A 50,400-nucleotide genomic window follows, 5' to 3' on the forward strand; every position below is an offset into this window, starting at 1 on the left:
AAACAGGCCTTCATACAGGGAGGGCACGCACGAATTGTGATGCGCCATTTCAGAATGGGGCCAGCTTCACCGCAAAGCGTTTAATAATGGTTGAGTAAGTGCAAAAGAACGGAACCAACAAAGAGATAAGGCGCTCCGGACAAGCCGAAGCGCCTCGTAAAGATTCGATTAACGTCTGAGAGCGATGGGCGCGCTTACGACGCGGCAATGATGATGGCTTCGCCTTCCAGCTTGAGCGTCACGGTGAGCCCGCAGGCCTGCGCCAACAGCCGCGTGTAATAAGGCTGGATCGCGTGCGCGTCTGCAGCCGGCCCGCGCTCGCCGCTCAGAAGCTCGGAGATGTTCTGCGGCAGGCGTGCGTTGTGTCCGGTCGCAGTGATGCGGAAGCTCATCGTCTCGCCCTCCCCGATCGGATCGATCGTGAGCATGCCGCCGCGCGGGATCGTGTGCTGGGACACGACCAGCATATTGAGCAGCAGCTTGACGCGATTCTTCGGCAGCAGCAGCCGCGGCAGGTTCCACGCAATCGTGCACTTGCCGTCCTCGATGTGGCCGCGCGCCATGGTCTGGGCATCGCCGAGGTCGATCTGTGCGCCGGAGGAGCCGGCCGCGCCGAAGGCGAGGCGGCAGAACTGCAGGCGGGCGGAGGCCGTCTTCGCACTCTTGCGAATCAGGTCGAGCGCGAATTCGCGGTCCTCGGGCTTGGGATCATCATCGAGCACTTCGAGGCCATTGACGATGGCGCCGACCGGGCTGATGAGATCATGGCAGACCCGCGAGCACAGGAGCGCCGCGAGTTCGAGCGCATCGGGAGCAGTAGCGGTAGCGGGTGACGGAGCGTCAGACATAAAGGGTTCCTGGAATTGCACGGCGCGAACGCGGCGAATCAAGCATGCTTGACGGATGGCAGGGGTTCTAACATTCGCAAGCCTGTGGCAGCTAGCTTGCGATCGGATCGAAGCGGCCATAAAGCCGCGGGCGAATCAGTTGAGCGGGAATGGAATTGCCAATGAATGAGGCATGCAGGTGAGGATTATCGACGGCGAGGCCGCATCCCGGCTGATGGAGCCCCTGACCGCGCTGGTGGTTCGGGCCGGCGAGGCGATTCTCGCGGTCAATCGCGCGGCGATGCGGGTCGACGGCAAGCAGGATGGCTCGCCGGTCACCGAGGCCGACCTCGCCGCCGACCGGATCATTGCGGAGGGGCTGGCCCGGCTTGCGAACGACGTGCCGTCGCTCTCGGAGGAACGCTGCCAGCTCGCTTCGCCGCCGTTTCGCGGCAGCTTCTTCCTGATCGACCCGCTTGACGGCACCAAGGAGTTCGTCGCCGGTCGCGACGAGTTCACGGTCAACCTCGCCCTCGTGACCGAGGGCATGCCGCTGCTCGGCATCGTCGCCGCGCCCGCGCTCGGGCTGCTCTGGCGCGGCATCGTCGGCCGCGGCGCCGAGCGCGTGACGTTTCACGGCACCGCAATCGGCGCGGCCGAGCCGATCCGGACCCGCAAACTGCCCGGGCACGGCGAGCCCTGGGTCGCGGCGGTGAGCCGCTCGCACGGCGACCCCAAAAGCGAAGCATTCATCGACAGCCGGCCCAACGCGGTCAGAAAGACGTGCGGCTCGGCGGTCAAATTCGGCCGGATCGCCGAGGGCAGCGCCGACATCTATCCCCGCTTCGGGCCGACCTGCGAATGGGACGTCGGCGCGGGCTGCGCCGTGGTGACGGCAGCCGGCGGCAAGGTGACCGACGGCAAGGGCGGCGAGATCCGGTTCGGCGAACGTGGCGATACCGGCTTCATCATCCCGGCCTTCGTCGCCTGGGGCGATGCCGCGGCGGTCATGCCTACTGACTGAGCTGGTCCTGAAGCGCCGGCCAGCGCTTGCCGACTTCATACAGGAAGCGCTCGGGATTGGCGGCGAAGGCGTCGCGATTGTCTTCGCGGCTGAACAGATAGAGCCGCTGCTCCGAGATCACGAAGAAGCGGGGGTTGCCGGCGACGACGACGCCACGCGCGATATCGGCCGGGTCGTAGCCGCCGAACTGCGGGCCATAGATTTCGGGATGGGCGAGAAAGGAGGCCCGATTGCCCTCGTTCCGGAACCGCCAGACCGCGCCCCAGAGGTTGGCCTCGTACTCCGCCGTCCCCTGCGCGGCGCCACCATCGACGAAATAGGCCACGGGATCGAAGCCTTCGATCGCGACGCCCGAGAAACGATTGACGACGATCCGCTCGGTGGTGGCGGCCTGGGTCGGCACTCCGGAGCAGGCGAGCCAAATGCCCGCCAGCAGGCAGACCAGACGGCCGATCAAGGCAATTCCGGGGCGCAAAGGGCTATCTTCCTGCCGTTGTGCCGTCATAGTTGCTGCGGATAACATTCGAGTCGAGGGGACATCCGGTGCAACCTAGAACCGTGCCTGTTGGCGTCAGGTTAAGGGAAGCGGACCGGGATCGATACCAGGGGTTCTTTTATGACTTTCGCATCACGCCTTGCCGCAGTGGCGCTCCTAGCGCTGGCTGGCTGGATCGTGCCGGCCTCCGCCCAGACGGCGGCGCCGCCGCCGGACCTGCCGCCGCCGCAGCGGACCCCGACGCCCAACACCTATGGGCCGGACGAACTCGTCAACGCCGGCCATCGCTTCTTCGGCAACGTGTCGCGCGGCCTCGCCTCGATCATCGAGAAAGCGGTCAGCCAATGGGGCCTGCCGAACGGCTATATCCTCGGCGAGGAAGGCTCCGGCGCCTTCGTCGCCGGCCTGCGCTATGGCGAAGGCACGCTCTACACCAAGAACGCCGGCGACCTGCGCGTCTACTGGCAGGGTCCGTCGCTCGGCTTCGACTGGGGCGGCGACGGCGCGCGCACCATGACGCTGGTCTATAACCTGCCCGCCACCAACGCGATCTACCAGCGCTTCGCCGGCCTCGACGGCTCGGCTTACATCATCGGCGGCTTCGGCATGACGGCGCTGACCGCCAACAACATCGTGCTGGTGCCGATCCGCTCCGGCCTCGGTCTGCGGCTGGGCGCCAATATCGGCTACCTCAAATACACGCCGCGGGCGACCTGGAACCCATTCTAGGGCTCCCCTCTCCGATCCAGCTCAGGATTCACGTTAACAACAGGGCAGGGCTGGCTTTTTGCCGGCCCGCCATGCATTGTCTTTGGTAAATTTTTCCTTGTTTTTGGAGTTCTGATCCATGGTCGAACCGATCATGTACCTGGCGATCGGTTTCCTGCTGTCGATGCTGTGCGGGCTTGCCATCGTGCCGCTGGTGCATAACCGCGCGGTCCGCCTGACCACGCGCCGGCTCGAGGCCGCCACGCCGCTGTCGATGGCGGAGATCCAGGCCGACAAGGACCAGCTCCGCGCCGAATTCGCGATGTCGGCGCGCCGGCTCGAGATGAGCGTCGACCAGCTCAAGAGCAAGACCACGAGCCAGCTCGCCGAACTCGGCAAGAAGAGCGACGCCATCAACCGCATGAAGATCGAGCTCGGCGAGAAGAACGCCACGATCTTCGCGCTGGAGGCGCGCGAGAAGGCGGTGAAGGAGCAGCTCCGCGCCACCGAGGAGGAATTCAACGCCAAGACCGCAGCCTTGCGCGAGGCCGAGATTGCGCTGAGCAACAAGCAGGGCGAGCTCGCAAAAATCAACTCCGAACTGTCCGACCGCTCGATGATGGCGGAGAGCCGCCAGGTCGAGCTGATCGCGGTGCGCGCCCAGATCGAGGACTTGAAGAACCGCGTCGGCGATGCCGAGAAGGAATTCACCGCCACGCAGGCGCGGCTGACGCAGGAACGCACGGAATCGGAGACCGCCTCGCGCGAGCTCGGCGACGCGCGTGGCCGCGTCGAGAATCTGAGCCAGCGCGTCACCGAACTCGATCGCCAGCTCATCGTGCAGGTGAAGGAAGCCGAGATGCTGTCCGGCCGCGTCGCCGATCTCGAAGGCCGCCTCGCCACGCAAGGCAAGCTGCTTGCCGAGCGCGACTATGAGAACAACCAGCTGCGCCAGACCAACGAAGGCGCCGAGCGCACCATCAAGGAGCTGCGCGTCGAGATCGCCGCGTTGAGCGGTGGCAAGTCGTCGGCTGCGTTCGAGACGATGCGCGCGGAGAAGGCCGCGCTGGAAGAACAGCTCGGCACCGCACGTGACGAGCGCGCCAAGCTCCAGCGCGACATCAATGCGATCCAGCAGCAGGCGGAGAGCTCCTGGGCGACCGAGCGCATGGAGAACGCGCTGCTGCGCGAGCGCATCAACGACATCGCCGCCGAGGTGGCAAAACTCGCGATGCAGCTCGAGGGCCCGAACTCGCCGATCGAGGCACTGCTGGCCGCCGAGGCTGGCCAGCCGCCGAAACCCGCGCCGCGCCCGGCCAATGGCGCCGCGACCAATGGCGCCGCAGCCGCCCTCCCCGAAGGCGGCGGAACGCTCGCCGAGCGCATCCGCGCACTGCAGGCCCACGCCTCCCGCGCCCGCCAGCAGGGCGCGTAAGCAGGCCGAAATCCGGCCTCGCCGCGGATTTAAGACACCGAAGCAAGGTTTTCCGACCTCAAGCCGCCTGAAAACTTGACACTTCTAGCCCGCACTTCTAAATCGCGGGCTCCGATGCGCCGGCCGGCCGATGAGGTCCGGCCGTCTGCATGATGGTCCCGGGCGCATAGCTCAGCGGGAGAGCGTTCCCTTCACACGGGAGAGGTCCAAGGTTCGATCCCTTGTGCGCCCACCATTAGACCAAGAAATTCAACAATTTAGAAGATCGATTCCCCGGAAGTGTGCCCCGAAAAGTGCGGGGCACAACAGGGGCACACCTCCAATTCGGCTCCTCTCAAGAAAAAATGGCTCGGCGTCGTTACAAGGCTCAACGGACGCCTCGGTTAGGGCATGGTGCTGGTCGAGCTGCGCTATGCTTCACGCCGAAGACGCCCAAGCTTGGTGAGGCATAAAGGATGGAAGCGTGCAGGAGAGCGTGAAGGCGCGGATTCAGACCGACGCCAAAATTTACATCCACAACGACCTTTCCCAAGGAGCGACCTATTTTCACGAAGTCATTGAGGAGAAGCTGAAGAAGGGCGACCGCGAGGGTATCGGCTTCGACGGCATGGCCTGCGCGCTCATGATTGCCTTTGCCTTCGAGGCGAACCTCAACTTCATGGGCAACAAACTCTTCCAGAACGGCAAACTCACGTCGTGGGACGAGATGGCCAAACTCTCGAAGAAACGCGACAAGGTCTTCAAAGCGATCGGCATAGCCGTCGAAGAAGACAAGCGCCCGCTCAGTTCCATGATGAGGATGAAGAAGCTGCGTGACACTCTGGCTCATGGGAAGCCTGCAGAGTTCAAGACCGAAGAGGAGAAGGAGGGCACGCGCGAGGAGCTGACGAAAGGCTCCGTATTAGCCGCCGACTGGCAGGGAGAAATAAAGCCGGAAGTCGTTGCCGAGTGTTTGTCCGACCTTGATGACTTATGGAAGCAAATGGTGAAAGCTTCGGGCATCCCGGTGATTGAAACCATCACCCAGGGCGAGAAGACGGTCTCGTTTAAGGAAGTGGTGCAAAAGAGATAAAGGCTCGATAGCCGCACAAGAACGTGCGACGGTCGACTACGAAAAACGTCGCATCAGACTCGCTTTGGTGTCGGCAACGCCTGCATCAGCAAAACGGCGCTCCCACCCAACACGCTGTACGGACCGAAGCTCGTGTAGTTGCGCACCGATTTCATCGCGAGCCGTTCATAGACCGTCTCGTGAAGTTGCGCAGAGTCCGGCACGCCGCGGACCGCTTTCGACCCATGGAGCACGTTCCCGCCCATCCCGACCATGCATTCGTCGTGCATCATTCCATCGGCCGACGGATAGAGCCGCAGCAGGCTCTTGTCGACGATCACGCGACCAGCCTCGGGGATCTTCTCGGCGATGAATTCCACTATCCAGTCGAGCGTGATGTCTGACAGCCGCGACTCGCTCTCAGGATAGCTCCCGCCGATCTCGGCGTGGTTACCCGCGAACCAGATCTGATAGAGGCATGCCGTACCTGGTACGGTCATAGAGGTCCTTCATTTCGTCTTGCCTGCCATTTCGATCGTCGCAAAATTGAGATCGTAGCGGCCTGAAAAAAGAGGCTGATAGCCGGGCAGGCTTTCTATTCGCGCAAGCCAAGGCGGGAGATTTTGAAACGTCTCCAAATCGATCCCGCCCATACTTGCAAGACGCGTGTACGGATAAAGGGCCACATCGGCAATACTCGGATGAGTTTGCGTGGCGATCCAGCCAGAACGGCCCTGCCTTGCAAGTTGCTCATCCAACAAGTGCAAGGCATGCTCTGCTTCGGCCTTAAAACGAACCATATCTTCGTCTCCAGCTCCACGGTCACGACGAAGGCTTAGATGTAGCCGCAATTGCGCCAATGGATGCATGTGCTGTGATTGCTCGAACGACAACCACATCAACACGTATGCCTGATCGAGGGCGGCGACGGGCCACCACGGCGTTCCAAGAGCTAGAAATTGCAGGATGGCAATAGATTCGCCGATGGTGCACCCATCCTTGAGCTCCAAGATCGGAACCATGCCAAGCGGACTACGTTTGAGAAACTCCGGATCGTCGAGGTCACCTCGCTTGATCGACAACGTAACCCTTTCCAGGGGTATATTCAGAAGCCCGGCGAGGAGTCGGATCTTCCAGGCATTCCCCGATCGTTGCGTATCGTAGAGCTTCATCATTCTGCACGCTGTGGGGAAGTTTGCCGATCCATCGTTGATGACCGTCAATTTTTTCTGCCTCTCGTTACGCGCGGTGATCCGCGTGGAGGGCCTCGATCCTGCGTATCGTCCAGCTCCGGTGATGAACGGCGATTCGTTTCCAGCTCATGCTTGAGCTCGGCGATTTTCGTCGTCGAATTGACAACGTCACTCCCCGACAAATCTCAGGTCTCCTTTGTTGCGATCACCACCAGTGCGGACGCGGCCTCCGACGAGAGAGCGGTCAGCTTGTGAGGAATCGTTGAATCGAACTGCACGCAGTCGCCCGAATAAAGGACTTCCTTTCGCCTTCCGATGAGAAGTTCGATCTTGCCGGTCAGAATGAAAAGGATTTCCTCGCCTTCATGATGACTCATGATCCGGCCCCGTTTTGCCGTTTTCGTGGGTCGAACAATGAAGGCGCGCATGATGCGATCCGGTGCCAGCCCGGCAACCAGTGACAAATATGTCGTGGCATCTCCTGGCTTGCCATTCTCTGCTCGCACGATGGCTACCGGATCCTTGTCGTCCTGTTGTCCGTACAGCCGGTCAAGGGACGTACCCAGTGCTTCGGCTATCTTGAGCGCTGAACCAATCGAGGGCGACGAGAGACCGCGCTCCAGCTTGGACAGGTAACTTCTTGTCAGCCCCGAATCGGCCGCAAGTTGCTCGAGGGTCATCCCGCTTTGGACGCGGAGGAATTTCAGATTGAGGGTCATATCAATCGAATCAGCAAAATGGAGCACGCGAGACGCTCGAGCCCAATCTGTGTGATATTCTGCCCCAGATCAACACTGCCCCAGTCTGGCGCAGTCATCGGCATCACCTTGGGAAGGCAAATCAGAGGTCCAACACCAGCTTGGGCCCGGCGCAATCGCCTACGCAGACGATGAGTTCGCTTTGGCGCTCGGCTGGCGAAAGCACGCGATCCCTGTGGATGGGAGGCCCTTCAATCCATCGGGTCCGGCAGGCACCGCAGATGCCGCCTCCGCACGAGACCGGCACATCGATGCCCAACGCCTCGAGCGTTCCGAGCAAGCCGACCTCAGGCACAACCGTTGCCACTTTCTTGCTGACTCGCAGAACGAGCTCATAGGGTGGCACGTCACTCTGGGCGACCCGTTTCGGCGGCATGAACATTTCGACGTGCTTGCGCTCGTCTGGCCAGCCCTCTACGGCATCCTCGAAATCCCTGAGCATAGGCTCCGGCCCGCAGCAGGCCGCAAAGGCACCGCCGGCGAACTCCTCAACTAGCTCGGTAATCACTGGCTTCGGCTGCACGGCCGTGTCGTACAGCCGAACGCGACCGGCCTCGATCGCGGGAGCGATCATGTCGGAGAGGACGGGCTGCCCCCGACTTGTCCAATGCAGTCTATAGTTGGTGCGTCTGTGTCGCTCGAGGTGCCGGATCGCAGAGATGAATGGCGTCACGCCGATCCCACCCGCCACGAATACGTTCATTTCGTTCGGATCAAGCGCGATGCCGCCACGCGGCAGAGAGACGCCGATACGGTCTCCCACCCGCACCCGATCATGCAGGAAATTCGAGCCGCCGCGGCCGTCGCGCTCCCGCTTCACAGAGATGACGTAGCTGGTGTCGTCTTCGGGCTCGTTGCAAAGCGAATAGGTACGGACCAGACCAGGTTGCAGGTGCACATCAAGATGCGCGCCGGGCTTGAAAGGCGGCAGCTCCCAACCGTCCTGATCCACCAGCGTGAAACGCTTGGTCTCATTGCCGAGATCCTCGACCCGCGAAACGACGGTCGAGACGGTCCTGATGGGCTTCGTCATCACAAGGGCCTAGCGACGTCACCCACGCGCAGGGTACCACCTACGACGATCTTGCAGTTCAATCCTGAGCGGTTGATCAGCGGATCGAACACGGCCTTGCCGAGAATCTCCTCGATGTGACGGCAGGGCGTGGACAGGCGCGTCGCCTCCACGATCGCCTCCCCAAGCCTGAAGCGGCGGCCGACGAGATGGTTCAGCGGCACGCCTTCGACCGTCACGTTGCGCCGATGCTCTTCCGGCAGCAGTTCGATGCCGTGGTCGCGCCGCAGAGCTTCGAGGGTCTCCATCTCGAACAGGGTGATTTGCCGCCCCTCCTCCGGCTTGTGCGAGTAGAAGCCGGTCTCGTGCCCGATCAGGTAACGGTCGCCTTCGATGCCACGGTTGGCAATCAGTTGGAGTTCGGAGAACCCGCGCATGGGAAGAAACGCACGTGGCGTCTTGTGAAGAAAGCGCACGACGCCCTGCCATGAGGTCGCGATCTGGGGTTTCTCGGATACGACGCCGTCCATTTGATTACTTTCGATATTCAACCGGTTAGGTTATCCGCGCTGTGCACGAGGCTGCTGCAATCGACTTGTCGGGCGATTGGTGCACGTCGGACCGCACCTCGATCACGACCGGCCCAATCATCGACATTGCCTCCGCCACGATTGCCGGGGCGTCTTTCGCGTCGGAAATGCAGTATCCTGCGGCGCCATAGGCGCGGGCCAAGGCGGCAAAATCAGGATTTGACAAATCTGTGCCGTACGGCCGGTTCGGAAACGCCCTCTCCTGATGCGAACGAATAGTACCATACGAGTTGTTGTTGGAAATCACGATCTTCAGATCGGCCCGTCTTGCAACCGCCGTAGCCAGTTCGTTCCCTGTCATCAGGAAGCCACCGTCTCCGCAAAATGCAATCACCTGTCGATCCGGAAACCGCAGACTTGCTGCGAGCCCGGACGGAACGCCGCTTCCCATCGCACCGCATGCCGAACCGAGCAACCGCGCGGAAGGCTGGAAGCTGAAGATCCGGTGGACCCATCCGGCGAAGTTGCCGGAGTCCGTCGTGACCACCCCATCCGGCCGAAAGTGCGAGGCAATGGCCGTAACGGCATGGCCAAAAACGTCAGTCGAGGGAACGCCCGATCGAGGCCAGCCATGCGTCGCAGTCCGTGCAGCGGCAATCTCCTGGCACCACTCGGGCCTCTCCCTCGGCGCTCCCGTTAGGGCAAGCATTCCGCGCACGAAGGCGTGCGCCCCAGACACGATCGCAAGGTCGGTTTGAAAGCGTGTCCCGATTGAAACGGGGTCCGGATAGACCTGCACAAGCGGCTGACGCGGCGGAGATTGTCGAGGAAACGCAAATCCGAGCGAAGAAAGATCGCTAAGGCGACTTCCGATCGCAACAATGAGATCGGCGCGCTCGAAGAGCTTCACGTGCGCAGGAGCGGTAAAGAAGCCGAGCTGGCCCGCCCAGAGAGAATGATTGTTGGGAAACTCGTCCTGCATCTTGGCGGCGACGACGACCGGAACATTCCACTTTTCGCTCAAGGCGACCAGATCTTTCCGGAACGCAGTTGTCCGACACTCCCCGCCGACTAGCAGAATAGGCCGCTCTGAAGCGGCGAGCATGACGCCGGCCTTCTCGATTGCATCCGCGCCGGCCTCTGGCTGCACCGTTCCGTGGGTTCTAGCAACAAGTCCATCCGCCATATCGGCCAGAAGGTCCTCCGGCAGTTCGACAGCAACCGGACCGGGCGTGCCGGACTGCGCAATTGCAAATGCGCGGGCCATCATCTCTGGGACCAAAGCCGCGACGTTCAATCGAACCGCCCACTTCAGGACGCCATCGAAGGAGCGACTACAGTCGATCTCCTGCACCGCTTCGCGATCGAGGTTTGGACGGTCGACCTGTCCAACCAGCATCACGAGCGGAATCGCCTCCTGCGCCGCCACATGCAGACCGAGCGCCGCGTTGAAGGCACCTGGTCCGCGACTGGCCATCACGACGCCGGCACGCCCGGTCAGCTTGGCATCAGCGACCGCCGCGAGGCTCGCGCTGCCCTCGTGGCGGCACGTCACCAGATCGATTTCGTCTCTGTCATGCAACGCGTCCAGCAGCGGCAGAAAGCTCTCGCCGGGAACGCCGAAGGCACGATCGACACCGTGGGCAATGAGGCTGTCCGCGATCAACTCGGCAATACGATAGGTCATGGAACGACGGTCCCGTCCTGCTTAATGGTGCGGACCTTGCCAGGTGTAAGCAGCGGCGCCTCGGTAAGATTCTGCAAGCCCGCGACCGTCGTACCCTCGAGCAATGCGTCCATCGCCAGGCCATTTTCCGTCACGTTGAGAATAGCGAGATTCGTGAAAATGCGCGTGACCACCTTCCGTGCGGTGAGCGAGTATCCGCAGCGCTCGACGATCCGCGGACGTCCGTCCTTGGTCGTGTGGTCCATCATCACCCAGATTGATTTCGCGCCGACCGCCAAGTCAATCGCGCCGCCGATACCTGGTGGAGATCCGTTGTCGCCGGTCGTCCAGTTCGCCAGATCGCCATCCCTGGAAACCTGGAAAGCTCCGAGTACGGCGACGTCGAGATGGCCACCTCGCATCATCGCAAAGGACAGGCTGGAATCGAAATATGATCCGCCTCGCTTGAGCGAGATCGGCATCTTTCCGGCGTTGATCAGGTCCCAGTCCTCTTTACCCTCCGGAGGTTTAGGCCCCACGTTGAGAACGCCGTTTTCGCTATGAAGCATTACGCCGGAACTAGACGGTAGATAGTCCGCGACATGCGTGGGCGCGCCGATGCCGAGGTTGACGAACCCCTCGTCTGGAAGATGCAGCGCCACCATGCGGGCGAGCGCGTCTCGCGAAAGCGGCCTCATCAACGGCTCCTTGTGAACACGCGGTCAACGAAAATGCAGGGTGTCACGATAGTTTCCGGATCGAGCTCCCCAACGTCCACAATCCGGTCCACCTCCACCGCCACGGTATCGCCGGCGGTGGCCATGACGGCGCAGTGGTTGCGCGCGCTCTTGTTGTAGGTGATGTTGCCGAGACTGTCGGCTAGATGGCCCTTGATGAAGGTGAAGTCCGCTCGCAGCGGCAACTCGAGAATGAACTCCCGGCCCTGCGCGGTGATTTTTTCCTTACCATCCGCGAACACCGTTCCGACGCCGACCGGCGAGAGAAAGCCTCCGAGGCCGGCGCCTCCGGCCCGGATACGCTCGACCAGCGTGCCTTGCGGAACGAGCTCGAGTTCGACCGTGCCCGCCCGATATTGTTCCGCGAATTGTTGCGCGTTTCGCGGATACGAGCAGATGATCTTGCGCACAATTCCAGCGCCGAACCAGAGCGAAAGGTCGTCATCGGACGAGCCGGCATTGTTGGAAATCACAACGAGTTCACGCACGCCTGCGTCAAGCACCGCCGTGATCACTCCTTTCGGCAGGCCAGCGCCTCCGAAACCGCCAACCATCACAGTGTGACCGTCTTTGATGTCTTTAGCGGCCGCCTCGGCGTCCCTAACCACTACGTTGCGCATGTGTCTTGTCCGTCAAAGGCTCGATTTCGATTCAGTCTCGGTAATCCGACGGTAGCCCACGCCCGATGCGATCCAGCAACATCTCGTTCGTGCCATCAGCGTAAGCCGCCATCCGGACCTCGGCGAGATGCATATTCAGACGGTGCGCCGCACTCGCGCCGGTCGCGCCGATGATCCGCACGCACTGATCGATCCCCCAGATGGCGGCATCGACGGCAAACTTCTTGGCCTGCGCCGCGAGACCCACAGGGTTTCCGCCGATCTGGACCTGCTCGGCGGCGCGAAAGACCAGCGCGTTCGCGGCCTCTAGCCGGACGGAGACCTCTGCGAGCTCCCATCGCAGACCCTGATGCGCGACGAGCGGCTTTCCGAACGCGTGGCGGTCTTCGCAATAGGCTACGGCCTCGCAGAGCGCCGCATGAAGCGTCGCAACGCACATGGCGGCCACATGTACGCGGGCGGCATTGACAGAGGCCATCGACGCCTTCAGTGCAGTACCGGGAGACGCGATCAAGCCCCATTCCGGCACGAAGTGATCGGCGAAGGCTATCTCGGCCAAGCGAAAGGACCGGGCGCCCGGAACGACGATCTCTTGTCGGCGGACGGTTGCGGCCTCACCCAGTGGCACATAGAAGCTCGCGATGTCGCCACCTCCGCCCCCAGCGTCTTGCACGCGCGCGAGCACGATGAGGCCGCCAACCATCATGCCGTTGGTGAGCCAGGCCTTGGTCCCGTTCAGCGACCAGCCGCCGGCGATAGGCGTCGCAGTTGTAGTCAGCGCGGCAACATCGCTTCCGCCGCCGGGCTCGCTCATGGCGGTGGTCAGAAGGAGTTCGCCTCGCAGTGCAGGCGTCAGGAGTTGCTCGATCTGCGCCGGCGTACCGGTCTGCGACAGGCGCGTCACGCCGCCCTGGTGATGGTTTAAGCAGAAGGCAGTCGCAAAGCTATGGCGCGCCATTTCCTGGGCGACACGGATCTTGCACAGATAGGACGCTCCGAAGCCGCCATGAGCCGGCTTCGCCTGTAGACCCAGCCAGCCGGTTGCCGCCCATGCAGCGATCCACTTTGCGGGAAACGCCTCGCCGGCGACGTGCGACGCCAGAACGGATTCTGCGAACACACCCGTACAAAATTCGCGTGTCGCCTCGACGTGCCTTCGCTCTTCCTCGGAGAGAAGCTCGTCGTACTGATGATAAAAGTCCAGCATCGGCGTTCCGATCAGGCTCTGCGACTAGCGCGCAAGGGACCCGCCCATCTCCTTGGCCCACTCATTCCAGAACGCGACCTCTTGTCCGATGTCGGTCGTAACGCTCTCCGCTGTCGAGCCATGAATCGGAAGAGCGCCAAGCGTCTCGAGCTGCGCCAGAAATTCCTTGTCGTCGGCGCCCTTGTCGAGTGCAGCGCCAATCTTCTCGACGACGTCCGGAGGCAACTTCGCCGGCCCGGCGATACCAAACCAAGGTGAAACGTCGAGCGGCTTGCCACCACCCTGCTCAACAGTCGGAAGCTCAGGGAAAGCCGGCGAGCGCTCGCTTGAAGCGACCGCAATCGCCTTGAGCGTCCCCGCCTTGATGTGCTGCGCGACCGTCGATTCGGTGAAGAAGCCGACCTGAACGACGTTCGCAATCGTATCGACGACCGGCTGGCCACCGCCAGAGTAATTGATGAACGTCATTTTGGTGCCGTTGGCCTTGTCGAACAGCGTGCCAGCGATGTGCGACGTCGCACCGAAGGTCCCACCGAAGTTCACTTCGCCGGGATGCGCTTTCAAATACGCAATGAGCTCCGAAATGGACGATACGGGCAAACCTGGATTGACCACGACAAGATTGCGCTGCTTTGCGATCTTGCGGATGTAAGTGAAGCTCTTCGCCTGGTCATACGGAACAGACGGATTGAGCGCGAGCGCCCGGGTGTTCGACGATTCGACCGAGACCAGAAGCGCATACCCGTCGGGTTTCGCCTTAGCGACGTTGTTTGCACCGATGAGGCCAGCAGCGCCACCGTTGTTTTCGATCACGACGGGCTGCCCCAGCTCCTTCGATAGTTTTTGTCCGATCACGCGACCGATAATGTCGGTGGGACCACCAGGCGGAAAGCCGACAACGAGCTTGATGGGCTTCGATGGATAGACGTCGGCCGCGATCGACGGGGCAGAGGCCAAACCGAAGCACAGCGAGACAGCAGCAAGCAGCAAAGCTCTTCCGAAGAATCGGATCATGGGGGCGTCCTCTCAAAGGATGGTTTCACCATCGAAGCTAGGACACATTGTGTCAAGTACGAAACCTTAATGGCGTCCATGCACCGCACCTCCGCAGCAAACAGCAGACGCACAATCACGCAGCAACTTGTGCCACTTCGATCAATAAGCTGCACAGAATACGGGTTTTGCTGCGTCGCAAAGACGATTTATGCGATTGCGACGGCTTTTCTGTTGCCTGAAAGAGCTTGGCGTGTTTCTAGACGATCGGTCTAATGGTGACACATGACGCAGAATAAGAACAAACCCCGGATAGTTACGGAGGCTGAACGGCGCGACCTCGGCTTTGCTGCAACGCGCAAAGTCCTCATTCGCTGTGGCATGGAGGTGCTGACGGAACAGGGGTTTGCGGCGACCGGCCTTGACGCTTTGTTGCGCCGCGCGACGGTGCCGAAGGGCTCGTTTTATCATTACTTCGGCAGCAAGGCGGACTTCGTTCGGGAAGTCATGAAGGCCTATGATGCGTTCTTCTGCCGAAAGCTCGATCGGGCTCTGAACAACGAAAGCCTCGCACCTTCCGAACGGATGTGCGCCTTCGTTGAGGATGCCAAGTCGGGCATGGCCAAGTACCAGTACACGCGCGGCTGCCTTGTCGGAAATCTCAGCCAGGATGTCGAGGCGCTCCCTGAGGACTACCGCGTCGCACTCGACAACATTGTGCAGGGCTGGCAGCGCAAGGTGGCACGCTGCCTCGAGCTTGCGCGCGAAGCCGGCGAGATCGAAGCGTCCGCGGACTGCGAGGCGCTGGCCGAGTTCTTCTGGATCGGCTGGGAGGGTGCGGTGATGCGGGCTCGCCTCGTCAGGAATAGCACGCCGCTCGACACCTTCATTGCGGGATTCATGGCTGGGCTACCGCGCCCGCGATCATCGAAATCCGGCCGAAAGCAGACGTCGTAGACAGGAGTTTGGTGATGTTGAAAGCCGTACTGATCGAAAAGGACGAACAGGGTTATCGGGCGAAGGTGACCGAACTGCCTGAAAGCCGACTTCCCGAGGGCGACGTGCTGGTCGATGTCGAATACAGCACGTTGAACTACAAGGATGGCCTCGCGATTACGGGCAAGGGACCGATCGTACGATCATTCCCTATGGTGCCGGGAATTGATTTCGCTGGCGTGGTCAAGTCGAGCTCCGATCCGGCATTCGCCGCAGGCGACCGCGTGGTTTTGAACGGCTGGGGCGTCGGCGAGCAACATTGGGGCGGTCTGGCGCAACAAGCCAGGGTCAAGGGCGACTGGCTTATCAAACTACCGGCCGCAATGCCTTCGCGCCTCGCGATGATCATAGGGACCGCCGGTTACACAGCGATGCTCTGCGTCATGGCGCTCGATAAGCATGGCATCCGTCCTGGCCCGGGCGACGTGCTGGTGACCGGCGCCGGCGGAGGGGTCGGCAGCATCGCGATCATGCTGCTCAGCAAGCTTGGCTTCCGTGTCGTCGCCTCGACCGGACGGCCCGAGGAGCGATCCTATCTGGAGAGTCTCGGAACCGCAGAAATCATCGACCGGGCCTCGCTTTCCGAGCCCGGCAAGCCCCTCCAGAAAGAGCGATGGATCGCCGCCGTCGATTCGGTCGGAAGCCATACCCTGGCTAACATCTGCGCCAGCACCAGGGCCGATGGCGCGGTGGCGGCTTGCGGTATGGCGCAAGGCCTCGATCTGCCGGCCAGTGTCGCGCCGTTCATCCTTCGCGGGGTCACGCTGTTCGGGATTAACAGCGTGACGCGGCCCAAGGCCGAGCGCGTTGAGGCCTGGGATCGGCTCGCCTCACTCCTATCGGCATCGGATCTCGAAAAGACCGCTGTCGAGATCGGATTGAGCGAGGTCGTGCCTGCCGCCGCTCGCCTCATGAGTGGCCAAGTGCGCGGTCGCACGGTCGTTGACGTGAACAGGTGAACGCCAAGGGGGCCCCGATGCGTCTGAGTATTCGAAATCCGGCTGACTTCTGGTCAGGGCTTCTGTTTCTGGCGGTCGCCTCCGTCTTTCTTTGGATCGCCCGCAATTACGACTTTGGCACACCCTTGCGCATGGGGCCGAGCTTCTTTCCGGTCGTGCTCTCGGTCGTATTGGCAGGCATCGGCCTCACTACGCTTCTGAGATCCTTCGCCGTGGACGATGCAAGACTCGACGGATTTGCACTCAAGGGATTGGCCCTAGTCACCCTCGGTTCCATTCTGTTCGGTGTCCTGATCGAGCGGGCCGGCATCATCATCGCGGTCTCTGCAATCACTCTCGTCAGCGCCTATGCAAGCGTCAAGTTCGCATGGAAGCAGGGGCTGATCATGGCCGCCTTGCTCTCGGCCTTCTGCGCGCTGGTGTTCGTCTACGGACTTGGCGTCCCCATGCCGATCCTCGGCTCCTGGTTCACAGATTGAGGGCACGATGGACATTCTCTCCAACCTTCTGCTCGGATTTCAGACAGCTGGATCGTTTCTCAGTCTTGGGTATTGCCTGATCGGCGTCTTCCTTGGAACATTGATCGGCGTTCTGCCGGGGCTCGGACCGGTCGCCACGATTGCGATGCTGCTTCCCGCTACGTTCGGCTTGCCGCCGGTATCCGCGCTCATCATGCTCTCGGGTATTTATTACGGTGCCCAATATGGCGGGTCGACGACGGCAATCCTGATTAACCTGCCAGGTGAATCCTCTTCCGTCATCACTGCGCTGGACGGTTACGCGATGGCGCGGAATGGACGCGCCGGCGTCGCACTCGCGACCGCTGCGATCGGCTCGTTCTTCGCCGGCACGGTTTCCACCCTTCTGCTCGCGCTCGCAGCTCCGCCGCTGGCGCAGGTGGCGCTGAAGTTCGGGCCGCCGGAATACTTCTCCCTGATGGTCCTGGGATTGAGCGCCTCGGTCGTGCTGGCGCACGGGTCGTTGCTGCGAGCGTTCGGCATGATCGTGTTCGGCCTGCTGCTTGGCGTGGTCGGAACGGACCCCAACTCGGCGGTGCAACGTTTCACCTTCGGCATACCTGAGCTCGCCGACGGGATCGGATTTGTCACCGTCGCGATGGGCATGTTCGGCGTCGGCGAGATCATCCGCAACCTCGAAAACGAAAGCGATCGCGCCGTCTTCGTCAGCAAGGTCACGAACCTGATGCCGACCCGCGAAGACTGGCGACGCATCGTCGGACCGATCCTACGCGGGACTATCCTCGGATCGGCACTCGGCATTCTTCCCGGTGGCGGGGCCATGCTCTCCTCGTTCGCCGCCTACTCGGTCGAGAAGAAGATTTCGCGGCGGCCATCAGAGTTTGGCAAAGGAGCGATCGAGGGCGTTGCGGCGCCGGAATCTGCAAACAATGCAGGCGCGCAGACCTCCTTCATTCCGATGCTCACGCTTGGGATTCCCTCGAACCCGGTGATGGCGCTGATGATCGGCGCGCTCATCATTCACGGTATTCAGCCCGGACCGGCGGTCATGAGCCAGCAGCCCGCCCTATTCTGGGGGATCATCGCTTCGATGTGGATCGGCAACTTCTTCCTCATTTTGCTCAACCTGCCCCTCGTCGGGATGTGGGCGAAGATGCTGACGATCCCCTACCACATCTTGTTTCCCGGCATCATGGTGTTCTGTGCCATCGGCGTGTTCAGCTTGAACAACACATCCTTCGACGTGTATCTCATGGCCGTCTTCGGCCTGCTCGGCTACGTGTTCGCCAAGCTCAAATGCGAACCTGCCCCCATGCTGCTCGGCTTCATTCTCGGGCCAATGATGGAAGAAAACCTGCGGAGATCGCTCACGCTGTCGCGCGGGGATCCGTTGGTTTTTGTGAAGAGCCCCATCAGCCTGACGATGCTAATCATCGCACTCCTCGCCTTGTTGATGGTCCTTCTTCCCTCGTTCCGAAAGACCCGCGAGGACGCCTTCGTGGAAGAGGACTAAGAGGACTAATCCGAAAGGCGAGTCATAAGACGAGTAAAATCAGGCAGGAGAAGCAAATGATTGCAGCGCCACCTGGGCTTGAGACCGCGATGGAATTGGATCCCCGCAGCCTCACTCCACAAAAAAAGCTGGTCTTCCGATTCTACAAGGACATGTGGGATCGCGCGGATGTCAGCTTAATTCCCGAAATCTTTCATCCGGATTTCACGTTCCGTGGCTCACTCGGCCCTGTTCTGGTTGGACACTCGCAGTTCGGGGACTATGTACGATGGATCAACGACGCTCTCGACGGTTACACCTCGGACATTCTGGATTTGATCGAAGAGGGTGATCGGGTATCCGGAAAGCTGCGTTTTCACGGAATTCATCGAAAGCCGCTCTTTGGGCGCGAGCCCACCGGGCAGCATGTCTGGTGGTATGGCACTCCGATCTTCATCTTCCGTGGCGGGAAGGTTCAGGATCTATGGGTCCTGGGAGATATTCATGGGCTGCTAGGCCGGCTCGATGGAGCCCAAGACGTGCCGCCGAAATTCAAGCCACCTATGTCGCGTTGAATTAGAGAACCGGTCAGTGGTGGAGTCGGAGACGCGACCGACTACCCCATCTGGTCCAACAGAATGTCGCTCGGTGTTTAGATTGCTGCCATCGACGGAGATCTTACGCCGATCATCGCGACGAAGCGGTTCACCGCAACCGCGTCTATTTGGCCGCATTGGCCATACTGGCGGCGATTTTCGGCTCTGCGAGCGAGCCCGCTTTAACTTCAGCCCGGTGATCTCGCTGGGGTACTTTTCTTCAACTGGCTCTCCCTGGCAAACAGCGCGGGATGAATCAACAAAGGAGAATGGCAATAATGGGCAGAGAAGCAATCAACGCCGCAGGCGCCGCTGCAGTCGGTCCTTACTCCCACGGTGTGGTCGCGAATGGTTTCATCTATCTCTCCGGTCAGACCCCTATCGATAGCGTCACTGGCCGATTGGTCGAAGGTGGAATAGAGGCCCAAGCGTACCAATGCTTCCGCAACCTTGTAACGGTTCTGGAAGGGGCAGGTCTCTCGTTGGATAATGTCGTCAAGTGCAACGTCTTCTTGACGGACATGGGCGATTTCACCGCGATGAACGCTGTCTACGCGAAGCACTTCTCAGAACCCTATCCCGCACGCACAACAATCGGCGTCGCCTCGTTGCCATTGGCAGCGAAGGTCGAGATCGAAATGGTTGCCGTCAAGTCCTGAGCGTCGGCCCGCTTCAATCCGCTTCAATAGGAACTGCCGATGTCCCGCACCATAGTTCGCTCGATGGTGGAAACCGATCTCGACGACGCCTGGAACCTGTCCCAACGGTTTCTTTGGCCTCATCGCCGCGAAGATTGGGCATTTTTGCTTGCTTTTCGCTATGGGCCCCACTTTGGCGACTGTGGGCATGGTGATCGTTGACAAGTCGATGCAAGGCCAAGGCGTCGCCCGGGAGCTCATGCTGGATGTGATGGCACGTCTGAAGGGGTGCACGATTGTCCTGCAGGCCACCCCGAGCGGTGCGCCGCTCTATGCCAAATTAGGCTTCGAAGACATCGGGTTGCTATATCAGCATCAGGGCATCGCGCCGGCAGTGCCTCAGCCAACACTATCGCCAGGCGAGCGGATCCGCCTAATCGGATCCGACGATTCGCATCTCGCCACACTTTATTCACAGGCGAGTTGCTCCGATCGAAGCGACCTGGTGGAAGCATTGTTTGCACGGGAGTCTTTCCAGAGACCCTTATCGAAATAATATCCGTAGGCGCGGTACAGCCGTTCGATCGCTCTGCTGTTCTGCAGGTTAGCGACCTTCCTCTCGAGCATTGCCACGCGTGCCTCGAGGTCGAGCGACTGGGCAATGCCCGGCGACATGCTGCTCGTCAACGCAACTAATACAACCGGGATTGTCAGAGAGCGCATCTATTTTTCCGAATGTCTGGGAAAAATCAGTAAGCGTCCGGCACGCTTTAACAAAGACCGTTTCCATGGTCGAGGTTTCGCAATAAGGATCAGGCAAGCGTCTGATGCATGAGATCCCGTCGTTGGTGTCGTCTAGTATGACGACTCCGCCCAAGGCTCCGCGAGCCATCTCCCTAGGAAGACCAAGGCGAACGAGTTGCTGGCCAGTGAATTGACCGAGCACAGGTTTTGCATTTCTTTATTGATCCGACAGCGAGCCATCGCTGATGCTCCGCGATCCATCTTTGCCAAAGCGATCATCGATGTAGCGCCCGAGCGCCGCAGCGGCATTCAACATATGAGCGCGCATTCTGCGCGATGCGGTATCGCCGTCCCCTTCCGCAATCGCCTGCATGATCGCCTCATGCTCGTCACGAGACCGACGAATGCGATCACCCTGCCGCAATTGAGTGCGACGGAAGGCGCTGAGCCGCGAGCGAACGTCTTGCGCTTGCTCGGCGAGGAACGAGTTGTGCGTCGCGCGGTAGATACATTCGTGGAATTCTCGATTGAACGTGTCATACGCATCGACATTACTCGCCTCGACCATCGTCAGCGAGCCCTCGTGGAGTTCGATCAGACGACTGCGCTCAAGCGGCGTCATGCGGTAGGTCGCCAGCCTGACGCACATGGCCTCCACCTCGGCACTAGTCTCGAACATGTCCATGATACGTTCGGGTGTCATCCGCGCAACGACAAGACCGCGGCGCCCGCGCACCTCCACCAGGCCGCTGATTGCGAGTTGTCGCAGCGCCTCCCGCACCGGCGTGCGGGAAGCCCCGAAGCGATCGGCAAGCTGTTGCTCTTCCAAGGCCGAACCGGCGACGAGCGTTCCGGACGCGATCTCGTCAGTGAGCGCATTTCGGATGCGATCGGAGAGCAGTCCTCCATCGTCTTCCGCATCGGCTGCGACCTTGAACAGACCTGCCATTCACTCTCCTATGATCGCGCGCACCGCGAAATAAAGGATGGACGGCGCGACCAGACATCCCAACCCGGTGTGAAACGTCGCGGTCAATGCGCCGTAAGGCACCAGACGCCGATCGGTCGCCGCAAGCCCTCCGGAAACGCCGCTGACCGTTCCCATCAATCCACCGAACACCATCGCGCTGCGCGGATTGTTGAGGCCGATCATCTTCGCCACGAACGGCGTGCCGATCATCACGATCACTGCCTTGAATACACCCGTCGCGATCGAGAGCGCAATAACCGGTGATGACGCGCCGATCGCCGCCCCCGTGACCGGTCCCACGATGTAGGTGACCGCGCCGGCACCGATCGTCGTCAACGATTCGGCGTCAGTGTAGCCAAACGCCGCGGCGACGAGAACGCCGAGAATGAACGGAACGACCGTCCCCAATCCGAGCGCGACCGCACCGATCAGCCCGGCCTTGCGCGCATGGACCACGTCGACCTCGAAGGCGGTGGCGACGATGGCAAAGTCCCGCAGCATCGCGCCGCCCATCAGGCCGATCCCGGTCAGCGCCGGCAGATCGGCGACGCCCTTTTCACCGCCGGTGGCGATGCCGCCGAAAAAGGCCAGCACGAGACCCAGCATGATCGCGATCGCCGAGCCGTGGATGCGTCCGAAGGTGAGGTATTTCGAGATCGCGCCGGAAATCCACATCAGGATCCCGACGGCGGCAAAGGCGGTGATCAGCGAATTTGCAGCGAGAATGTGAGATATCATGGTCATCCGACCCTCCCGGACTTGAAGTGAGGCACGCTCGCCTCGAGCGCCTCTCGGGCCTCGATCTCGTCCATGGTCTCGACCGGGCCACTGAACCGGCCGATCAAAGCCACCATCGCGAAACACACCGCGACCGCGCCGGCGCCCGCAATGACGACGATCGGACCGCCTTTTGCCGCGGCGACGACGTTCTGCTGCGCGGCCATGGCAACCACGATCGGAATGTAGAAGCTGCCCCAGAACTCGACGCCGGTATTGAGCCCGCGGCTGAGCAGGCCGTGCCGCACCAGCCAGAGCCGGGCCGCGATCAGGAACATCATCGCAATGCCGACGCCGCCGACATTGGCCTTCACACCGAGGGCGACGCCGAGCAGGTCGCCAAGCAGGCTCCCCAGCAGCGTGCAGATCGCAAGGAGCGCTACGCCGGAAATGGTCACGGACGCCTCCCCTCTGCGAGCGGAGTACGATCCGCAGGACTTGGACTATCTGCATGCATTCGCATCGTAAATTCCCTCCTGTGTATGCGAATATCCATCGCTTATAGGTTTTGTGTATACGCTAATTGACTTTTGAAGGCAATACGCATACATTAAGCGTCATCAAAGCCAACCCCGCATGCCAAGGAGCCGAAATGAGCGATTGGGGTATGCAAAAGGCCGCCCTCGGCGAGCGCCTGGCAGCCGGCCGACAGCACGCCAAGGGAAAGGTCGTCCCGATCCCGAGCCTGCCCGCGTTTCTGAAAGCGGTGATCCGGTCAGGGGACCGGGTGTGCCTGGAGGGCGACAATCAAAAGCAGGCCGACATCCTCGCCGCGGCGCTCGCGAACCTCGAGCCCCAGGATGTCCATGACCTGCACATGGTGCAGTCGGGCGTCGTCCTGCCCTCCCATCTCGACATCTTCGAGAAGGGCATCGCGCGGCGGCTCGACTTCTCCTATTCGGGCCCGCAGTCGGCGCGCATCGCGCGGATGCTGTTCGGCCGCAAGATCGAGCTCGGCGCGGTCCATACCTATCTGGAGCTGTTCGCCCGCTACTTCATCGACCTCACGCCGAACGTCGCGCTGATCGCGGCCGTGAGTGCCGACAAGGACGGCAACCTCTATACGGGGCCGAACACCGAAGACACGCCGACGGTGGTCGAGGCGACGAGCTACAAGAACGGCCTCGTCGTGGCGCAGGTCACCGAAATCGTCGACAAGGTGCCGCGCGTCGACATCCCCGGCGACCTCGTGCATTTCGTGGTCGAGGCCGGCCGTCCCTTCTATGTCGAGCCGCTCTTCACCCGCGACCCCGCCGCCATCACCGAGACCCAGATCCTGACGGCGATGCTCGCCATCAAGGGCATCTACGCACCCTACGGCGTGCGCCGACTCAACCACGGCATCGGCTTCAACACCGCCGCGATCGAGTTGCTGCTGCCGACCTATGGCGAGAAGCTCGGTCTCAAGGGCAAGGTCTGCACCCATTTCGCGCTTAACCCGCATCCAACCCTCATTCCTGCGATCGAAGCCGGCTGGATCGACCAGATCCACTGCTTCGGATCGGAGGTCGGCATGGAAAACTATGTCGCCGCGCGCTCCGATATCTTCTTCACCGGTCCCGACGGCTCGCTGCGCTCGAACCGCGCCTTCTGCCAGACGGCGGGCCTCTATGCCTGCGACATGTTCATCGGATCGACGCTCCAGATCGATCTCGAAGGCCACAGCTCGACGGTGACGACCAGCCGCATTGCCGGATTCGGCGGCGCGCCCAACATGGGATCCGATCCGCGCGGCCGCCGCCATCCGAGCGAACCCTGGCTCAAGGCCGGCGCCGAGGCCGATCCCGATTCCAACGCAGCGCTGCGCCGCGGCCGCAAGCTCGTGGTGCAGATCGGCGAGACCTTTGGCGAGCGCAGTGCCCCGCTGTTCGTCGAGCGGCTCGATGCGCTCGATCTGGCGCAGGAGCTCGAGCTCGATCTGGCACCGGTGATGGTCTACTCCGACGACGTCACCCACATCGTCACCGAGGAGGGCATCGCCAACCTCCTGATGTGCCGGAGCAAGGACGAGCGCGAGCAGGCGATCCGCGGCGTTGCCGGCTACACCGACATCGGCCGCGCGCGTGATGCGAAGCTGGTCGAGCAGCTCAGGCAGCGCGGCGTGATCCGCCGTCCCGAGGATCTCGGCATCGATCCGCTCGACGCCGACCGGCGCCTGCTGGCGGCGCGCTCGATCAAGGACCTCATGCTGGCCTCCGGCGGCCTCTACCGTCCGCCCAGCCGCTTCCGCAACTGGTGAGGAGTTTTCCATGGAAAAGCTCAGCTTCAGACTGACCGCTGCCAGATCCGCGGGCGGCACCCGCGCGCAGGCGATCGTCGGCGTCGTCGCCTCCGGCAATCTCGAGGTGCTGCTGGAACGCAGCCACCCGGCCGACACCTGCACGATCGACATCGCAACCGCAGCCCACGGCTTCGGCGCGGTGTGGGATGCCGTCGTCCGCGACTTCGTCGCCCGCCGCTCTGCCGGCGGCTTGCGCATTTCCATCAATGACGGCGGCGCCAGGCCCGACACGGTGGCGCTGCGCCTCGCCCAAGGCATCCGCAAGATCGAGGAGCCGGAACGATGACAGCCGTCACAGCCAACGCCAATTCGCTGAGCTGGTACGAGGCGAGCGCCCGGCAGCGCATCGACGCACTGGTCGATGCCGGCAGCTTTGCCGAATTCATCGGCCCGGAGTTGCGCGAGATCAGCCCGCATCTGGCGATCTTCGACCTGCCGGAGCAGTTCGACGACGGCATCGTCATCGGCCGCGGCCGGCTGGACGGCGCGCCGGTGCTCGTGGCCGCGCAAGAAGGCCGCTTCATGGGCGGCGCCTTCGGCGAAGTCCACGGCGCCAAGCTCACCGGGCTGTTGCGCGCCGCGCGCGCGCTCGAGCAGGACGTTCTGATCCTGTTCGACACCGGTGGCGTGCGGCTCCAGGAGGCCAATGCCGGCGAGCTCGCGATCGCGGAGATCATGCGCGCGGTGATCGAGGCGCGGCGCGCCGGCGTTAACGTCATCGGCCTGATCGGCGGACGCGCCGGATGCTATGGCGGCGGCAGCCTGATCGCCGGCACCTGCTCGCGCCTGATCGTCTCCGAACAGGGACGGCTCAGCGTCAGCGGCCCCGAGGTGATCGAGACCAACAAAGGCATCGAGGAATTCGACTCGCGCGACCGCGCCCTGGTCTGGCGCACCATGGGCGGCAAGCACCGCTACCTCATCGGCGGCGCCGACACCTTCGTCGACGACGAGGCGCTGGCGTTCCGCGAGGCCGCGATCAACGCACTGAAGGCCGGCAGACGATGCGACGTGACGGTGCTCGAAGCCGAGCAGACGCGCCTCGAGCGGCGGCTGCAGCGTTTCGGCGCGGCCGAGGACGCCGTCGAGATCTGGGAGAGGCTCGGCATCGACCAGCCGACCGAGATCCCCGGACTTCCGACCGGCGCATTTCTTCGCGCGGCAGCCAACAGGGAGAACGCCGATGACGCTCGATGATATCCTGGCCGGCCTGTTCCCGAACGGCAGCAAGATCGACATGACCGGCGCGATGATCGCGGGACAAGCGACGCTGCCTGACGGCAAACCAATTCATGTGCTTGGCGTTACCCAGGGCCAGCCGCTCGGCGCGGACGAAGCCATCGTCCTTGCAGGGCGGGTGATCGAGATCGTCAAATCAGGAGATCGGGCGCCGATCCTGTTCTTGGTGGATTCCGCCAGCCAGCGCATGAGCAAGCGCGACGAGCTTCTCGGCCTCAGCGAATATCTGTCTCATCTCGCCAAGACGCTGCTGCTGGCCGAAGCCGAAGGACACCGTACCATCGGCCTGCTCTATGGCGGCAGCGCCGCCGGCGCGTTCATTGCGACGGCGCTTGCCACAGGCACGCTGGTGGCGCTGCCCGGTGCGCATCCCGCGGTGATGGATCTGCCGTCGATGGCGCGGGTCACCAAGCTTCCGATCGACGTCTTGAGGGCGAAGGCGGAAGCCACGCCGGTGTTCGCCCCCGGGCTCGACAACATGGTGTTGACAGGCGGCATTCACGCCGTCTGGGACGAAGCTGCGCCGTTGGCGCCGCAGCTTGCGGCCGTGCTGCAACGGCCGCAAGGACAGGATGATCGCGGCCGGCTCGGTACTGAACGCGGCGGACGGCGGAAAGCCGCCGAACTCGCTGCGCGCGTTGCGTTCGCAGCGGCCTCACATCACGGGGCGCGACATGGCTGAGCCGCTCGCGCGCCACAGCATGGTGAAGGCCTCGGCAGCCGGATGGGCCGCCGTGATGAACCGCTATCCCGAGCTCGCCAGCGAGCCGATGGTCGCGGGCTGGGCACACGCCGGCCGTCCCCTCGTCGTTCGCCGGCCGGCTTGCAGCGATACCGCCGGCATGATCCCGCTCGGTCTGCCGCTGCCGCCGAGCCACGGCAAACGGCGCATTGCGGTCTCGCTCGCCGCGGCCGATATCGTCGCATCCGCGCCACCTCCGTTGTTGGCCAACGCCGCCGCAGCGGCGCCCGCGCACTGGCGCGAGACGATCGCCTTGCTGCTCCGACTTCTGCCGGAGACCCGCACCTATGGCAGCCTGGCCTGGCAGCACCTCACCGGCCTGCCCTATCTTTCGGATGGATCGGACCTCGACTTGCTCTGGCCGCTATCGTCCGCAGAGCAGGCCAGAACCCTGCCGTCCGACATCGCGCGGATCGCGAAGCAGGCGCCGATGCGGCTGGACGGCGAGATCATAGGTCCCGCAGGCGGGGTTCAATGGCGCGAGCTGTCCGGCACTGACGAGGACGAAATCCTCGTGAAGGGCCCGACCGGCGTCATCACCACGACGCGTGCAGCCTTTCTCGCGAGGTACGCGTCATGAACGTTGCGCTGAGACGACAATCACTGCCGGGACGCGCGCTTGATGCGGAGCAGCTCGGCCATCTCGCATCGCATTGCCTGAAGCTCGAAGTCGAGACCTACCCGAAGCCGGGGCTGGTCAGCCATGTTGACAACGGCGCGCATCGCGACATGGATGCCGGGCTCTTGTGCCTGAGCGCCGACACCCTGACGCCGTTCTTTCGCGAACTCGCGGCCGCGGGTGCCGAAGGTGCCGGCATGAACCGGCTGCGCGCGATCGGCGTTGCCGCGGAGCGCGCGATGCTGGCCGCGACCTGCGGCGTCAACACACATCGGGGCGCGATCTTCGGACTGGGTCTGCTCTGCGCCGCGGCCGGATACCGGAACGCCGTCGGCATTCGCAAATCCCTCGGCCGGCTGGTTTCGGAGCGCTGGGGCGAAGACATCCTGTCAGGCCCCGTATCGCTTCGCAGCCATGGCGCCGTGGCCGCGCGGCGCTATGGCGCCGGCGGCGCCAGGGCGGAAGCCGCCGATGGCTTTCCGTCGGTCTATGACATCGCCCTGCCTGCGCTGCATGCGGCGCGCAAGCTTGCGCCACAGGACGAGGAAGCCGTGCGCCTTCAAACCTGCATGCGGCTGATCACTGAGGTCAACGACACCAACCTGCTGCATCGGGGCGGCCCCGAAGGACTGCGCTTCGCGCAAGCCAGCGCCTCCACCTTCCTGGCCGCCGGAGGCGTCGGATCCCCAGGATGGCGCAGGCGCGCCGCCGATCTTCATCACGCCTTCGTCGCGCGCAATCTCAGCCCCGGCGGCTCGGCGGATCTGCTCGCGATGACCCTGTTCGTCATTCGGCTGGAGGTCTGATGCTGGCCCTGCTCTGCGGTGGACAAGGGACGCTCTCGGACAATACCTTCGATCTTGTCGCGGGCCAGCCCGCCGCGGAGTCGATTTTCGCTGCAGCAACCGCCGGTCTCGGTGAGGACCCGCGGGAGTTCGTGAGGACGCGAGGCGCGGACGAGCTGTCCGCCAATCATTCCAGCCAGATCCTGACCGTCACTTCGGCTCTCGCGATCCACGCCTGCATCGCCGACCTCCTGACCGAGCAGACCGCCGTCACGGGCTATAGCGTCGGTGAGATGGCGGCCTGGAGCATCGCGGGAATCTGGACCGCTGAGGAAGCGTTGCGGCTGACGGATACGCGCGCCCGGCTAATGGAAGACGCCGCGGGACCAGATGGCCGCCTCGGCTATGTCCGCGGGCTCGACCTGGCGACGCTCGAACGCCTGCTCGAAAACTATAGCTGCGAGATCGCCATCAAGAATCCCGGCCTGCTCTTCGTGGTCGGAGGCGCGGAGCGGGATGTGATCGATCTCTGCGACGAGGCTGCGAAGGACGGAGCGCGCACGGGCCTTCTCGCGGTGAAGATCGCGTCGCATACGAGGAGGCTCGCGCAGGCCTGCGAACCCCTGCAACAGGCGCTCGACGCCAGCAGGCATTCGGCCATCGCAAGCGAGCGGTTTCTGCTTGCCGGAGGTGACGGCGAGCGCATCTTCTCCGTCGCGGGCGCCACGGCGAAACTGGCAGACCAGGTCGCGCGCCCGATCGACTGGTCGGCGACACTGGAAGCGCTCGCAGAGCTGGGCGTAACCCGGGTGCTGGACCTCGGCCCAGGACATGCACTGGCCGAGATGATGCGAGCCTCCCAGCCGTCCATGCGCTGCTACGCCGCCGACGGATTTCATTCAGCGGACGGGCTGCGACGCTGGATCGCCGCCACATAGGCAATGGAACGGCACGCTTCCAATGCGCGGCATTTCGACTGAATTGCGCGCCATAGCCAAAGCCTCGCAATAGATCAGAGGCACAATGCTATGTTGTACGCCAAAGGCGCGAGGTCGCAAGGTCCGCCCCCTCGCGCATGGCCTTGAACTTCTCCCAAACCACCGTGTTGTGCACCTCGGTGCGATAGAGCGCTTGGGACGAGAAGCCACAATCCGCAGTCGCAACAACGTTCTCCCGGCCAACCAGGTTTGCGAACCGAATAAGCCGCTCGGCGATCCATTCCGGATGCTCCACGATGTTGCTCGCATGTGTGATCACTCCCGGGCATATTACCTTGCCCTCCGGCAACTTCACGCGCTCAAAGAGATGATACTCGTGTTCATGGCGCGGGTTTGCCGCCTCGAAACTATATGAACCCGCATTGACCTTGAGCACGTACGCGATGATTTCGCCGAGGGACGACTCGTGGATTCGAGGCCCCTCGTTGATCCCGTAGCACGTGTGGAAACGAACTCGCTCAGCCGGGATTCCGTTGAGCGCCGCGTTTGTGGCTTCGACATAGACTTCCGCGCGGCGTTGTTTCTGCGCGTCGTCCAAGCCGGGCTCGACGAAGATATCCGCCAGGAACGGATCGTCCACCTGCACCAGCAGGCCGGCGTCCACGATGGCCCGATATTCCTTGTTCAGTTCGGCCGCGAGCGCGTGGAAATACTCTTCTTCCGTTTTGTAGTATTCGTTTCGGCCAACGCCGGACGGAGCCGTCGCCGGCAGAAACACGCGATGGTTCGGCACACCCGCGGCTTTGGCGGCAGCCTTCACATTCGCGATGTCGATCGCGAGCTTGTCCTCGCCCTTGTATTTCACCGGCCCAGTGCAGACGACGGGAGCGATTGGTAGAATGGCGCCGCCCATCATCGCTTCCTTGAAATACTCGGCGTAGTATTCCGGGAACGCAGCGACTTCCTTCTGGAACAGAGCCAACCTGTCGTCCGGCCGGGACTCGAATCCATCGAAACGTTCTCGGATATAGGTGAAGAATCCGGGCTTAGAGAATTCCCCATCGGTCACGATCTCGATGCCGCTCGCAACCTGCTTTCTCACGCAGTCCGCGACCGATCGGGCCAGCACGGCATCGAGCTCGGACGACTCATACGGCTGCGCAGCGTATTTCGCTTTCAGGAGATCGAGAAGATCATGCGGCCGCGGGATGCTGCCGATATGGGTCGTCTGGATGTGATCGGTATTCTGCTGCAAGGCCATAGCTACATCTCCAATCGCCCGACGAATGTCGGCGCAAGCGAGTTTGTTCCCCGATCAAGTCCGTGGTGGGCTGAAGAGGTCTGTTGTCGCATCATCAACCGCGATATCGACCAGCGCGGGACCGTTCGCCGCCAGCGCCTCACCAAGGACCGTCTCGAGATGCTCGACCTCAGTCACGCGCTTGCCAGGACAGCCGAATCCCTTGGCGAGAGCGACAAAGTCGAGCCCGGGCAGGTCGATGCCGGGTGGACGATGTGCCTGCATGATCTGGCTAAAGGCGCGCATCGCGCCATAGCCGGAATTGTTCATCACGACGAACGTGATGGGAAGCTTCCGCTGCGCGGCGGTCCAGATCGCCTGGATGCAATACATCGCCGATCCATCGCCGATCAGGCACACGATGCGGCGCCCCGGCCGCGCCAAGGCAATGCCGACCGAGGCCGGCAGGCTGTAGCCGAGCCCGCCGCTCGCCATCGTGTAGAAGCTGTCCGCTCCTGGCCTCGGCAAATATTGCTGGATCGCAGGCCGGTGCGACGGAGCTTCCTCCACCACGATGGCATCTTGCGGCATCAGCGCCGACAGGCGGCTGAGCGCATAGGCTGGAGGAATGGGATTTGCCGCCGCCGGAACGGCGGGCGTCGGGCGCGCAGCGCGCTGCTCGCGGTCCACGACGTCCGGCAGCGCCGACAGCAGTGCATCCAGCGCCTTGGGAAGCGTGGCGATGATGGTGTCGCCGACAGGCGCCGAAGCGGCCTCGGTCGGATCATCCGTGATCTGCCAGATCGGCGTACCGTCGTCGAGCACCTCGCATTGCCCCTCGACGTGGAACGTGAAGACGGGGGCTCCGAACACGACGATCACATCCGCACCACGCAAGGCACGGGCGAGCCCATCGGGTGCCGCCGGAAGGAAGCCCGCGAACTGGGCGTGCCGTTCCGGAAAGCTCGATCGACTTGACATGGGACTTGCCCAGACGACGGCCTTCGCCCGTTCAGCCACGGTCACCATCTGGTCGACGCAGCCGTTACGATCGACCTCGGACCCGATCACGAACGCAGGTCTTTTGGCCGCCCCGATCGCCGCGGCCAGCCGAACGATCGCGGCCGGATCCGGGGCAAATTCCGTGGCGATCCGCCGGACGGGTGGAAGCGTGCCGGGGCGAGCCCAATCGTCCGACGGCACCGAGACGAAGGTCGGGCCGCGCGGATGCTGCATGGCGGTGAGGAACGCTTGCGCAATTGCCGCGGGCACATCCTCAGGCCGCGCCGGTTCCGAACTCCATTTCACATAGGGTTTTGGGAATTGCTCGGCATCCTCCGCGAAGAGATAGGGTCGCATCCGAAGCAGGCTGCGCGCCTGCTGCCCCGCCGTTACAACGAGTGGAGCCTTGTTGCGGAATGCAGTGAAGAGATTGCCGAGCGCGTGGCCGAGCCCGGCGGCCGAGTGCAGGTTGACAAAGGCCGGGCGGCCGGTTGCTTGCGCGTAACCATCCGCCATCCCGACGACACAGGCTTCCTGCAATCCCAGCACATAGTCGATGTCGGCCGGCCAGTCATGCAGAAAGGCGAGTTCGGTCGATCCCGGATTGCCGAAGACCCGATCGACACCAAATGAGCGAAGCACGCCGAGGGTCGCTTCCCGAACCGTTGGGATTCTTGAATTCATGGCTGCTTTCCTGGCGTGGCTTTCGCTTCGTATCGGCGCGATCAGAACGGGTAGTGTTGAGGCTGCGTCTCGATGGTAATCCAGCGCAGATCCGTGAACTCGGCGATTCCGGCCTGGCCGCCGAAGCGGCCGTAGCCCGATCCCTTCATGCCGCCGAACGGCATCTGGGCCTCATCGTGCACCGTCGGTCCGTTGATGTGACAAATGCCGCTCTCGATGCGTTGCGCCACCGTGAGCGCACGTGCGACGTCCCGACCGAACACGGCGGCCGAGAGGCCATACTCCGTATCGTTGGCAAGCCGGACCGCATCATCCACGCCGCGCGCCCTTATCACCGACACCACCGGCCCAAAGCTTTCCTCGGTGTAGATCCGCATGCCGGATACGACGCGGTCGAGAACCGTCGCCGGCACGACCGTGCCGACACGCTCCCCGCCCGCAAGCTTGACGGCGCCCTTGCCGATCGCGTCGTCGATGAGATCAACGACATGTCGTGCGGGAGGCTCATCGATCATGGAGCCGATGACCACCGGACCGGAACGGGGGTCGCCGGCCGGAAGCGACTTTGCCTTCCTGGCAAGCTTCTCGACGAAGATATCCGCGACCACCTCGTCAACGATCACGCGCTCCGTCGACATGCAGACCTGACCCTGGTTGATGAAGGCGCCAAACGCGACGGCAGCCACCGCGGCGTCGAGATCGGCGTCATCGAGCACGAGCAGAGGCGCCTTGCCGCCGAGCTCGAGCAGCACGGGCTTGAGATGCCGTCCGGCGAGCTCGGCGATGACGCGGCCGACGCGGGTCGAGCCGGTGAAGTTGATCCTTCTCACTGCTGGATTTGCGATGAGGCGCTCGACGATAGCGGGCGCGTCGGCCGGCGCATTGGTCACGACATTGACGACCCCGGGCGAGAATCCGGCGTCCCTGAACACCTCGCCGATCAGCCGATGTGTCCCCGGACAGATTTCAGAGGCCTTGAGCACGACCGTATTGCCGCAAGCCAGTGGCGTCGCCACCGCGCGGATTCCCAGGATGATCGGGGCGTTCCAGGGCGCAATCCCCAGGCACACGCCGGCCGGCTGGCGAACCGCCATGGCGATGCATCCGGGCTTATCGGAAGGGATCACCTCGCCGGCGATTTGCGTGGTGAGCGATGCCGCTTCGCGCAACATGCCGGTCGCGAGTTTGACGTTGAAGGCGGACCACACTTCGGTGGTGCCGATTTCGGCCATCATGATCGCAATGAAGGCGTCGCGCTTGGCCTCGAGCACATCGGCAGCTTTGAGTAACAGGCCGCGTCGCGCGTTTGGGCCGAGCGCCGACCATCCCGGCAACGCGGCAGAAGCCGCCGCCACCGCCGCCTCGGCATCCGAAACGGTCGCGGCCGCAGCCCTGCTCGCGACCTCCTTCGACAGCGGATTGCGGCGTTCAAAGACCTTGCCGTTGCTTGCTGCCTGATCGTGCCCTTTGATCAGAAGATTGACGTCCATAATGAGCCTCCCTTGTGTTGCAGACGGGCTTAGCTGGCGAGCCGCGATTTGCCGGTTTCTCGCGCAAAGCCCAGCGCGATCACCGCGGCGAGCGCGAGCACCACGTAGTATCCGGTAATCGCGTAGGCGGTGCCTGTCTGCGCAAACAGGCTTGTGGCGACAAGCGGCGCGATTCCTCCGCCGAGCACCGTTCCGAACTGTTTTCCGATCGAAACGCCGGTGAAGCGGATCCGCGTCGGAAACAGCTCAGGGAAATAGCTGCCTTCAGTGCTGAACATGAGCGGGTGAATTACCCCGGCGGCGAGCACCACCGCGGCCGTCACCAGCAACGGATCACGCGTTGCGATCGCATTGTAGAACGCAAACATCGAGACGGCGGCGAGCACAACGCCCGCCAGGAAAATCCGCTTCCGTCCGATCCGGTCGGACCAGGCGCCGATCAGAGGCATCGCAACGAGGCCGACAAGGTTGGCCAGAAGGACGGCTTGCGTGATCACGTCCTTCTGAACGCCGAGCTGGCGCGTGGCGAAGGAGATCGTGAAGATCGCCGTCAGATAGAAGTAGGACGTCTGAGCCATCTCCGCGAAGAGGACGATGATGATGGACCGCCAGTGGCTCTTGAGCGCTTCGATGGCGGGCACTGCAGCAGCCTCGGGTGCCTCGCGGAATGTCGTGCTCTCTTCGATGCGGAGCCGCATGTAAACACCGAGGGCCACGAGGACGGCGCTGACCAGAAATGGAACGCGCCAGCCCCGCGACAGCAGATCCGCTTCCGGCAGCCGGGAAATGGTCAACGCCGCAAACGAAGCGAGGACGACACCGACCGGTCCCGCAGCCTGGATCACGGCAGCCGAGAAGCCGCGCCGGTGACCCGGAGATGTCTCGACCGCCATGAGGATGGCCGCCGTCGATTCACCGCCGAGCGCAAAGCCTTGAATGAAGCGCAATGCTACGAGGGCGATGGTGGCGATCGCGCCAGCGCTGCCATAGGTCGGCAGCAGCCCGATCGACATGGTGGCCAGTCCCATCATGAGCAGCGTGCACAACAGGACGGACTTGCGGCCCAAACGATCGCCGAAGTGTCCAAATACGATGCCGCCGAGCGGCCGGGCCAGGAATCCGACGGCAAACGTTGCGAACACCGCGATGGTGGCGGCCAATTGATCGAATTTCGGGAAGAAAAGCTGATCGAAGACTAGCGGCGCGATCAGGCCGTAGATGAAGAAATCGTACCATTCGATGGCGGTTCCGATGGTACCGGCAATCAGAATGCGCCGGCGGCTGCTCGCCGTCTGATGAGAGCCGATGACGGCGCCTGCACGATCTTCGTAGTCCTCGAGTGTCCTGGTGGTCACGTTATCCTCCTGATGTGCGATTTTTTCTTTTCATTATTTGTGACCCGCACGAGCGCACCTCGTGTGCGGCGAATGCGGGATATAGATCAACTAACTCGCCAGGCGCGCATGATCGCTCGACGTGAGCCCGAGGGCGCGGGCAAGGACGCGCCCGAGCATTCCCGCCTGTGACGCACTGCCGCGCCAGGCCACGATCTGATCGGGACGGATGAGGGCAAGATCGGCTTCATAGAGATCGCGCAACTGCCTTGGCAGAGTGACCAGTTTCAGATCGGCCCCCAGCGCCCGCGCCGTTTCGCTCAACGGACCGTTGGCGGGTACGACGTCATCGAATTGCAGCAGCGTCCATTCAAAGCCGAACAGATCGTACAAGGACGCGCCGTCCTCGAGCCACGCATGCGGTGCGCGGCCTCCGGGACAAGCGGTCGGAACGTAGACATTCGCAGCGTCCGGCGGAGGCAGGCTGCCGTCGGAAACGATGATCGGCGAGCCATCGTAGCGTCCGCCGAACGTGATACCCGGAATATTGAATTCGGTGCGAGCATGCTGTTCGAGATAGGCGCCCGCTGCATGTCTTGCTTCACCGCCCGCTGCGGTAGGCTCCTCGATCTCCGGCGCAGGCGCAAAGAGACCAAGCGAGTCGGCGAACCGGCGCGCGTAGTCGGTGTTGCGGAGAGCCACCGGACGACGTTCGACCTCATAGCTGTCAAGCAGCGCAGCCGGGCTGACGCCCTTGACCACGCTCGCGAGTTTCCAACCGAGATTGACGGCATCCTCGATAGCGGTGTTGTAGCCGAGCCCGCCGGTCGGGGTGAACAGATGCGCCGCGTCGCCGCCAAGAAAGACCCTGCCGCGCTGCATCCCCTCGGCCACCAATGCATGTCCCGCGGTCCAGGTGAGGAAGGACAGCACGTCGCATTCAATCGGCGCGCCGCATGCGCGCTGGAACGCCGCCTTCGCCTGGGCGGCGGTGATCGCGCTCTCGTCCTCTCCAGGACGAAGTTGGGTGTGGAACGCAAATTCATCGCGCCCGTTGACCGATGCCATAAACGCCCGACGGTCACCGTTGAAACAATTGTACATCCACGCCTTGGCATGCTGGATGCTCGCGTAAAAACCCGGCGAACGGAGATAGACCGCCAGCATCCGGCCACCCATGAAATTCCGCTGGGTGCCCGTCATGCCGCCATAGGAAATGCCAAGCGATTGCCTGACCGTCGAGCGTGGGCCGTCGGCACCGACCAGGAAGTCGGCGCGAACCGAAATGCGGCGGCCATCGTCGAGGCACTCGATTTCACCGACGATACCGTCATCGCGCTCGACATAGCTGACGAGACGGTAGCCATAGTGAAGCCGGATTTCTGAAAGACGCTCGGCATGCCGGCGCAGCACTGCCTCAACATATTTCTGCGAGACGCGATGGGGCAGCTCGGCTGCGCTCCAGGAGCCGGACAGGCCCTTGACGAGTTCGGTCGCTCGCGCCGAGGACGGCAGTTGAAACCGCGCCAGCTCATAACCGGTGTAGCGGGTGAAGTAAGCGACGTCGGTCGGATAGTCGGCGGGCAGTCCTGCTTGCCTGATCTCATCGGCAAAGCCCAGCCGGCGGTAGTGCTCCATCGACCGAGCCTGGGTCGCATTGGCCTGCGGATTGAATGCCGTTCCCGGCTTTTCGTCGACCACGACCGCGGAAACACCGCGCCGGCCGAGCTCATTGGCCAGCATGAGGCCACAGGGCCCCCCGCCTACGATGAGCACAGAGGTCGTCAGACGTGTTTCCAAGGCGCTTCTCCCCACCAAGCATTATCCTGCATGGTAAGGTCGCCTGACTATTTCGTCAAGACGCCTGACTAATCTGGATCTTCCAGGGTATCGAATTTCGCTCCGTAGACGGCCAGCCCCTTCAAGATCACGTCCATTGTGGACCTGCCGAGCTCAGCACGCATCTCACGCTCCGCAACGTCCACGGCATCCCGAAAGGCGTCGAGCCAGATCAGGCCGGCTGGGGTGAATTTGACGATGCGGGCGCGGCCATCGCTCGGATCGGGAAGACGGTCGACCAACCCAGACCCGGCGCATTGATCAACAAGCTCGCCCATGGCCTGTTTGCTCATCGAGGCCCTTCGGGCGAGTTCGGTCAGGCGCGTCCCTTCTACGTCGAGATTTCGCGTCAGGCTCACATGGGCAATGCGCGTCTCGGCGTGACCGCTCGCGCTCATCAATTCGAGGACACGGGCTTCGAAGCGACGGACCGCGTTGTTGAGAAGGCGGCCGACATTGGCGTGCCGCCACGCAGTTCCAGATGTTTTGGCTCTCAATCGTTGGTTCCGAATCGACCGTTCAAAGTGGCGCGAGGCTAACACATTCTGAAGGGCGTTCTGCCGGTTCTTGACGATGTCATCGTGCCGCCGCCGTCTATACACTTGTTGAGACCTGCAAGCTGAACGACATCGATCCTCAGGCATGGCTCGCCGACGTTCTGACCCGGCTGCCCGATTATCCCGCCAACAAGGTCGCCGATCTGCTTCCCTGGAATTGGAAGGCAAACCAGCAGCCCAAGGCCGCCGCCGCAGCCTGAGCGATCCTCAGCGAAGGATCCTACCTACCTGGGGTGCTGGCCGGACGCGTACATTGTTCCTGTGGCAACGTGACGTACAACGGCTCAATCACCGCCCACACAAGGCGCCCGATTGCGCCGGCATCCACTTGCCGTTTGATGTTATTAAATGGCAGGTAACAACTTGATCTCAGCTCCGGGCGCGAGCGCCCCGCCGCGTTCGATTTCTGCATAAATCCCGAGGTCACCATGGCTACGATATTCGCGGATAGCCAAGGGGACATTAACATCCCGGACAGCGCTTTTGGGGTTTACACTTGTTGCCGGGCATCGTCGAGTTCGACGGACAACCTTCAAAACGACGTCTCCTATTTGAAGGCGCTGTCCGATCCAGTCGAGTTCGGTCCAGGGTTCGGCATGATCGAAATAGAGATTGGCGCGGAAGCGAAGAGGATCGAGCTTCATGCCGATGTGTTCGCCAAGTAACGTGACGGTCTGAAGATTGATGAGCGAGATGCTTCGCATCAATTCGGGTGAGTGAACGCTAACATCCGTAAACTGGTGCCCCGGTGAATAGACCACACGTGGTTCGCCACGAAGGTCTGCGTTCGCGACTCGAGCCAAATACCACGCCAGTCTTGTTCTATCTTCCGCGTTTTGCAGGAGAAACTCACTGGTCTGCTCCCGATCTCGGATCTCCAAGCGATCTGGAAACTGACGGAACTTCGTCTCCAACAGAGCTAGAGCTTCGTATCTGGCAAGCATCAAGAAGTGAGACTTGGCTGCTGGTTGCGGGGCGGCCGGGTCGATCTCAATAGAACCGTCAGTAACCGCATATCGACGATCACAGGGAAAACCATACCCAGGCGAAAGTTCGACGCTAGCCAATGATTCGGCTGACAATCCTTTGAAGGGGTAGCGGTAAAGGTTGATGACTTGCATGATCTCTCGTTCGATGAGAAACAGTTTCTCTGCAGAGTGTATGGCAACAGATGCTGAAGGGGCGAATGCTGCACCCGGCAGAATGCCGCGTACGCTCGAAGATTGTGGTAGTCGGCGATCAACTAAGGCCAGGTTAGATGCGCCTAGATTGGGTTCAGAAGAACAAACCCGTTGGTCTACAGAACCCCAGTGCTCGCACTCTCCCGCAGTCGGCGCAGCAAGATTTCATCATCGTATCGCCATAGGCTGAGACTCTCGGCGAATTCAGGCAGCCTCTTGCCCAGCACCCAGCCGGCGCAAAGCGCTCCCGTTGCACACGCCGCCATCGTTCCAAAGCCGGACATAGCACCTGCCACGTAGGCGTGCTTCGTCTTCATAGGACCGATCAGGGGCCAATTTTCCTTGGTCATCGTATAGTAGCCGCCATAGTGGGTGATCTGCCGCGGCAGCCGGCCGTAGTATTGCTTGAGGCGAGGGTTCAACCTGCTGGCTCCCCTGAGAACGATATCCGGAAAATTGGGATCCGTTGGAAGATCGTCTCGCGGCTCCGATGGCGTGCGATTATAGGCCCAGCCGAGCTTGATCCACTTCCCGAGATCGCCGCCTTCCGGGCGGCAGTGGATGCCGCCAGGCATCTGGCGGGCTAGCCACGCTGTTGCAGGATCCTCCGCGATGAGTTGGCGCTCCGGATCGGTCCAGTCGATCGCTTGCCCATCCAGGTCGATCGAAAACGGCATTCGCCGGTCGACGGCACCGAGATTGTCGATGAAAGCAATCTTCTGGTGAAAAATATTCTCGACCGGAAGCGTCTCCCCGAGCATGCGCGCGATGTCCGCAATGTAAGGGCCGGCCGCATTCACGACAATCCCGGCGCGGATCTTCTCCTCGCCGTCAGGACCGCGCGCGGTGACCACGAAACCATCGTGTTGTTTGACGATTTCCTTGACACGAGCCGAGGCCAAAGAACCTCCGGCTGCGCGTATCTGCTCCAGCATCAAGCTTCCGAGCTGCTGGCCACTGATATCTCCGGCGCGACGGATGTGGAGGATCGTGGACACCTCTTGATCGAAGGTCGGAAAATGGTGACGGATCAGAGCCCTGCTTTGGAGCACATCGACGCCTTCGGGAGCATCGCGCCAATTCGCAGAAACAGGGGGTATATAGGTCGATGACGATGCGGCCCCGTGGACGCGGATCCGGCGTGCCCCTTCCCCATAGCCCGTTTGGAGCTCCTTCAATAGTTGATCAGGCTTCGCTTCACGTGTGGCCAATGCATAGCCGCGTCGGCTCATATGGATGCGGTCGTCGTACTCACGTGAGATTTCCTCGAGCAGATCGATGCTGTAATCCGTGAAGGCCATCATGACCGGATGAGGCCACCAGTTGCGGTAATTCTCGCCCGAAGCCGCCGAGGTCAGGCTCATCGGAGCGCGGGGGTCGATGACCACTATCCTGGATGACGGACGGCCCTTCGCAAGATAGTAGGCGCAGGCGATACCGACGATTCCCGCGCCGATGACCGCAATTTCGACGTTACGTTCGCTCATTCAATCTCTCCAACTCGGATTGAAGCGGGCAAGACGCGCGTGTCACGACGTCCCGTAGATGCCTCGCACCCGCAGATATTTCCTGTCGTTCATTGGACCTGTGTCGCAGGACGCGCGTCGTGTCGTGTCAACCATCCGAGCCGAGATCGCGCGCAGCATGGCGTTGCGCGGATCTCATGGTCTTCTGCGTCTCGACGATATGCTCGCGAAGAAGTCGGACGGCCTTTTCGATTTCACCGTTGCGGCACAGTTCGAGCAACTGGTAGTGCTCGCGCTGCGGCCGCTCCTTGCCGGCCGCGCGGGAAACCAGCGCCCGCGTAAACCGGCTCACATGACCATAGTTCGCCTCGATCATGGACAAGAGGCGCGGACGATTGCATGGCATGTAGAGCATTTCGTGGAATTTCCAGTTGAACGTGCCCCATTTCGCCGGGTCGGGCTCCTCATCATATGACCGGAGGATCGCTTTCGCCTCTTCGAGATCGATTTCTCCCATGGCGGGGATGGCGAGGCGCAGAGCATGACACTCGAGCGCGATACGAATCTCGAGCAGTTCGATGACTTCGTCGATCGACAGCTCCGAAACGACCGCTCCTCGATTGGGCAGGAATGTCACAAACCCTTCGGCTTCGAGCTGCCTGAGTGCCTCTCTCACGGGGATGCGGCTTATTCCGAACCGCTCGGCAAGCTCGTCCTGTCTGAGCTGAGATCCAGGAGCAATCTCGCCGGAGCTGATGGAGACCCTCAGTGCCTCGCGCACGGTCTCCGGCGCGGAGCCATGACTTCCGGCTCCTCGAGACCTTGCGGCTGCTACGCCTGTCATCCGGATATTCCTTTTTGCCAGCGTCCTGAGCAGGTTTCTTATTGTATAAAATCTATTTACCGCTTATGCAATCTAAGCGTATAAAATTATCATTGATTATATCCAAAATAGTTCAATGGGGAGTAAGGTAATGAAATGGCGAGCTTATTTGGTCCTCATCGCCGCGGCGATTTGCATTCCGGCCCACGCCCAGTCTCCTGGCGGAACGCTGGCGAGGATCAAGGACGCCGCTGAAATCACGCTCGGACACCGCGACGTCTCGGTGCCATTCTCCTATCTTGACGAGAACCAGAAGCCGGTCGGCTTCGCAATGGATCTCTGCGCGAAGATCGTCGAGGAGGTGAAGACCGAGCTCAAACTGCCTTCCCTCCGGACCAAGCTCCAGCCGATCCAACTCAGCACGCAAATCCCGCTCATTCAGAACGGTACGATCGACATCGTTTGTGGTCCCGCAACCAATACGCTGGAACGACAGAAAGTCGTGGCTTTCAGCGACACGATCTTCGTCTCAAGCATTCGTGCTGTCGTGAAGAAGGATGGCGCGATCAAACGCTTCGAAGACCTTAATGACAAGCTGGTCTCGCTGACCACTGGCTCGACGTCAATTGCTCTCCTCGCGTCCCGTGCCCAGGAAAAGAAATTTCAGACTAAGAATGTCATGTCGGCCGATCACGCCGCCTCATTCCTCGCGCTGACGACGGGCCGCAGCGAGGCGTTCGTGATGGACGACATCCTGCTCGCCAGTCTCATCGCCAACAGTTCGGATCCGGGCGATTGGCGCATTATCGACGACAGTCTGCGGACCGAGCCTTATGGCTTGATCATCCGCAAGGACGATCCCGATTTCAAAGCGCTGGTGGACAAGACACTGGTCGCGATGATGCAGAATGGTCAATTCCAGGCGCTTTATGCGAAGTGGTTCATGAGCCCCATTCCACCCAGGAACGTGAATCTGAACTTCCCGATGACGCCCCCCTTAAAGGACGCTGTCGCGAATCCCAACGATAAGGGGGTATGAGCGCTGCGGTGGTGCCTTAGATGGATGTCCACGACGAACCGTCGGGTGCTGTTTCGGTCTCGGCGATTTGTCGCGGCCTGCGCCGACAAAGCCGCAACGCACTCCTTCAAGGAGGAAACTCAGGAACTAGCCGGCTGCTCGCAAGAGCAGGCCGATCCTACCCCTATTTCTGCCGGCGCGCATAAGAGACGGGATAGGCGCCCGATCTCGCGTTGATCATGGGGTCTTGCGGTTCGATGCCCGGCGGAAGTGCATTCGGCAAGAACAGCAATTCTCGCTGCACTTGATCATTGTTCTGCGCGACCTTGGTTACTGAGATCGTGCCCAGCTCTACAATTTGGCGAGTGTCGGGCCACGCTACTGATGGATCATCGAGCTTGTCTTCGGTGGCCGCAACTTGAACCACCAATCTGAAGCTCACGGGCCCCTGCTCCACCCGCGCCCGAATTTCAGCACTCAAGTAATCCTCGGCCTTCTTGGCCGCTTCGCTGTCGCTCAGATAATGAGCGCCGGCCATTGGCAGAAACTGATAGCGACCAAACGTGACCTGCCCCTCTCCATCCGTAAACTTAAAGGTGTTTACGCCATAGTATGGCAGCGTGCCGTAACCCACGGGCGCTGGTTTTGGTGCGGTAAGGAATGCCTTCGCGACCGGACGGGTACCAAGATAACTATCGAGCTGCGTCGGTTTGCTCGCATTCGCTCCGCTGTTCCCCAGCGCGATCAACAAGTCGCGGAAATCGTCGGCCGTCGACGACGGAAAGCCGTTGAACGAGTGGGCGACGATGTCGGTGTCCGTGCCATCGGGTAGTCTGAACTTGATTGCCAATCCGCGAGGGCTGGCCAGCCCTTGATTGTCGGGAATGTTGGGAATTCCCGCAAAATTTGAAAATCGCACTGTTACGGGGACAGCCGTTTGCTGCAGGTGAGGTGCCTTGCTGATCGTGGAGGCCTTCGGGCTGGGCGTGAAACTGCCCTCCAGCACAATGCCCTTTGCATGAACGGCGCGCGCACCGGGATGCGAGCCGAACACCCCGTTCAACGCGTCCACAAGTTGTTCGGGCGTAGACGCCTGCACACGCGGTGGAGCGGACGTCGTCTGGGCGCCAGCAGGGTTCATGAGAAGAGAAATTGCGAACACAAACAGTGGCAACGGACGGGACATACTTAAGCTCCTTAGCTAGATAAGAAGGCCCTCTCCAGCTGCGGCCGTTGTGGCCGTCGCGAGAGAGGTCGATTTCGATAGCCGCTCAGCGCGGCCGGCACACACAGAAACGAAGTTTTTCGACGCGTCCGGTGAACTGACCAACTTGCCTCAACGCGCGACCACCAATATGGACACGCTGGTCCAAGCTAGAGGAGCTCGCCCGCCACGGGTTCGTAAAAGCTGCTGTGAAGACACGGTCGTGGTATGGCGTCAATTCCGCGCGCGGCGGCCTCTATCAGCCCAATAAGAAGTGGCGTATCTCGTCGACCACGATGCCGCCCTCTGTCTCAAGCGCAAAGTGGCCGGTATCCAGAAACACGATGCGTGCGGCGGGAATGTCTCGCCGAAACGCCTCGGCGCCCGCAGGGGCAAAGAATGGATCATTCTTTCCCCAGACGGCGAGTAACTTCGGCTGCCGTTCGCGAAAGAACGCCTGGTAAAGTGGATAGCGTTCGATATTGCGCTTGTAGTCAAGCTTAAGGTCGATCTGCAGGTCCGCATTTCCAGGTCGAGCGAGAATCGCCGCATCAAGCGTATAGGATTCCGGCTCGATATTGGATGGATCGGCAACACCATGGAAATAAGCCTCCCTTACGCCTTGGAGCGTCATGCGAGCGCGGATGGGTTCACGCTTGTCGGGGCTTGGACTGGCCCAATAGGCTCGTAACGGATCCCACGCCTGCTCTCTCAGGCCTTCGACATAGGCATTGCCGTTCTGGCTGATGAGTCCAGCAACACGTTCTGGATATGTCAGCGCCAGATCCCAACCGACCGGCGCGCCATAATCAAAGACGTAGAGGAAGTAACGCTTGAGCTCCAACACGTCGACGAACGCCGTTAGCGTGCGGGAAAGGGACTCGAAGTCGAACCGATAGTTACGTTCTGCCGGAATTTGTGTGAAACCGAACGACGGAAGGTCTGGCGCGATCAGCCGAAATCGATCCGCAAGCTTTGGCATCAGATGACGAAAGTAAAAGGATGAATTTGCGAAGCCGTGCAACAGGATCAATAGGGGAGCGTCCGCAGGACCGGCTTCGCGATAGAAGACGTCAACGCCGTCGGCGCGTACCCACTTGTGCCTGATCTCTGTTGACGGCTGAGGCTGCGAAGCGTGAACGGAAAGAGTAGTTCCTAGACCAACGGCTGTAACGCTGCCGGCCACCACCGCGCGTCGCGTGGGTTCGAGTGAGCCTGCATAGGGCGCGAACATTGGCGATCTGGATGAAGATGGCAACCGAGACATTTGATTACACCAAATCTTGGGGGTGGTTTTGGCCCACTTGGAAGTCATGGCCGCTCCAGGTCTTCCGCATGCAGGCCACGTTCGTGGGGTTGACCCTGTGCGGTGGCCTCCTGAAGCACCTGCCCACCCTCGTCGGCACTGCGTCGAACCTAATCTGCGACCATGACGATCCGCGCAAGCGGCATCTGCTTTCGGGGACATTGATCCGGATTGACAACTGCCCAGCCCGCCACCAGTCGGATTGAGGCGGCGCCCTCCAGATTAATGCAGTTCACCGGTTATAAACTGAGCTCGTCCCATACCGAATGACCAGTCCTCGTCGGCATTGATCACAAAGTTGATAACGAGATCATTTGGAGCGATGCCACAGGCCGACGACAATCTGTCGGCAAGCAGTCGATAGAATTCGAGCTTCATTGCTCTCTCGCGTGGACGGCTCGTCAGCTGCAGCATGACGAGCTTGTCCGTCCGTTCGATACCAAGTCCAGTGTCGAGTGCAACGACGCAAGACCGCGGATGCTGGTGAACGACCTGATAGCGATCGCGTGCCGGCACATGGAGCGTCTCAACCAACACCTCATGAGTAACATCCAAGAGTTTCTGGAGCTCGACGTTGCTCCATCCCTCGATCACATCAAACCGAAGAAACGGCATTCGTGAACTCCTTGTCTGACTGGCGTCCGCTCATTGGTTGGGATCTGCGCCATATATCTCGCGTCGCCCCACAACCGGGATCGACCCTAAGTTGCGCTCATGACTTTTCGATGTCCCACCTGCCTGAAGCCACCATGAAAACCAGCAAGACCGCTTGCATCTTTTCCCGCTGCGTCAGGCAACACATTAGAAAATCAGATGACTGTCATCGGCTCCACAGATGACTCGTTATCGACTTAACTCTGATATCAGAACCGATGGTGCCATGTCGCAGGCCACCGCGATCACCGAGCTACGCAAAGGGTTGGGCGCTGAATCAAGCTGACGCCCCGCGAAAAATACGAACTAGCATGGGCATTACCATCATTGCGCTTTCTGCAATAATGTGTTGTCGGGCGACAGCATTTCCTGCCGGTCCGCTCACAGCTATTTGGGAGTTGCAACAGGAGAACGACCCAAATGAACCAGCACATTCGACTCTACGGCGGCAAGTTGTCCGGTCACAGCCATCGTGTGGAGTTGTTTCTTAGACTTCTCGATCTGCCATTCGAGTTCATCGCGACGCCCCCACCTGAGCGCAAGCTTCCGGCGTTCCTGGCTATGAACGCTTTCGGCGAAATCCCGGTTATCGACGACAATGGCGTGATTATCGCTGACTCGAATGCGATTCTTGTCTACCTCGCCACTCGTTACGACGACTCCAGAACTTGGTTGCCCACGGACCCGGTCGAACTCGCCCAGGTTCAGCGTTGGCTCTCCGTTGCTGCCGGCCCGCTCGCGTTTGGCCCCGCAACCGCTCGTCTTGGCACCGTGTTTGGACGATCGGTAGATCGTGAGCGGTCCATCGAGCTGGCGAATCGGCTTTTCAGGGTGATGGACGAGCATCTCGCAGAACGGAAGTTCGTGGCGACCGGCCTGCCCACTGTGGCTGACATCGCATGCTACAGCTATACGCGCGCCGCACCGGAAGGCGGCGTGTCGTTGAAGCCTCATCAGAACATCGTTCGATGGCTTGAGCGGATCGAGGCTTTGCCAAAGTTCGAGTCAATGCCGCCGGCGCCCCGATAGCAGGTTCGTAGCGAGTGCATCATGATGCCGGAACGCGACTCGTCACCGTTTCACTCGGGTGAACTTGAAGTCCAGCGGCGGGCTGGTGTGGATGAAAACATCCACAAGCGTGCCAAGGTGGCGATTCGAAAGCAGATGCCGGAACAGCATCGGGATTTCTTCACCAACCTAACTTATGTCTTTGTCGGGTGCGCTGACAAGGACGGGCGGCCAAGCGCGTCGGTCCTGACTGGACCGCGAGGCTTCATATCGTCGCCAGATCCGACGCGCCTGCTGGTGGGCGTTGGCCGGTCTGCGGACGACCCCTTGAACGAGAATCTAGTGGCGGGCGCGAATTTGGGACTGCTAGGTCTGGACCTGACCAATCGACGGCGAAACAGGCTCAACGGACGAACTATAAACGTCGATGCCGACGGCTTTGAGCTTATCGTGCATCAAAGCTTCGGCAATTGCGCCAAATACATCCAAATCCGCAAAGGAATAACCGCGGATAGCCTCGGGTCCGGCCAGAAGCCGAGATTTGAATTCAAACAGCTCAACGATCGGGTGAAACATGTCATTCGAAACGCAGACACATTTTTTGTAGCATCCTGCACTCCAGCACAGGACGGGGTTTCCGACTCTTATGACTGCGATATATCTCATCGTGGTGGACGCCCCGGATTCGTCCTTGCCAGCGATCACGAGATAACTGTGCCTGACTTCTCCGGTAACCTGTACTTCAATACGTTAGGCAACTTTTCAGTCCATCCATATGCAGCGTTGCTTTTCATCGATTTTTCGACCGGCGATCTGGTTCACATTCGCGGCCGCGTTGAAATTCTTTGGAACGATCCGCGGATAGCCGGCTATTCAGGCGCCCAAAGGGCCTGGCGATTACATGTCGGAGATGGATACTTGGCGGAAAGCGCGTCCATTCGGTCCGATCCTGGCATCGAATTTTCGCCCTTTACCTCCACGACAGGACTTTGGGAAAGTCACTAAGTTGCTGTAACACGACGGCGCAACTCGTTTGCGCGTCACCTGAACGATCCTTCGACAGAACGGAGAACACCATGTATGTGCCCCCGGCCTTCAGGGACGATGACCTGGATAACATCCGAGCGACGATCCGCTCTGCTCGGCTGCCCAATCTGGTCACCGCCACGGCAGACGGGCCCATTGCGACGCCCGTGCCGCTGTGCCTCGATGAGACGGAAGGCGAGCGCGGCATGCTGTACGGGCACGTGGCAAAGGCCAATCCACAATGGAAGACCTCCCCGATCGGCGAAGCCCTCGCAATCTTTATGGGTCCGGAAGCCTATGTGACGCCCTCCTGGTACGCCACCAAGCAAGAAACCGGGAAGGTCGTGCCGACATGGAACTACATCGCTGTCCACGCCTATGGACCGGTTGATTTCTTCCATGATCATGAACGCTTGCTGGAGGTTGTCACACGCCTTACGAACATTCACGAGAGGCCGCGCGCGACGCCTTGGACCGTTGATGACGCTCCCGCCGATTTCATCGCAGCACAGTTGCGCGGGATCGTTGGGGTTCGCATTCCGTCACCAGGTTCGAAGGCAAGCGCAAGATGAGCCAGAACCGTCCCGAAGCTGACCGCACCCGCGTCGCCGTCGGCCTTGCGGCAAGCGAGGAGCCGAGGGATCGAGAAGTGGGGCTGCTCATCCCGGTTCAGGGCTGAGGCGAGAGTTCCCCAAATTAACGCGATCACGGGTAAACGATGCTTGGCTTTCAGACCCTAATTTTGTTCTTGGCAGCGGCCGTCGTTGTCGCAATCACACCGGGGCCAGGCATCTTCTACATCGTAGGGCGAACGCTTGCCGGCGGGCGCACGGAAGGATTGGCATCGAGCCTTGGCCTCGGTCTCGGCGGGCTTGTGCACGTTTTCGGCGGTGCCGTCGGCATATCTGCGCTCATCATGGCAAGCACGGAGGCGTTTACTTTTCTGAAGATCGCCGGGTCGCTGTATCTCATCTGGCTCGGGATCAAGACATGGTGCGAAGCTCGCGTCATCGAACCAACAGGGCTTCAAACGACGGGGGTGCATCGCGCCTTTCGCGAAGGCATGGTGGTCGAAGCGCTCAACCCGAAGACGGCCGCCTTCTTTCTCGCCTTCATCCCTCAATTCGTCGACCCAACCGCGCACGTCGCCACGCAGTTCATCGTGCTTGGGCTCATCTCGGTTGCACTCAACACAAGCGTCGACTTAATCGTGACCTATTGGGCTGCGAAGGCGAGAGCCGGGCTCGCAAAGCGACCATCGTTCATTGCCATGACACGACAAGCGTCGGGCGCTGTCATGTGCGGACTGGGAACGACGTTATTGTTTGCTCGTCGTGCAACTTGAAGCCACCCGCAACAGAAAGCTAGTCGCCCTTGGGCGATCACAACCAGCGCTGAAGCCGGCTCTGACGTCATTGCCGTCAGCTTGTGGGGTATTGTCGAATTCGAACTGAACGCAATCGCCGGGATTGAGTATCTCCTTCCGCTTCCCGATGTGCAACTCGATCTTGCCTGTCAGAATGAACAGAATTTCCTCACCCTCGTGATGGCTCATGATGCGACCGCGCTGGGCTGTACGGCCCGGGCGAACAATGAAGGCACGCATCAGGCGGTCGGCAGCAAGGCCCGCTACCAGCGATAGATAGGTGCCTGGCTCACCCGGCTTTCCGTCCCTGGCGCGCACGATCGCGACAGGATTCTCGTCGTCGTTCTGTCCGTACACCCGATCCAGCGTTGTCCGAGTGCTTGGGCGATCTTGAGCGCCGATCCTATGGAGGGCGATTTCCGAGACCGAGCTCAAGGACGAATGCTAGTGCGAGAGCTGCGGTGCCAATGAGGAACAGCAGACGATAGTCCCCTCCGCTGCTCTGAAAGACCAAAGACAGTCCAAATGCGGCTAACGCCTGCATGACAGCAAAGCTGGTCGTCGCCACGCTCCAAGCCACCTTCTGCGACGCATGATCGTGTGGAACCAGTTCGTGAACACGTCCGAGCACCAAGATCACAATACCCGGCGTAAACGCTCCGACGACCAAGCTCGATAACATGAGACCTGCTGTCCCAAGATGTAGTGCTGGCAATCCGACCGCAAAGGCCTGAAGAGCATAGGCGACGCGCAATGCGTTGCGTGGCCCGATCCGGTCCGCCAATTGGCCGGTGAGCAAAGGTCCGACGATCGCGCCGACACCGAAGAGGACCCAATAGTGTGCACCCGCCTGCACACCTTGCCCGAGGCCACGCGCGACAAAGTCGACCAGGAACAGCATGTGGGGCACGAGCCCCACCGCGTTGAGGCCGTACTCTATATAGAGAAGCCATAGCGGCAGCGCTCTTCGGGGTGCACGCGTGCGGATTGGAAGCGCTGGTGGCGGCGCCTTGGGCCATCCGCTCCATGCGATCGCGGTCAATACGAACGCTAGAGTTCCGAGACCCATCCATGCCTGCTTCAAACCGAGGTCGAGCAGCAGCGGCACGAGGCTACCAGACGCGGCAATGCCCACGCCAACCCCCGTGAAGATGACGCCCCCGGCAAGGCCACGCCGTGAGGGCGCCACGTGTGAAAGAACGGTCGGCGCCGCCAGGACCATAAGGACTCCGCCCGCAAACCCCGAAGCAAGGCGCCAGGAGAAGAACCAGGCGAACGAGACCGGGAATGCACAGGCGAAGAATGCGGCCGAGGCGAGCAGCATCATCGTACGTATCAAAGAAGCCGCCGAACTGACCTTGAGCATGGGATGCGCCAGCAAGGCACCGGCCAAATACCCGGCCAGATTGGCTGCCCCGATGTAGGCAGCGGCGGAGGCGCCGAACCAGTGCGCGCCGACCACCGCAGGAAGAAGGGGCGTGTAAGCGAAACGTGCGAGCCCTATTCCGACTAGAGTTGCGCATAGGCCGGCTGATACTGCAGGCCAAGTCCGCGACGCCGGTGCCAGCCGTGACACGCTGTCCTCGTGGTCCATTGGAATACACATCCTCTTCAGAAAATCACAAGCTGCAAAATACTCCTTCTCCGGAATTCCAAATAATGATTAGATAAGATAATAACCATCTCATCTAGAGATACGTCCGTGTTGGGAGAAGGCCTCGCGATGGATCTTTCCGACCTCAAAGTGTTCGAGGCCGTATCACGGCTCGGAAGCATGAGCCGTGCGGCGTCCGAATTGCATACGGTCCAGTCGAACGTCACAGCGCGCATCCGCGTGCTGGAAGAAGAAATCGGCGTGCCCCTGTTCCAACGCCACGCCCGCGGGGCCACACCAACCCCCGCCGGCCGCAGGATACTTCCCTACGTGGCCCGCATTGCAAAGCTCGTTGCAGACGCACGATCTGCCGCCCGAGATGACGGGGAGCCGAGCGGATCGCTGTTGATCGGAAGCTTGGAGACGACGACGGCCCTGCGACTTTCTCCTGTGCTGGTGGAGTTTGCGAAGGCGTATCCTGAAGTTCGGCTGGCGATCACGACGGGTACAACGGGAAGATTGTTGAGTGACGTGCTTGAATACCGCCTCGACGGAGCGTTCGTAGCTGGCCCGGTCAGCCATCCCGATTTGCATCATGAAACGTTCTTTCGTGAAGAACTTGTACTTGTGACGTCGGTTTCCATCCGATCGCCCAAGCAATTGACCGCAATCAATGATCTGAAAACAATCGTCTTCCAGATCGGCTGCTCCTACCGTCAGAAGCTCGAGTCCATCTTGGCCGAAATGGGCATCGCGGTGGCCCAGCCACTCGAGTTCGGATCTCTCGATGCGATCGTCAGTTGCGTCGCCGCCGGCCTCGGCGTCACTCTGTTGCCAAGGGCCGTCGTTGCTCCCGCCCTTAAGGACGGCAAAGTTGCCGTGCATAAGCTCCTCCCTTCGCGCGCAATGGTAGAAACGGTATTCGTCCGTCGTCATGACGCCTATGTGTCGAGCGCCATGAAGGCACTATTCGATCTGCTCAGATCAAAGTCGGAATCAAGGCGCGCCGCCTAAAATAGGCGTTGCCTTCGGCTAAAAGAAAACCCCGCTGCTATGAGCAGCGGGGAACGCGTCGCAGAATGTCTGGCGACAAGTC

General features: G+C 61.3%; 53 protein-coding genes, 1 tRNA gene and 2 pseudogenes. 27 read left to right on the top strand and 29 right to left on the bottom strand.

What is annotated here, in order from left to right:
• Positions 1–194 precede the first annotated feature (194 nt).
• Positions 195–848 carry a histidine phosphotransferase ChpT gene (gene chpT / locus K3F49_RS38020; RefSeq protein WP_234685977.1) on the bottom strand — a complete coding sequence of 218 codons (654 nt, stop codon included), beginning with the start codon at positions 846–848 and terminating at the stop codon, positions 195–197.
• Positions 849–1,020: 172 nt separating this feature from the next.
• Between chpT and K3F49_RS38025 the strand changes: the two genes are divergently transcribed.
• Positions 1,021–1,851, top strand: coding sequence for a 3'(2'),5'-bisphosphate nucleotidase CysQ family protein (locus K3F49_RS38025; RefSeq protein ID WP_234685978.1), 831 nt, complete (start codon positions 1,021–1,023; stop codon positions 1,849–1,851).
• Here the strand turns inward: K3F49_RS38025 and K3F49_RS38030 are convergent.
• The gene (locus K3F49_RS38030) at positions 1,841–2,326 is read right to left on the bottom strand and encodes a YHS domain-containing (seleno)protein (protein WP_234685979.1); all 486 of its coding nucleotides are present in this window, start codon (positions 2,324–2,326) and stop codon (positions 1,841–1,843) included. The genes K3F49_RS38025 and K3F49_RS38030 overlap by 11 nt on opposite strands.
• A 141-nt stretch (positions 2,327–2,467) precedes the next feature.
• On the opposite strand from K3F49_RS38030, the gene K3F49_RS38035 reads away from it, so the two are divergent.
• From K3F49_RS38035 to K3F49_RS38050, 4 genes are all read left to right on the top strand, one after another.
• A complete protein-coding gene (locus K3F49_RS38035; RefSeq protein ID WP_234685980.1) occupies positions 2,468–3,076 on the top strand; it encodes a DUF1134 domain-containing protein in 609 nt (202 codons plus the stop codon).
• Between the two features lie 118 nt (positions 3,077–3,194).
• Positions 3,195–4,490, top strand: coding sequence for a coiled-coil domain-containing protein (locus K3F49_RS38040; RefSeq protein ID WP_234685981.1), 1,296 nt, complete (start codon positions 3,195–3,197; stop codon positions 4,488–4,490).
• Positions 4,491–4,650: 160 nt separating this feature from the next.
• A tRNA-Val gene (locus K3F49_RS38045) sits at positions 4,651–4,725 on the top strand.
• 228 nt (positions 4,726–4,953) lie between these two features.
• A complete protein-coding gene (locus tag K3F49_RS38050; protein WP_234685982.1) occupies positions 4,954–5,562 on the top strand; it encodes a hypothetical protein in 609 nt (202 codons plus the stop codon).
• Positions 5,563–5,615: 53 nt separating this feature from the next.
• Here the strand turns inward: K3F49_RS38050 and K3F49_RS38055 are convergent, their stop codons facing one another.
• The 10 genes from K3F49_RS38055 to K3F49_RS38100 all read right to left on the bottom strand — a co-directional run bounded on the left by K3F49_RS38055 (position 5,616) and on the right by K3F49_RS38100 (position 14,278).
• Positions 5,616–6,041 (bottom strand): phospholipase effector Tle1 domain-containing protein, encoded by a 426-nt coding sequence (locus K3F49_RS38055; protein WP_234685983.1) that lies wholly within the window; start codon positions 6,039–6,041, stop codon positions 5,616–5,618.
• A gap of 9 nt (positions 6,042–6,050) precedes the next feature.
• A complete protein-coding gene (locus K3F49_RS38060) occupies positions 6,051–6,716 on the bottom strand; it encodes a glutathione S-transferase family protein (RefSeq protein ID WP_234685984.1) in 666 nt (221 codons plus the stop codon).
• A gap of 203 nt (positions 6,717–6,919) precedes the next feature.
• On the bottom strand, positions 6,920–7,453 hold the full coding sequence (locus K3F49_RS38065) for a helix-turn-helix domain-containing protein (protein ID WP_234685985.1): 534 nt from the start codon (positions 7,451–7,453) through the stop codon (positions 6,920–6,922).
• Positions 7,454–7,574: 121 nt separating this feature from the next.
• Positions 7,575–8,525 (bottom strand): PDR/VanB family oxidoreductase, encoded by a 951-nt coding sequence (locus tag K3F49_RS38070; RefSeq protein ID WP_234685986.1) that lies wholly within the window; start codon positions 8,523–8,525, stop codon positions 7,575–7,577.
• On the bottom strand, positions 8,525–9,034 hold the full coding sequence (locus K3F49_RS38075) for an MOSC domain-containing protein (protein WP_234685987.1): 510 nt from the start codon (positions 9,032–9,034) through the stop codon (positions 8,525–8,527). Before K3F49_RS38075 ends, K3F49_RS38070 begins: the two co-directional genes overlap by 1 nt.
• Before the next feature lie 25 nt (positions 9,035–9,059).
• On the bottom strand, positions 9,060–10,721 hold the full coding sequence (locus tag K3F49_RS38080) for a thiamine pyrophosphate-dependent enzyme (protein WP_234685988.1): 1,662 nt from the start codon (positions 10,719–10,721) through the stop codon (positions 9,060–9,062).
• Positions 10,718–11,398, bottom strand: coding sequence for a 3-oxoacid CoA-transferase subunit B (locus tag K3F49_RS38085; RefSeq protein WP_234685989.1), 681 nt, complete (start codon positions 11,396–11,398; stop codon positions 10,718–10,720). Before K3F49_RS38085 ends, K3F49_RS38080 begins: the two co-directional genes overlap by 4 nt.
• Complete coding sequence (locus K3F49_RS38090) at positions 11,398–12,057, bottom strand: 3-oxoacid CoA-transferase subunit A (RefSeq protein ID WP_234685990.1); 660 nt, start codon at positions 12,055–12,057, stop codon at positions 11,398–11,400. Before K3F49_RS38090 ends, K3F49_RS38085 begins: the two co-directional genes overlap by 1 nt.
• Positions 12,058–12,088: 31 nt before the next feature.
• Positions 12,089–13,264 (bottom strand): acyl-CoA dehydrogenase family protein, encoded by a 1,176-nt coding sequence (locus tag K3F49_RS38095; protein WP_234685991.1) that lies wholly within the window; start codon positions 13,262–13,264, stop codon positions 12,089–12,091.
• Between the two features lie 24 nt (positions 13,265–13,288).
• On the bottom strand, positions 13,289–14,278 hold the full coding sequence (locus K3F49_RS38100) for a Bug family tripartite tricarboxylate transporter substrate binding protein (RefSeq protein ID WP_234685992.1): 990 nt from the start codon (positions 14,276–14,278) through the stop codon (positions 13,289–13,291).
• A 264-nt stretch (positions 14,279–14,542) separates the two neighbouring features.
• Here K3F49_RS38100 and acuR point away from each other — a divergent pair, with 264 nt between their 5' ends.
• The 7 genes from acuR to K3F49_RS38135 all read left to right on the top strand — a co-directional run bounded on the left by acuR (position 14,543) and on the right by K3F49_RS38135 (position 19,973).
• Complete coding sequence (gene acuR, locus K3F49_RS38105) at positions 14,543–15,214, top strand: acrylate utilization transcriptional regulator AcuR (RefSeq protein ID WP_234685993.1); 672 nt, start codon at positions 14,543–14,545, stop codon at positions 15,212–15,214.
• Positions 15,215–15,228: 14 nt separating this feature from the next.
• On the top strand, positions 15,229–16,212 hold the full coding sequence (gene acuI, locus K3F49_RS38110; protein ID WP_234686029.1) for an acrylyl-CoA reductase (NADPH): 984 nt from the start codon (positions 15,229–15,231) through the stop codon (positions 16,210–16,212).
• Positions 16,209–16,691 carry a tripartite tricarboxylate transporter TctB family protein gene (locus K3F49_RS38115; protein ID WP_234685994.1) on the top strand — a complete coding sequence of 161 codons (483 nt, stop codon included), beginning with the start codon at positions 16,209–16,211 and terminating at the stop codon, positions 16,689–16,691. Before acuI ends, K3F49_RS38115 begins: the two co-directional genes overlap by 4 nt.
• 7 nt (positions 16,692–16,698) lie before the next feature.
• Complete coding sequence (locus K3F49_RS38120) at positions 16,699–18,204, top strand: tripartite tricarboxylate transporter permease (RefSeq protein ID WP_234685995.1); 1,506 nt, start codon at positions 16,699–16,701, stop codon at positions 18,202–18,204.
• Positions 18,205–18,260: 56 nt separating this feature from the next.
• Positions 18,261–18,758, top strand: a complete 498-nt coding sequence (locus tag K3F49_RS38125; RefSeq protein WP_234685996.1) for an ester cyclase — start codon at positions 18,261–18,263, stop codon at positions 18,756–18,758.
• A gap of 299 nt (positions 18,759–19,057) precedes the next feature.
• The gene (locus tag K3F49_RS38130) at positions 19,058–19,438 is read left to right on the top strand and encodes a RidA family protein (RefSeq protein WP_234685997.1); all 381 of its coding nucleotides are present in this window, start codon (positions 19,058–19,060) and stop codon (positions 19,436–19,438) included.
• 133 nt (positions 19,439–19,571) lie between these two features.
• The gene (locus tag K3F49_RS38135) at positions 19,572–19,973 is read left to right on the top strand and encodes a GNAT family N-acetyltransferase (RefSeq protein WP_346657402.1); all 402 of its coding nucleotides are present in this window, start codon (positions 19,572–19,574) and stop codon (positions 19,971–19,973) included.
• A 405-nt stretch (positions 19,974–20,378) separates the two neighbouring features.
• Here the strand turns inward: K3F49_RS38135 and K3F49_RS38140 are convergent, their stop codons facing one another.
• The 3 genes from K3F49_RS38140 to madL are packed head-to-tail and all read right to left on the bottom strand — an operon-like array spanning position 20,379 to position 22,306.
• Positions 20,379–21,110 carry a GntR family transcriptional regulator gene (locus K3F49_RS38140; RefSeq protein ID WP_234685999.1) on the bottom strand — a complete coding sequence of 244 codons (732 nt, stop codon included), beginning with the start codon at positions 21,108–21,110 and terminating at the stop codon, positions 20,379–20,381.
• On the bottom strand, positions 21,111–21,875 hold the full coding sequence (madM, locus tag K3F49_RS38145) for a malonate transporter subunit MadM (RefSeq protein ID WP_234686000.1): 765 nt from the start codon (positions 21,873–21,875) through the stop codon (positions 21,111–21,113). It abuts the gene before it with no gap.
• On the bottom strand, positions 21,872–22,306 hold the full coding sequence (gene madL, locus K3F49_RS38150; RefSeq protein WP_234686001.1) for a malonate transporter subunit MadL: 435 nt from the start codon (positions 22,304–22,306) through the stop codon (positions 21,872–21,874). The genes madM and madL overlap by 4 nt, the downstream gene beginning before the upstream one ends.
• Positions 22,307–22,500: 194 nt before the next feature.
• Here madL and mdcA point away from each other — a divergent pair, with 194 nt between their 5' ends.
• From mdcA to K3F49_RS38185, 7 genes are read left to right on the top strand one after another with little or no spacing between them, the layout of a single operon-like run.
• On the top strand, positions 22,501–24,147 hold the full coding sequence (mdcA, locus tag K3F49_RS38155) for a malonate decarboxylase subunit alpha (RefSeq protein WP_234686002.1): 1,647 nt from the start codon (positions 22,501–22,503) through the stop codon (positions 24,145–24,147).
• Between the two features lie 10 nt (positions 24,148–24,157).
• Positions 24,158–24,475 carry a malonate decarboxylase acyl carrier protein gene (gene mdcC / locus K3F49_RS38160; protein WP_234686003.1) on the top strand — a complete coding sequence of 106 codons (318 nt, stop codon included), beginning with the start codon at positions 24,158–24,160 and terminating at the stop codon, positions 24,473–24,475.
• A complete protein-coding gene (locus K3F49_RS38165) occupies positions 24,472–25,386 on the top strand; it encodes a biotin-independent malonate decarboxylase subunit beta (RefSeq protein ID WP_234686004.1) in 915 nt (304 codons plus the stop codon). The genes mdcC and K3F49_RS38165 overlap by 4 nt, the downstream gene beginning before the upstream one ends.
• Positions 25,373–26,110 (top strand): biotin-independent malonate decarboxylase subunit gamma, encoded by a 738-nt coding sequence (gene mdcE, locus K3F49_RS38170; RefSeq protein WP_234686005.1) that lies wholly within the window; start codon positions 25,373–25,375, stop codon positions 26,108–26,110. The genes K3F49_RS38165 and mdcE overlap by 14 nt, the downstream gene beginning before the upstream one ends.
• Positions 26,103–26,750 (top strand): malonate decarboxylase holo-[acyl-carrier-protein] synthase, encoded by a 648-nt coding sequence (mdcG, locus tag K3F49_RS38175; RefSeq protein ID WP_234686006.1) that lies wholly within the window; start codon positions 26,103–26,105, stop codon positions 26,748–26,750. The genes mdcE and mdcG overlap by 8 nt, the downstream gene beginning before the upstream one ends.
• Positions 26,747–27,595, top strand: coding sequence for a triphosphoribosyl-dephospho-CoA synthase MdcB (mdcB, locus tag K3F49_RS38180; protein WP_234686007.1), 849 nt, complete (start codon positions 26,747–26,749; stop codon positions 27,593–27,595). Before mdcG ends, mdcB begins: the two co-directional genes overlap by 4 nt.
• Entirely contained in the window at positions 27,595–28,512 is a 918-nt protein-coding gene (locus tag K3F49_RS38185) for an acyltransferase domain-containing protein (protein WP_234686008.1), read from the top strand. Before mdcB ends, K3F49_RS38185 begins: the two co-directional genes overlap by 1 nt.
• Before the next feature lie 88 nt (positions 28,513–28,600).
• Here the strand turns inward: K3F49_RS38185 and K3F49_RS38190 are convergent, their stop codons facing one another.
• From K3F49_RS38190 to K3F49_RS38215, 6 genes are all read right to left on the bottom strand, one after another.
• Positions 28,601–29,773, bottom strand: coding sequence for a cobalamin-independent methionine synthase II family protein (locus K3F49_RS38190; RefSeq protein ID WP_234686009.1), 1,173 nt, complete (start codon positions 29,771–29,773; stop codon positions 28,601–28,603).
• Positions 29,774–29,827: 54 nt separating this feature from the next.
• Positions 29,828–31,438, bottom strand: a complete 1,611-nt coding sequence (gene mdlC, locus K3F49_RS38195) for a benzoylformate decarboxylase (RefSeq protein WP_234686010.1) — start codon at positions 31,436–31,438, stop codon at positions 29,828–29,830.
• A gap of 41 nt (positions 31,439–31,479) precedes the next feature.
• A complete protein-coding gene (locus K3F49_RS38200; RefSeq protein ID WP_234686011.1) occupies positions 31,480–32,928 on the bottom strand; it encodes an aldehyde dehydrogenase in 1,449 nt (482 codons plus the stop codon).
• 29 nt (positions 32,929–32,957) lie between these two features.
• A complete protein-coding gene (locus tag K3F49_RS38205) occupies positions 32,958–34,283 on the bottom strand; it encodes an MFS transporter (RefSeq protein WP_234686012.1) in 1,326 nt (441 codons plus the stop codon).
• A gap of 90 nt (positions 34,284–34,373) precedes the next feature.
• The gene (locus tag K3F49_RS38210) at positions 34,374–36,062 is read right to left on the bottom strand and encodes an FAD-dependent oxidoreductase (RefSeq protein WP_234686013.1); all 1,689 of its coding nucleotides are present in this window, start codon (positions 36,060–36,062) and stop codon (positions 34,374–34,376) included.
• Positions 36,063–36,130: 68 nt separating this feature from the next.
• Positions 36,131–36,598 (bottom strand): MarR family winged helix-turn-helix transcriptional regulator, encoded by a 468-nt coding sequence (locus K3F49_RS38215; protein ID WP_234686014.1) that lies wholly within the window; start codon positions 36,596–36,598, stop codon positions 36,131–36,133.
• An 83-nt stretch (positions 36,599–36,681) separates the two neighbouring features.
• Between K3F49_RS38215 and K3F49_RS38220 the strand changes: the two are divergent.
• A pseudogene (locus tag K3F49_RS38220) lies at positions 36,682–36,858 on the top strand (transposase domain-containing protein); the annotation flags it as partial.
• Between the two features lie 144 nt (positions 36,859–37,002).
• Here the strand turns inward: K3F49_RS38220 and K3F49_RS38225 are convergent.
• The 3 genes from K3F49_RS38225 to K3F49_RS38235 all read right to left on the bottom strand — a co-directional run bounded on the left by K3F49_RS38225 (position 37,003) and on the right by K3F49_RS38235 (position 40,086).
• The gene (locus tag K3F49_RS38225) at positions 37,003–37,779 is read right to left on the bottom strand and encodes an MOSC domain-containing protein (protein WP_234686015.1); all 777 of its coding nucleotides are present in this window, start codon (positions 37,777–37,779) and stop codon (positions 37,003–37,005) included.
• A 176-nt stretch (positions 37,780–37,955) separates the two neighbouring features.
• Positions 37,956–39,326 (bottom strand): NAD(P)/FAD-dependent oxidoreductase, encoded by a 1,371-nt coding sequence (locus K3F49_RS38230; protein WP_234686016.1) that lies wholly within the window; start codon positions 39,324–39,326, stop codon positions 37,956–37,958.
• Positions 39,327–39,453: 127 nt separating this feature from the next.
• Positions 39,454–40,086, bottom strand: a complete 633-nt coding sequence (locus tag K3F49_RS38235; protein ID WP_234686017.1) for a GntR family transcriptional regulator — start codon at positions 40,084–40,086, stop codon at positions 39,454–39,456.
• Positions 40,087–40,279: 193 nt separating this feature from the next.
• On the opposite strand from K3F49_RS38235, the gene K3F49_RS38240 reads away from it, so the two are divergent.
• Positions 40,280–41,167, top strand: a complete 888-nt coding sequence (locus K3F49_RS38240) for an amino acid ABC transporter substrate-binding protein (protein ID WP_234686018.1) — start codon at positions 40,280–40,282, stop codon at positions 41,165–41,167.
• 163 nt (positions 41,168–41,330) lie between these two features.
• Here the strand turns inward: K3F49_RS38240 and K3F49_RS38245 are convergent, their stop codons facing one another.
• On the bottom strand, positions 41,331–42,332 hold the full coding sequence (locus K3F49_RS38245; RefSeq protein WP_234686019.1) for a catalase family peroxidase: 1,002 nt from the start codon (positions 42,330–42,332) through the stop codon (positions 41,331–41,333).
• Positions 42,333–42,609: 277 nt separating this feature from the next.
• Complete coding sequence (locus tag K3F49_RS38250) at positions 42,610–43,584, bottom strand: alpha/beta fold hydrolase (protein WP_234686020.1); 975 nt, start codon at positions 43,582–43,584, stop codon at positions 42,610–42,612.
• 11 nt (positions 43,585–43,595) lie between these two features.
• On the opposite strand from K3F49_RS38250, the gene K3F49_RS38255 reads away from it, so the two are divergent.
• A complete protein-coding gene (locus K3F49_RS38255; RefSeq protein WP_234686021.1) occupies positions 43,596–43,862 on the top strand; it encodes a hypothetical protein in 267 nt (88 codons plus the stop codon).
• 16 nt (positions 43,863–43,878) lie between these two features.
• Here the strand turns inward: K3F49_RS38255 and K3F49_RS38260 are convergent, their stop codons facing one another.
• Positions 43,879–44,271, bottom strand: coding sequence for a tautomerase family protein (locus tag K3F49_RS38260; RefSeq protein WP_234686022.1), 393 nt, complete (start codon positions 44,269–44,271; stop codon positions 43,879–43,881).
• 459 nt (positions 44,272–44,730) lie between these two features.
• On the opposite strand from K3F49_RS38260, the gene K3F49_RS38265 reads away from it, so the two are divergent.
• The 4 genes and pseudogenes from K3F49_RS38265 to K3F49_RS38280 all read left to right on the top strand — a co-directional run bounded on the left by K3F49_RS38265 (position 44,731) and on the right by K3F49_RS38280 (position 47,689).
• Positions 44,731–45,339, top strand: coding sequence for a glutathione S-transferase family protein (locus K3F49_RS38265; RefSeq protein WP_234686023.1), 609 nt, complete (start codon positions 44,731–44,733; stop codon positions 45,337–45,339).
• Between the two features lie 21 nt (positions 45,340–45,360).
• Entirely contained in the window at positions 45,361–46,323 is a 963-nt protein-coding gene (locus K3F49_RS38270; protein ID WP_234686024.1) for a pyridoxamine 5'-phosphate oxidase family protein, read from the top strand.
• Between the two features lie 71 nt (positions 46,324–46,394).
• Positions 46,395–47,023: pseudogene (locus K3F49_RS38275) on the top strand (FMN-binding negative transcriptional regulator).
• Positions 47,024–47,062: 39 nt separating this feature from the next.
• The gene (locus K3F49_RS38280; RefSeq protein WP_234686025.1) at positions 47,063–47,689 is read left to right on the top strand and encodes a LysE family translocator; all 627 of its coding nucleotides are present in this window, start codon (positions 47,063–47,065) and stop codon (positions 47,687–47,689) included.
• Here the strand turns inward: K3F49_RS38280 and K3F49_RS39585 are convergent.
• Positions 47,663–48,067, bottom strand: coding sequence for a cupin domain-containing protein (locus K3F49_RS39585; protein ID WP_234686026.1), 405 nt, complete (start codon positions 48,065–48,067; stop codon positions 47,663–47,665). The two genes, K3F49_RS38280 and K3F49_RS39585, sit on opposite strands and share 27 nt — an antisense overlap.
• A 46-nt stretch (positions 48,068–48,113) precedes the next feature.
• Positions 48,114–49,304: a YbfB/YjiJ family MFS transporter gene (locus K3F49_RS38290; RefSeq protein ID WP_234686027.1), complete on the bottom strand. Its 1,191-nt coding sequence runs from the start codon at positions 49,302–49,304 to the stop codon at positions 48,114–48,116.
• Positions 49,305–49,433: 129 nt separating this feature from the next.
• Here K3F49_RS38290 and K3F49_RS38295 point away from each other — a divergent pair, with 129 nt between their 5' ends.
• Positions 49,434–50,318 carry a LysR family transcriptional regulator gene (locus K3F49_RS38295; protein ID WP_234686028.1) on the top strand — a complete coding sequence of 295 codons (885 nt, stop codon included), beginning with the start codon at positions 49,434–49,436 and terminating at the stop codon, positions 50,316–50,318.
• Positions 50,319–50,400 lie beyond the last annotated feature (82 nt).

This window comes from Bradyrhizobium monzae, from assembly GCF_021458635.1.
In the GTDB taxonomy this organism is placed as follows: domain Bacteria; phylum Pseudomonadota; class Alphaproteobacteria; order Rhizobiales; family Xanthobacteraceae; genus Bradyrhizobium.

Excerpts from the sequence above, each read along its gene's own strand:
- chpT (WP_234685977.1), bottom strand. The coding sequence starts at position 848 with ATGTCTGACGCTCCGTCACCCGCTACCGCTACTGCTCCCGATGCGCTC.
- K3F49_RS38025 (WP_234685978.1), top strand. The coding sequence starts at position 1,021 with ATGCAGGTGAGGATTATCGACGGCGAGGCCGCATCCCGGCTGATGGAG.
- K3F49_RS38035 (WP_234685980.1), top strand. The coding sequence starts at position 2,468 with ATGACTTTCGCATCACGCCTTGCCGCAGTGGCGCTCCTAGCGCTGGCT.
- K3F49_RS38040 (WP_234685981.1), top strand. The coding sequence starts at position 3,195 with ATGGTCGAACCGATCATGTACCTGGCGATCGGTTTCCTGCTGTCGATG.
- K3F49_RS38055 (WP_234685983.1), bottom strand. The coding sequence starts at position 6,041 with ATGACCGTACCAGGTACGGCATGCCTCTATCAGATCTGGTTCGCGGGT.
- K3F49_RS38060 (WP_234685984.1), bottom strand. The coding sequence starts at position 6,716 with ATGATGAAGCTCTACGATACGCAACGATCGGGGAATGCCTGGAAGATC.
- K3F49_RS38065 (WP_234685985.1), bottom strand. The coding sequence starts at position 7,453 with ATGACCCTCAATCTGAAATTCCTCCGCGTCCAAAGCGGGATGACCCTC.
- K3F49_RS38070 (WP_234685986.1), bottom strand. The coding sequence starts at position 8,525 with ATGACGAAGCCCATCAGGACCGTCTCGACCGTCGTTTCGCGGGTCGAG.
- K3F49_RS38075 (WP_234685987.1), bottom strand. The coding sequence starts at position 9,034 with ATGGACGGCGTCGTATCCGAGAAACCCCAGATCGCGACCTCATGGCAG.
- K3F49_RS38080 (WP_234685988.1), bottom strand. The coding sequence starts at position 10,721 with ATGACCTATCGTATTGCCGAGTTGATCGCGGACAGCCTCATTGCCCAC.
- K3F49_RS38085 (WP_234685989.1), bottom strand. The coding sequence starts at position 11,398 with ATGAGGCCGCTTTCGCGAGACGCGCTCGCCCGCATGGTGGCGCTGCAT.
- K3F49_RS38090 (WP_234685990.1), bottom strand. The coding sequence starts at position 12,057 with ATGCGCAACGTAGTGGTTAGGGACGCCGAGGCGGCCGCTAAAGACATC.
- K3F49_RS38095 (WP_234685991.1), bottom strand. The coding sequence starts at position 13,264 with ATGCTGGACTTTTATCATCAGTACGACGAGCTTCTCTCCGAGGAAGAG.
- K3F49_RS38100 (WP_234685992.1), bottom strand. The coding sequence starts at position 14,278 with ATGATCCGATTCTTCGGAAGAGCTTTGCTGCTTGCTGCTGTCTCGCTG.
- acuR (WP_234685993.1), top strand. The coding sequence starts at position 14,543 with ATGACGCAGAATAAGAACAAACCCCGGATAGTTACGGAGGCTGAACGG.
- acuI (WP_234686029.1), top strand. The coding sequence starts at position 15,229 with ATGTTGAAAGCCGTACTGATCGAAAAGGACGAACAGGGTTATCGGGCG.
- K3F49_RS38120 (WP_234685995.1), top strand. The coding sequence starts at position 16,699 with ATGGACATTCTCTCCAACCTTCTGCTCGGATTTCAGACAGCTGGATCG.
- K3F49_RS38125 (WP_234685996.1), top strand. The coding sequence starts at position 18,261 with ATGATTGCAGCGCCACCTGGGCTTGAGACCGCGATGGAATTGGATCCC.
- K3F49_RS38130 (WP_234685997.1), top strand. The coding sequence starts at position 19,058 with ATGGGCAGAGAAGCAATCAACGCCGCAGGCGCCGCTGCAGTCGGTCCT.
- K3F49_RS38140 (WP_234685999.1), bottom strand. The coding sequence starts at position 21,110 with ATGGCAGGTCTGTTCAAGGTCGCAGCCGATGCGGAAGACGATGGAGGA.
- madM (WP_234686000.1), bottom strand. The coding sequence starts at position 21,875 with ATGACCATGATATCTCACATTCTCGCTGCAAATTCGCTGATCACCGCC.
- mdcA (WP_234686002.1), top strand. The coding sequence starts at position 22,501 with ATGAGCGATTGGGGTATGCAAAAGGCCGCCCTCGGCGAGCGCCTGGCA.
- mdcC (WP_234686003.1), top strand. The coding sequence starts at position 24,158 with ATGGAAAAGCTCAGCTTCAGACTGACCGCTGCCAGATCCGCGGGCGGC.
- K3F49_RS38165 (WP_234686004.1), top strand. The coding sequence starts at position 24,472 with ATGACAGCCGTCACAGCCAACGCCAATTCGCTGAGCTGGTACGAGGCG.
- mdcE (WP_234686005.1), top strand. The coding sequence starts at position 25,373 with ATGACGCTCGATGATATCCTGGCCGGCCTGTTCCCGAACGGCAGCAAG.
- mdcG (WP_234686006.1), top strand. The coding sequence starts at position 26,103 with ATGGCTGAGCCGCTCGCGCGCCACAGCATGGTGAAGGCCTCGGCAGCC.
- mdcB (WP_234686007.1), top strand. The coding sequence starts at position 26,747 with ATGAACGTTGCGCTGAGACGACAATCACTGCCGGGACGCGCGCTTGAT.
- K3F49_RS38185 (WP_234686008.1), top strand. The coding sequence starts at position 27,595 with ATGCTGGCCCTGCTCTGCGGTGGACAAGGGACGCTCTCGGACAATACC.
- K3F49_RS38190 (WP_234686009.1), bottom strand. The coding sequence starts at position 29,773 with ATGGCCTTGCAGCAGAATACCGATCACATCCAGACGACCCATATCGGC.
- mdlC (WP_234686010.1), bottom strand. The coding sequence starts at position 31,438 with ATGAATTCAAGAATCCCAACGGTTCGGGAAGCGACCCTCGGCGTGCTT.
- K3F49_RS38200 (WP_234686011.1), bottom strand. The coding sequence starts at position 32,928 with ATGGACGTCAATCTTCTGATCAAAGGGCACGATCAGGCAGCAAGCAAC.
- K3F49_RS38225 (WP_234686015.1), bottom strand. The coding sequence starts at position 37,779 with ATGCAAGTCATCAACCTTTACCGCTACCCCTTCAAAGGATTGTCAGCC.
- K3F49_RS38230 (WP_234686016.1), bottom strand. The coding sequence starts at position 39,326 with ATGAGCGAACGTAACGTCGAAATTGCGGTCATCGGCGCGGGAATCGTC.
- K3F49_RS38240 (WP_234686018.1), top strand. The coding sequence starts at position 40,280 with ATGAAATGGCGAGCTTATTTGGTCCTCATCGCCGCGGCGATTTGCATT.
- K3F49_RS38245 (WP_234686019.1), bottom strand. The coding sequence starts at position 42,332 with ATGTCCCGTCCGTTGCCACTGTTTGTGTTCGCAATTTCTCTTCTCATG.
- K3F49_RS38250 (WP_234686020.1), bottom strand. The coding sequence starts at position 43,584 with ATGTTCGCGCCCTATGCAGGCTCACTCGAACCCACGCGACGCGCGGTG.
- K3F49_RS38255 (WP_234686021.1), top strand. The coding sequence starts at position 43,596 with ATGAAGATGGCAACCGAGACATTTGATTACACCAAATCTTGGGGGTGG.
- K3F49_RS38260 (WP_234686022.1), bottom strand. The coding sequence starts at position 44,271 with ATGCCGTTTCTTCGGTTTGATGTGATCGAGGGATGGAGCAACGTCGAG.
- K3F49_RS38265 (WP_234686023.1), top strand. The coding sequence starts at position 44,731 with ATGAACCAGCACATTCGACTCTACGGCGGCAAGTTGTCCGGTCACAGC.
- K3F49_RS38270 (WP_234686024.1), top strand. The coding sequence starts at position 45,361 with ATGATGCCGGAACGCGACTCGTCACCGTTTCACTCGGGTGAACTTGAA.
- K3F49_RS38280 (WP_234686025.1), top strand. The coding sequence starts at position 47,063 with ATGCTTGGCTTTCAGACCCTAATTTTGTTCTTGGCAGCGGCCGTCGTT.
- K3F49_RS38290 (WP_234686027.1), bottom strand. The coding sequence starts at position 49,304 with ATGGACCACGAGGACAGCGTGTCACGGCTGGCACCGGCGTCGCGGACT.
- K3F49_RS38295 (WP_234686028.1), top strand. The coding sequence starts at position 49,434 with ATGGATCTTTCCGACCTCAAAGTGTTCGAGGCCGTATCACGGCTCGGA.